The organism is Microcoleus sp. B4-C2 (genome assembly GCF_036705265.1).
Lineage (GTDB): Bacteria > Cyanobacteriota > Cyanobacteriia > Cyanobacteriales > Microcoleaceae > Microcoleus.
Genome location: NZ_JAUBUB010000056.1, coordinates 1 through 42,814 on the forward strand (window position 1 = coordinate 1; position 42,814 = coordinate 42,814).

A 42,814-nucleotide genomic window follows, 5' to 3' on the forward strand; every position below is an offset into this window, starting at 1 on the left:
GAGGATGGAACTTATGAAGTGTGGAGTGACAAACGAAAAGTTCAAGTAAGATTAGTGACTTTTTCAGATTTAGAAACACGAACTGAATTTAGGTTTGTCACTAATTTACCTGAATCAGGAGAATTAGCATACACTAAGGTCGAAATTGGAGAAATTTATCGCAGACGATGGCAGATTGAATTGCTATGGAAATTCTTAAAAATGCATTTAAAATTGGCTCGTATAATTACTAAAAATACTAATGGAATCAAGATCCAAATCTCTGCCTGTTTGATTTGTTATTTGTTGCTTCAGTTAGTTGAAGTTCCTGATAAAATTGGAAATAAACTCTTAGACAAATTACGATATTTACAGGCTTTTATGTGTGAGAAAATCAGCTATATTCACTGGTTTAAGGAACTTGTTTTCAATTGCTGAAATCAGCATTTTATAGGATTCGTATGTCTATTTTCAGAATCCTATCAATAAGCGTTCAACACTTCTGGACAGAAAGTATTGTTGGCAATCAAAAACAGTCCGAATTGTTGAGGGGCGGACATGGTATAATTCCTGATATTGTAGGGTGCGTCAGCCTCATAAATTTTTACAGTTATGTCAAAAATTGATCGAGCGGACACACCCTACGATAATTTGAATATGAGCTAGATCATAGAAAGATTAGGCAGAATTTGGTAAACTGAGATTAAGGTTACATAGGAGGTCAATTTAATGACCAATACTGCTCTCAATTTTAAGACTGCACCCGGACATGAAGTTCTGGCCGCGGCGGGTAAGAAAATGCTGAGGCCGGGGGGGAAACTTGCTACGGAACAGTTATTTGAATGGGCGGATTTTCAGCCTGGGGAGACTGTTTTGGAGTTGGCTGCTAGTTTTGGATATAGTTCGATCGCCCTTGTTGAACGTTTTGGCGTAAAAGTAGTGGGAGTTGAGAAAAATCCCGACAGTGTGGCCCGCGCTCGTGCTAATGTTGCAGCAGCGGGTTTGAGCGATCGAGTGGAAATTGTCGAAGGAGATATTTTTCACTTGGATCGGATTTCCCAACAGTTTGATTGGGTGTTGGCTGAAGCTATCCTGACAATGCAGTCGCCGTCGGGGAAAGCTAAAATTGTATCGGGAATTTGCGATCGGCTAAAACCAGGCGGCAAATTTCTCTCTCACGAACTTTTAGCTAGAAACCGAGAATCAGAAATTCAAAAAGCTTTATCAGAAGTGACTCGGGCTAATTCAACGCCTTTGTCTGAGTCTGGCTGGATTGCTGCTTACCAAAAGGCGGGTTTGCAAGTAGAAAAGTGTCAAACCGGGGCGATGGGCCTCCTAAATTTGTCGCGAATGCTGCAAGATGAAGGGTTTGTGGGTACTGTGCGGATTGTGTGGAATATTTTAAGTCGATCGCAAATTCGCGATCGTATCTTAGCAATGCGTCGAGTTTTCCAGCATTACCAACAGGATCTAGGCTACATCGTTATCTCTGCTAAAAAACAATCTTAACCGACTCAATCGATTTTCGATTTTCGATTTTTGATTTTCGATTGAAGAAAGTGAAGCCACTGATAAATCCGGGGGTTCATGACCAAATTAATCGATTTTTGATTTTCGATTGAAGAAAGTGAAGCCACTGATAAATCCGGGGGTTCATGACCAAATTAATCGATTTTCGATTTTCGATGGAAGAAAGTGAAGCCACTGATAAATTCGAGACTTGTGACCAAATTAATTAATTGTCAAAAACTATGACTACTACTCTTTTACCGCTACAATCTTCAGCAATCCAACTCCGAGACGCAATTGAATATCCCGCCGCCGGAGTGCTGAACAAAATTTTAGTCAAAGACAAAAATTGTCAGTACAGTTTATTTTGTCTGGCTGCAGGAACGGAAATTTCGGAACACTCTTCGGCACGAAATGCCACAGTTAATGTCATCGAAGGAAAGGGGATTTTGACTCTTGAAGGCAAGGATATTGTTTTGGAACCGGGGGTATTTGTCTTCATGCCTGGTAAAGCTCTTCACGCTTTGAAAGCCGAAGAAAATTTGGCGTTTATTTTGACACTTTCCGAGGCTCATTAATTTCTGCAATATTGCTTGGGGGGCGGGTTTTATACTTGCCTAAAATCAATAATCTCATCAACCCGCCCCGATTCACAGTAGGGGCGGGTTTTACCAACCATAATTGCCTAAAATCAATAATCTCATAAACCCGCCCGATTCACAGATTGTCGGGGGCGGGTTTATATAGATAGTGAGTTGCACTCAAATATTGTTTGTGAAACCCGCCCCTACAAGAATTGCGATGTTAACATTTATTCTATTTCTTCTCCCGATGCGATATCCTCCAATTTTTCCCAATCCAATACAATAATTTTACCGCCTCGACTGTAGGATACAAACGGCTTGAGTTTCTTAAATAACCGCACGCATTCTTCGTAGGTAATGCCAATACTGCGAGCGATTTGATAGTAGGGAAAACGTTTTTCTAAACATACACTATTATCAGCAAGCTTCGTACCTTGCTCGACGCCAAAGTAATGAATAAATCGGGCCAGCCGCACGATCGCCCTTTCCGACACCAAACCGTGCACTGTCTCGTGCAGTTGCTGCAACCGCTGATTAAACACCGCCAATATTCGCAAGGCAATCTCAGGATTTTCCCGAATTGCTGCTAGCAAAACTTCCCGTTCTGTGGTAAGAACTTCCACATCAGTTTCTGCAGTCACCGTTGCGGGGGCAATGCCGTTGCCTAGCAAAGCAGGTGCTGCAAAAATATCTCCCTGAAATAAAGTGCGGAGAATTGTTTCTTTGCCCGCCGCCGCTGTTTTTGCAACCCGCAGAGAACCGCTCAAAAGAGTGTATAATTTTTCCGGGATGCGATCGCCCTCATACATCACAACTTCTCCCTGTTGATAAGTCCGAATTGCTGTATGTTCTTGCAATTGCTCTAATTCAGTTTGGTTTAAGCTGGCAAATATTCCAATTTTAGCCAGTTGCTCAACAGTTGATTTCATACCTTTAACTCTACCCGCTCGGAGTCTATTGACAGTATAATAACGGTGAATTCAGAATATATCGAAACAAGCAGAGCCATCTACGAAAATGCAGAACCCGAATATCGGCGCTATTATTTTGATGAGATAGCGGGCGGATTTGTGCTCGTCCACCAAGACCATAATCTTAATAATTCCGAAAGTTTTGTCGCTGAAGTTTTGGCTAAAATGGGAAAGAGAGTTAGACTTTTGAGCGAGCAAGCACCGTCTGGAACGAAAACTCCAGATGCTGAGATTGACGGTCAAATTTGCGAATTTAAGGAATTAACAAAAGAGTCCAGTAATCTAAAAAATAGAGTACAAGAAGGGTTTGGAAAAGCCAAAAATCAAAGTGCAAATGCAGTCATTTTTCACGTAAATATAGAAATTTACGACATTCGAGAGATAGACGAAGGCATCAGGCAAGCAATATATTGGGATGTTAAGCATCTCATGCAAACTATCATTTTGGTTTTCAACAACCAATCTGTTCTAAAAATTACTAGAGAGGAATGGGAAAATGGGCAGCGTTTTTCAAGAATTTGAAGAAATCGTAAATAGCGGTATAAAAAATAATATGCCGCGGGATGCAAGATTGATTATTGTTGGAGAGATCCTCTACGCAGTAACTCGGGACGAACTAACCAATAAGGAAGGTTGGCTGCTAGAAAATATGCTCGGAGGCAGAGAAGAATGGGAAAAGGGACTAGAATATGCTATTTTTGGAGACCCAAAACAGGGACACATAGCGCCACCCTTAACTATCTCAGACAAACCTCTGGTTATCGCAGGCAAAACTTTTCATTCTCGCTTGATGACGGGGACGGGAAAATATCGCAGCATCGCAGAAATGCAGCAAAGTGTCAACGCTAGCAGGTGCGAAATTGTTACCGTGGCTGTGCGGCGAGTGCAAACAAATGCTCCGGGGCATGAAGGATTGGCAGAGGCTCTCGATTGGACTAAAATTTGGATGCTGCCCAATACTGCCGGTTGTCAAACTGCGGATGAGGCGATTAGAGTAGCTCGTTTAGGGCGGGAAATGGCGAAACTTTTAGGGCAAGAAGACAATAATTTTGTCAAATTAGAAGTGATTCCCGATGCTAAATATTTGCTGCCCGATCCGATCGGCACTTTGGAAGCTGCAGAACAATTAGTCAAAGAAGGTTTTGCCGTTTTGCCCTACATCAATGCCGATCCCTTGCTGGCAAAACGCCTAGAAGAAGTCGGTTGTGCGACAGTAATGCCTTTAGGTTCGCCCATAGGTTCAGGGCAAGGGATCAATAATGCGGCCAACATTCAAATAATTATTGACACGGTGAAGGTTCCTGTGGTAGTCGATGCGGGTATCGGAACCCCCAGCGAAGCGGCGCGAGCAATGGAAATGGGAGCCGATGCACTGTTGATTAATTCGGCGATCGCCAATGCCCAAAATTCCCCGGCAATGGCAAAAGCAATGTCCATGGCAGCAGAAGCGGGGCGGATGGCGTACTTAGCAGGCAGAATGCCGATCAAAGATTACGCGATCGCCTCTTCCCCCCAAACAGGCACCGTCACATCCAAATAAATTCCTGAATTTTCCTGGGCGCTTTTTTGGTAGAGTTGTAAGCATCAAAAATATTAAGGATTGTGACTGATGCCTTACATCAAAGATGACGATGGACGCCTGAACAACTTTGCTAAAGAGCCGAAGGTGTATGAAGCCGTACCTCCCAACAAAAATCAGCAACGCAACTACATCATCATGGGTATTGCAGCAGCCATGTTAGTCGCCGGTTTGGTGTACGTGGCTGCCTCCGTCTGAAAACTGGCCTGAGACTCAAAGCTGCTTCAAATCGCAATTTTAAATAATCCTTCGAGAAACCATGTTTTCCTTTCCCAAGGAAACATGGTTTTTGTGTTTCAATACAAAGCAGGTAGTTGCGACAATCCTGAAGCGTGCCGAGCGAGCCCGAAAGCTAAATAAGACCAGCATAAATTTGGTGTTTTCCTCTCGGCTGTTGGGTTCAGGGACTTGGGTTGCAAATACTAACACGGGTTCGTCACTCACATAAAATTGCCAATTGAAAATCTACAATCCTTTAGTCATCACCGGTGCGATTGACAATTCCCGCATCCAGGATACCCGCCACGTGATTCATCCGTCCAGAAATAAAAAACCTGTATCCGAGAAACTTGCCGAACGTATTTATCTCGCGCAAGTCAAGGCTTCAATCTAAAATCTAAAATCTAAAATCTAAAATCGATTGACTGCCTTCGGGGCGCAAGTTGTGAGTTATGAGCGATCGAGATTTCAACTTTCAACTTTCAACTCTACAATCTAAAATCTACAATCCAAAATCTAAAATCTAAAATCTAAAATCGGCTGATCCTGATGTCTATTCCTTCCCAAAAAGTTTCTAGCTCGAACAAGCTGATCTACCAACGCTTGAAACAGGCGATCGACCTCAATTTACGCCGTCAAATTTTTATTGCCGCCTGCGACGACTTGTGCTTGCGAGACTGTCTGGCAGCCCGCTTGCAGACAGAATTAGCCGCAGAGAGCGCAGGCTCCGATCCTCGCTCCCCGATCGACTACCCCCGATTTGTCAGCTTGGAACTCGACTTGAGCGATCCAAATCCTTGGGGTTCGATCGCCGCGTGGCTGACTCAACACCCACCGCCCCAAAACAGGGGCAGCTACAGCCCTTTGCCGGGATTTCAAATTATCGGGGCAGAACACCTGACAAGGCAGTCAGCAGCCGTGCAGTGGTCGTTCCTGAGCTATTTGAGAGACATCGAAGCAAACCTGCAAATGTGCGAGTCTACTCTGTTGCTGTGGGTGTCGCGCCCCTGGCTGAGTTCGATCGAGCAATCGGCCCCAGAATTTTGGCACTGGCGAACCGGAGTATTTGAGTTTGAAGGCGAACCAACTCCAGCTAAGGAAGACTTCGGGCACTTTGAGGACTTCGGAAACTCAGGAGACTTGCGAAACCTGCGCGACAGCGGAGACTTTGGCAACAAACTTTTAATATCTTCTTTGTCTGGACAATCCCCAATTCCCGATGAACAATTCCCAATTTCCCATCCCCCGTCTCCAGCCCCTGATTCTAAATCCGTCCAACTGGCAGATGACGAACAATCCCCAATTTCCCATCCCCCGTCCCCAGCGCCAGATTCTAAATCCGTCCAACTGGCAGATTTGGTTTTAGCAGCAGCTTCTGAGGATTTGGCAGCCGAAAATAATCCCGCATCAGAGGAGAATTTTCTGCCGCTGCAAACCCTGCAATACATCGAACTGCTGCAAGAACATCAGTGTTGTTGTGAAGCATTAGCTTTGGCTTATCACGGTTTGGGAAATTATTACCGCGATCGCATTCTGGGCGGAGACATTTCAGAGCAAAACCTGACCATCGCCATTGGTGCGATCGAACAAGTGATTGCGTATCTCGAAATTGACAGCAAGTCGCAGCAAAATCAACCACTAACTGAGGAATGCGCGCGGCTGATTGCCCAATTGACACAAAATTTAACTCAGTACGCCCAGGAGTCCCACACCCTACCGCCAATTTCCGATTTGCTCAACGATCTCGGCACTCTCTACTGGATGCTGTCGCGCGATCGCACGCAGCATAACGCCTCAGATCCGGTATCCTGTCTTGAACGCAGTATCGCCCTCTACCTTGAAGGTTTGAACCGAACAGATGCCGAAACCGTACCCCAAACTCGCGTTAGATTAAACAAAAATTTGGGAATCGCCTCGGCAGATTTAGCCCGCTATCGAGACAAGACAGAGAACTTGCAGCACGCAGTTGCAGCTTACCAACAAGCGCTGCTGGATCTCGATCCCGCCGTGGAGCCTCAGCAGTACGCTGCTGCTCAGAATAATTTGGCGACAGCATACTGGAATTTAGCTCAAGATGGTGAGCCGATCGTATATCTCAAAAGTGCGATCGCAGCTTACACCCAAGCCCTCTCCTGTTACAGTCCCGAACGAGAACCCCTCAACTATGCCGGAGTGCAAAACAACCTCGGTACCGCCTGCTGGAACCTCGCCCAGCACCAACCCTCAGAACCCCTGCTAGTCAGGGCGATTTCCGCCTACCGCGAAGCATTGAAATACCGCACCCGCGAATTAGTACCCGCAGCAGCAGCAGCCACCTACAACAATCTCGGTACCGCTTATTGGCATTTGGCGAACCAGTTTCAGCAGAAACAGGCGCGGACGGAATCATTGCAGCAGGCGATTACCGCCTACGAAGCCGCCTTGGATATCGCCGGAAAGCTCGATCGAACCCAACTCACCTTTGACGCCTTGGCCGCCCGCAACAATCTCGGACTAGCCCACTATCAACTAGCCACCGACCCAGATTTCGCCACTAATAAAGTCGCACAGACAAGCCATCTAGAAGCAGCACTGCACCACCAGTTGCAAGTGTGCGCCGAATGGGGACAATATCTCAATGACAAAGGGTTAATATATGGGGATAAACTCAACCTGCAAGCCACGGCAAACTCCCAAGCTGCTGATTCCCGGCAAACAGCATTGAGCTATATTGTCAAAACGATTAGAGCTTTCTATAGTGAATGTGGGCTGCCAGGCCAAAATTTAGCCTTATCCAAAGTTCCCGGAGATTTATTGCCCGAAATCTTGCGTAGGTTATAAATATGGCTATAACTATTAAAAGCTCAATTTTTTCGAGATTTGTATCCAGTTTTCTATTATTATGGCTGAATATTCTTGCCTAATTCTTCAAGCAAACTTGTGGTCATGGCCCCTGTAAAAATCCTTGTGGTTGATGACGACCCGGCAATCCGAAATTTAATTCACCGTTTTTTGAGCCAGCAAGGTTATCAAGTTGAGTCTGGCGAGGACGGTCAGACTGGTCTGGAATTATTTGAGCAACTCAATCCTGACTTAGTAGTTCTAGATGTAAATTTACCTGATACAACTGGCTATAAACTGTGTCAAGAAATGCAAAGACGCACGGGCGTGTTTGTGTTGATGCTGACTGCCCGAACCGATGAAGCTGACAAAATGAAAGGGTTTGCCGAAGGTGCTGACGACTACATTACTAAACCTTTTAGTCTTGTAGAGATTGGAGCTCGCGTTGCAGCAATTTTGAAACGCAAACGCATTGTTACTCCCGCGGAACAACAAAGTCTTACTTTTGGAGAGCTACTAATAGATCCGGTTCGCCGCGAGGTAATTCTCGGCAGTCAGATACTTGCTTTGACTGCTTTAGAATTCGACCTGTTGTACTGTTTGGCCAGCAAACCCGGTCGCGTGTGGAGGCGATCGGAATTGCTGCATGAAGTGTGGGACTACGAGTATGTAGGAGCCGATCGCGTGGTGGATGTCCATATCGGTCAAATTCGCCGCAAAATTGAACTAGATCCTAATCAAATGCCGATGATTCAAACCGTCAGGGGGGTGGGTTACAAGTTTGAGCCAACAACCTAGTAGCATTCGCCGGCACGTCCGTCGGCACACCAGGCAGAAGGCTGTATAGGGGCGGGTTCACCAATATCTCTGATTAACATACTCGATATTTTTGACATTCTCACGCCCGCTAAAGCCACGGTGATTCTAAACATCACTGTTTAGGCTTCCTCTTTCGGCGACCCGACTTATTTGAAAGAGTCTCCTCATTCAAACAGAGGTCGATATCTCCAGAGGCGTTTGAGGTTCCCGTATGCCCTACGGTACGCAATCCTAGTTCTAATATGTTGCGAGCCGCATTCCAATCTCGGTCTAAAACAAATCCACAATGCGGACAAATATGTGTTCTTTGACTTAACGATTTCTTCGCCACTTTCCCGCAACTAGAACAGTTTTGGCTTGTATAGTGAGGCGGTACTGCAACAGTCGCCACCCCAAATACTTTGCCAAAATATTCAACCCAATTCCTAAAAGCTGTCCAGGCTGCATCTGATATAGACTTGGACAGCTTTTTATTTTTAACCATGTTACGCACCGACAAGTCGACCTAGGCTACCAAGTCGTTGGACTGGACTACGCACCTTGCTAATTTCACGGCAAAGTCTTTACGCCGCCTACTTACCTTGAGGTGTTTTCTACTTAAATGATTCCGAGCCTTAGCTCTATTTTTAGAGCCTTTCTGCGTTCTAGAAAGCCTGCGATTAAGCTTTTTAAGCGACCTCTGGGACTTTCTCAAATGACGTGGATTCTCTACGGTGTTTCCGTCAGAGTCTGTATAGAAGTGCGTTAACCCTACGTCTAAACCAATGGTTCGTCCCGTAGGTTCCCGCTTTTCATTTCGTTCGGCATCAATACAGAATTGCACGTAGTATCCATCGGCTCGACGAACTACGCGAACCCGCTTGACTTGACTTAGCTGATAAAAGTGTAGGTCACGAGTTCCCCATAATTTAAAACTTCCTGCTTTAAATTCGTCGGTGAAAGTTATATTTCGCCTGTCGTCAGAAAGCTTCCATCCGCAAGTCTTGTATTCAACAGAACCGTGCGTTTCATGCTTTTTGAAACGGGGAAAACCTTTCTTTCCGGGTTTTGCTTTTTTGCAGTTGTCGAAAAACCGTGCAATCGCTGACCAAGCTCTTTCGGCCGAAGCCTGCCTAGCCATTGAGTTAAGCTTGGCTGCCCAAGGAAATTCCCTGGCTAAGACTGCACAATAAGCGCTTAAGTCATAGCGACCTACACCTTTTGTGTCCATCCAGTACCTGATGCAGCTATTACGAATAAAGCGAGCAGTACGAATGGCTTCGTCTAGCCGTTCGTACTGCTCCCTCTTTCCTTCTAGCTTGGCTTCAAATACTAACATTTACGTCGCTATGATGGATATAAAAACTAATTCACAGTTTTGACGGAATTAAAGCCGTCCTGTAAGGACGGGGCTTTAAACCCATTTTTTCGGTAAACCCGCCCTCCCCACACAAGAATTCAGATCGATCGAGTATCTGATTGTTTGTTCTGCAAATACTCGCCCACTTCTCGTGCACGCTCAAAACCCCTTCGCACGCAATCTCCCAAAGCCACGCCGCCAACGTAGTTACTGCACAAATACACCCCCGGCAAAGATTTTAAGCCTTCATCGATTTGTTGCAGGCGATCGAAATGCCCCAAATTGTACTGAGGAATCGCCCGCTTCCACACATTCACCGCTAAAACTTTAGGCTGTGGCACATCTGGTTTCAGCAAAATCCGAGACAAATCTCGGTGCACCTCCCGAACGATTTCTTCTGAGTCGAGATTGCCAATTTCCGAGTCTGTAGCCCCGCCGATGAAACTGGTGAGAGTGTGCCAGCCCGCAGGCGTGCGATCAGCAAATAAACTGGATGTCCAAATCGTCCCCAGAGTGCGAATTCCCTGCCCCCTCGGAATTAAATTTCCAAAACCTACTAATTTACCCTTGATATCCGACTGCGGATAGGCTAATACAACGCAGGCAACCGTAGGATAAGTAAAAGCGTGTAAAGCACTGCTAACTTCCGGTTGCAGAGGCTGCAACAAATCGGCTGTAACGTAAGCCGGCGTTGTCAAAACCACGGTGCGCGCCTCAACTTCCTGCTGTCCGTCGGGCGTCGAGAATACAGCAATGTAAGTTTCGCGTTCTGTACGATCGAGGCGAGTCAGATGCCAGTTGAGTTTCACTCGATCGCCCAATTCAGCAGCGATCGCCTCTGGCAAAGCCTTCAACCCCTGTTTAAACGAACCCAACTCCCCCGGCCTAGTTTTAGGAACATTCGGGTCTGCGGGCAATTTCTTCGGTCTTTTCCTAGCAGAAAGCAGCGCCCCCGCCACCAGCCCGCCACCCAGATCAGCCATCTTTGCTACCCGGCCAAAAGCCGCCGCCGCGCTAAGTTGTTGCGGATCGCCCGCATAAACCCCAGAAACAAAAGGTTCCACCAACCGCTGCATCACTTCCTGCCCCAGATGACGGCGGAAAAATTGAGAAACAGTTTCCTCGTCACCCTGCTGCGAAAGTCCAGCGCCCATTGCCGGCGCGACAAATCCCAAAGCCCCGAACAACGCCCGCAGTTTCCCCGGAAAACTCAGTAACTGAGACTGAATCATCGCAGGTGGAGTCATCGGCACCGGTTGCAGCTTTTTTTGCCAATAAACAAAACGAGGCAATTTGCGATCGGCAAAAATCAACTCCTGCTTCAATCCCACATCCACAGCCAACTTCATCAATTCCGGCGTCGGCGAAAAACTGTTCGGGCCCTCCTCCCAGAGAAACCCTTCGGCTGTCACAGTGGTGATGTTCCCGCCCACACGTCCCTGACTCTCAGCGACTAAAATCTTCAGCGGCGATGCACTCGTTGTTTCCTTGTGAAGTGCGTGCGCCAAACTCAAACCGCTAATACCCGCACCCACAATCAAGGTATCTAATAGTTCCATATTACATAGAAAAATATCGCAATCTTTATGTTACATGGCTTTGCACGGCTTGCGTTCTTTGCTGGGCGTACTGCCACACCGCTTTCAGATTACCGAATTGGGAATTGGGAATCGGGAATTGGGAATCGGGAATTGGGAATTGGGAATCGGTAAGCTGTCGGGCATTTCTGAAGCATTTTTCTCGCAGGTTGTGGATTAGCCTCTGCCCACCTCCCCGTCTCCCCGTCTCTCGATCTCGCTTTTGTATCCGCTGGGTCTGGTTTAAAAAAAAGCATCTGCTGTAATTAAGCTATATTGCCAAAAATACTATTTCTTTAAAATTTTTGTATTATAGGCAACAGCGCCGAAAATTGCACCGGGAAACGCAGCCGTAAAGTGTGCAAAAAAATTGGAGTGGGTTAAACTAACTTTAGGAAAATTTTAGAGCTTAACTTGCAAGTCCGCACACCCCTCTGAACAGATGGGGTTTCATTCCCTAATCAAAAGACATAGTTGACCAGCTATCGTCTTAACTGATTACGTTATCAAAATTATGGGTGTAAGCTCAAGCTGCTATGCGATCGCGCGTGAAATATTTAAAACGGTAATTGTTCCGTTGAAAGGAGATCACAAAAGTACCAAGTGACCAAGTAGCCCCCTGTAGCAATAATCAATATTCAAGGCGGTTAAAACTGCCTGATGCGTGCTTCCTCGATCGGTCTTTAGACACGAGGTTTCCACAATACTAAGCTTTTATCATTAAGCTTTTCTCATGAAAAAATACCCATGCAGGAAGTTATCAACTCGTTTCAGTCTTTTTTCTCTAACTCTGTTGATGCTTTCCTAGAGTGCGATCGACAGCAAAAGTACCTATCGATAAATCCAGTCGCTGCTGCTTGGATGGGATTGGAGCCGGCTGAAATAGTCAACAAAACTAATCAGGAATTATTAAAATTATATCCCAATAATGCTGCTGTTAAAAATATAATCTCGCAGATTGATTCTTGCCTGCAACAAGTATTTATTACCGGGGAAAAACGGCTGGCAATTCATGAGGTGACGACGGCAGACGGCGGGATTAAAATTTACGAAACTGCTTACACGCCAGCGGTGGATGCCTCTAGCAAGCAGATGCGGGTTTTGGGTGTCGGTAGAGATATCACCAGGCATTACCGCTGGCAGCAGCAGAAAACTCAACAGTTGCGCCGATCGAACCATTTACTGTGGTTGAATGCAGCTAACAGTCCGCTGGCAATGGTAGGCTGGGATGAAGATTTTCGGGTCGTTCAATGGTCGAAACGCGCCGAAGAAATCTTTGGCTGGACATCCGATGATATGATGGGCAAGCAGTTCGGCGATTTGGCTTTGGTTTGCGAGGAAGATAGAGAGGCTGTAAGCGCGATCGAGCTTGAACTAGCCACTGGCAACGGCAATACTTCAATTAACCGCAACTATACTAAAAGCGGACAGGTAATTTGGTGTCGCTGGTTCAACTCGATTATTCGCAGCGGCGACACTTTTACTGTGCTTTCTTTGGTGGAAGATATCACCGATCGCAAACGGTTGGAAGCAGAAAAAGCCCAAGCTTCTCGCCTCACAGCAATGGTAGCCGATGTGGGTATTGCCCTCACCAGACACCCTCAAGATATCCTGCTTCCCTGCTGCGAGGCACTGGTGCGAAATCTCGATGTCACTTCGGCGGAAATTTGGACTTTCAACACTCAACATAATGTTTGCCAATTGCAAGCAGCATCGGGAATATACAGCCGCACAGACGATCGGGCTAGCTTTATTGAAAGTAAGGTTAACTCGATCGCCAAACAGCAAAAACCAGAATTTGACTGCGGATTTGAACTGAACAATTTTGGACTCCCAGAGGAAGAATCCCCGAAAGCAACAGAGGCGCAAAAGTCCGAAGTAGCCATTATCAACACCAGTCAAAAGCCGACAAATTGCCAAATTCCCAACCAAATTATAACCTTCGCCGGCTACCCTTTGATAGTCGAAGAACGGCTGGTGGGAGTCATGGTAATTATCAGCCGCCAGCCGCTGAGTGCACCTTTTCAGGAAACTTTAGCATCGGTTGCTGATGTCATCGCTTTAGGCATCGAACGCAAGCGTGCCGAAGCTGAATTACAATCAGCGAGAGGGTTCCTCAATTCCGTAGTAGAAAATCTGCCGGTGGGAGTTTTTGCTAAAGATGCTTCTTCGCTGAAATTTGTGCTGTGGAATAAAGCGGGAGAAACGATCGCAGGTGTTACTTCTCAAGAGGCGATCGGCAAAAATGACTACGATATTTACCCCAAAGAACAAGCTGATGTTTTTACTGCTCAAGACAGGGAAATATTGACAGGCGATCGCAACCAATCTAATGTTAAAGACATAGCCGAAGAGCCGATCCAAACTCGCCACAAAGGTATGAGAATACTGCACACCCGCAAAGTGCCAATTCTCGACGCCGCAGGCCGTCCTCAGTACGTTTTGGGGATTACTGAAGATATTACCGAACGCAGGCAGGTAGACGAAAGCGTGCGCCTCTACGACCAAATTGTCGAGAATATGCAAATTGGTTTGTACGTCTACCATTTAGAAAATATAGACGATGATAGCACTCTCAGGGCGATCGCCTCCAATCCTGCAGCTACCCTATTTACCGGATTAGAAATGGCTGATGTTTTGGGAATGACAATCGACGAGATTTTTCCCCAACTGCGATCGAAAAACATTCCCCAAGCATTTGCTTCTGTAATTCGCACCCAGAAAGCCGTAGAAGTTGAAGATATTGACTGCGATGAAGGGGGCCGCATAACTCGCGCTTTTTCTATTAAAGCTTTTCCATTACCCAACAACTGCGTCGGTGTTGCTTTTGAAAACATTACTGCTCGCAAGCGCCTAGAACTAGAACTGCAGGTAGCTTTGGAAAAAACCGAACGTTCCGAACAATTCCTGCGTACAGTTATAGACAAAACCAGCGACTGGATTTTTGCCAAAGACAAAAATTTTTGCTATATTTTGGTCAACAATAGTTTCGCTCGATCGATTGGTAAAACAGTCGAAGAAATCCTTAGCAAATCTGATTTAGACTTAGGGTTTTCAGTAGAGCTAGTGTTTGGAAATTCTGCCAAAAATATCCGAGGCTTCCGCACAGACGACTCTGCTGTACTGGCAGGCGAAATTATCCACAATCCCTGCGATATGGCTACTGTTGCAGACGGTTCAGTACATATTTTGGACACCCAAAAACTTCCCCTGCGCGACGCTGAGGGTAATGTATTTGCAGTGCTAGCTTTCGCTCACGATATTACCGAACGACATGAATCGGAAGCAGCTTTGCGTAGAAGTGAATCAAGATTTAGGTCTTTGGTAGCTAATATTCCCGGAGTGGTTTATCGCTGGAAGTGCGATTTTTCGACTAATTTTATTAGCGATGCCGTTTACTTATTAACTGGCTACCATGCGGCAGATTTTATTTGGGTTTTGGACAGGAGAAGCCGGACTTTTGCTAGTATTATTTACCCGGAAGATTTGGCAAAAGTAGAAGCAACTATTCGGCAAGGCATAGAAAACAAAGAGTCTTATAACTTGGAATACCGCTTGCTAGCAGCAGACGGCACGGTTAAATGGGTTTGGGATAAGGGTTCTCCTGTGTTCGACGCAGAGGGAAACGTTTGCTATTTGGACGGGGTGATTTTTGATATTAGCGATCGGTACTACGCCGAGGAAGCATTGCGCCAAAAAACTTTAGAGTTAGAAGCTGTTTTTCGCGCTTTGCCTGATTTGTATTTTCGACTAGATGCTGACGGTATAATCGTGGATTATTTGTCAGGAACTTCCTCGGTTTTATACGTGCCTCCCGAACATTTTATTGGTCAACGAATGACCGACATATTGCCACACAATGTCGCCTGCCAATTTACCCAAGCAATCTTTGAAGTTTCCGAAACAAGAAATTCCATCGATATAGAATATTCGCTTTCCATGTCGGAAGGAGAAACAACTTATGAAGCCCGACTGTTGCCGTTTAATTCAGATCAGATTATTATTCTAGCTCGCAATATTACCAAGCGCAAACAAGCCGAAGCTCAATTAAAACATAAAAATCGCCAGCTAGAGCAAACATTGAAACAATTAGGCAGGACTCAAGCTCAACTAATTCAAGCGGAAAAAATGTCTGGTTTGGGACAGCTAGTGGCGGGAATTGCTCACGAAATCAATAATCCTGTCAGTTTTATTTACGGTAATATCACTTACGCTAGTGAGTATGCCAAAAACTTGCTGGAACTGTGCAGTTTGTACCAAGCACACTACCCGGAACCTGTTGCGGTTATCCAAGATTTGGCAGCAGAAATAGAACTGGAATTCATGAAAGAGGATTTCCCGCACCTCCTGAATTCAATTCAAACTGGAGCCGATCGCATTCGCCAAATAGTTCTGTCTTTGCGTAACTTTTCCCGCCTGGAAGAATCCGATCTTAAGCGTGTTAATATTCACGAAGGAATAGACAGTGCTCTGTTGATTTTGCAACACAAGATTAAAGAAAATGGCAGAAATCGTCATATTCAAATAGTTAAAGAATATGGGAAATTACCGCAGATACAGTGCTACGTGGGACAGTTAAATCAAGTGTTTATGAATATTTTAAATAATGCTGTTGATGCTTTAGCAGATGTCAGGCAGCGGAAGTTGGAATTGTCTAGTTATTCGGAAGAGGAGCGGCAAGATTTTCCTAGTTTACCTTTAAGTTGCGCGGCATTGCCGTGGATTCGGATTCGCACGGAGTTGCTGGAGAACAATCGGGTGGCGATCGTAATTTCAGATAACGGGTATGGCATGGCAGAGCCTGTTAAGTGTCGGGTATTTGACCCGTTTTTTACTACTAAACCAGTAGGCAAAGGTACAGGTTTGGGACTGTCTATCTCCTATCAGATTGTGGTGGAAAGACACGGAGGGACGCTGCATTGCATTTCCGCGCCTGGAGAGGGAACTGAATTTGCGATCGAGATTCCAATTCGGCAGAGGTAATGAGTCATTGGTAATTGGTAGTTGCACCAGAAAAATGATAATCTAATTAAAGGTTCTAAAAGTCAGGAATATTAGCATGGTATACAAAAGCCTACATACTTCTAATGCCGTTGCAAAATACATTAAAGAAGAAGATGATGACGATTCCTATGTTGACTATTTTTATGACGATCAGGGGGCTCCGCCGGGAACTCTCGACTTAGAACCCGATGCGCCGCCTCCGGAGATTGTATTAATTGACTATTGCGAAACAGCAGCTACTCGCGGCAAATTGGCAAATCCTCAAGAAGCTTCGGCCTATTTAGAGACAGCATCTGTTTCTTGGGTTGATATGTTGGGATTAGGAAACAAAGAAACTTGGCGCCACATGGGTAAAGTCTTTAATTTGCACGTAATGGCTCAGGAAGATGTGGTTAATGTTCCCCAGCGACCGAAAGTTGTAGACTATGAACAGCACATTTTAATCATTGCCTGGATGGTGATACTTAAGCCGAATTCAGAGAATTTTCATAAAGAACAAGTGAGTTTGATTTTGGGGAAACATTACCTGTTAACTGTTCAGGAAGAACCCGACTATGATTGTTTTGAACCCGTGCGCGATCGCATTCGTAAAGGACAAGGAACTATTCGCAAGCACGGAGCAGATTATCTAGCTTATACTCTGTTAGATGCGATTATAGATGGATTTTTCCCTGTATTAGAAGTTTACGGAGAGCGCATTGAAGAATTAGAGGATGAAGTGGTGGTGAACCCCACCCGCAGCACCCTGGAAAAAATCTATAAAATCCGGCGAGAATTGCTGACTCTGCGCCGCGCTATTTGGCCGCAGCGGGATGCAATTAATGTTTTGATTCGAGATAGTAGTGATTTGATTAGTCCAGAGGTGCGAATTTACCTGCGGGACTGTTACGATCACACGGTGCAGGTGATGGATATGGTGGAAACCTATCGAGAGTTGTCTTCTGGTTTGATGGATGTTTACTTGTCTTCGGTTGGTAATAAAATGAATGAAATCATGAAATTGCTGACGGTGATTTCTAGTATCTTTATTCCTCTAACTTTTGTGGCGGGAGTATACGGGATGAATTTCAATACAGAGAAATCGCCCTTGAATATGCCGGAGCTGAATTGGTATTTTGGCTATCCGCTGTGTTGGGCTGTTATGGTAGGAATCGCCTCTGCTTTAGTTTACTTTTTCTGGCGCCGCGGCTGGTTTGATAATTTTTCTACTATCAAAGATGACTCATTAAAGTAACCGAATTGAAGATATAAGATTGGGGATTAAAGATTGAAGAATTCAAAATCCTGTTAGGTGAAAAAGTTTCCTGCCCCTAGTTGAATCCGTGCGGTAAATCCTGGCATGATCATTGCCAACTTTTGTGCCCCCTGATTGATCGGTGAGTGATTTTAAGCGAGTTGCAGGGAAATTTAATTGTTGGGCGGGCTTTCGGGCCCACAGTACAAGAGTTTGAATAAACTGAGATGTTGCACCATTCTCAAGAACAGGCAAGATGCCTGTTCCACAATCAAGTTTATTTTTTGTGGAACAGGCATCTTGCCTGTTCATAAAAAGCTTATTGACAATAGTGCCAGATGTGAGAATAAACACAAATGTCCAAGTTAAGTGGGCGACAATTTAAAATATTCAATCTCAAATCCCAAATAGATTGACGAACGATCGCGTACAATAAATCTGGGGAAAAAGTAGGCGCAGGCGGTTGCGGATTAGCGAAAGCTTGTCTGAGGAAAGTCCGGGCTCCCGAAAAACCAAACTTGCTGGGTAACGCCCAGTGCGAGCGATCGTGAGGATAGTGCCACAGAAAGATACCGCCAATTAGTCATTAGTCAGCAGTCATTGGTCATTAGTAAGTAACTGAGGATTTTTGACTGGGAAGCAACAACTAATTTGGTAAGGGTGCAAAGGTGCGGTAAGAGCGCACCAGCAGCATCGAGAGGTGCTGGCTCGGTAAACCCCAGTTGGGAGCAAGGTCGGAGGGACTATGGTTGGTTTTTTACCAGTTCCGTTTTTTGGTACCGCTTGAGGCGTCTGGTAACAGGCGTCCCAGATAGATAACTGCCCTCGAAAACTGCTTGCAGTTGAGAGAACAGAACCCGGCTTATGTCCGACTTTTTCCTCCCCCCATTTAATTAAAACTACCGCTTGGGAATCAGGTCAACAAATCTTTTCGACCTGTTTTATGTTGGGAAAGGTGTGCACTGCACACCCGGAGGAAGATTTTGGGTAAGGTGCACCATAAGCACCCGGAGGAATATTTAGTCTTTAAACTAATTTTTTTTTATTAATATGAATCTGATACCTGTTAAAAAAAATAATGCAACTTTTGAAAAGCTCCAAACCCGGATAGTCATCCGTGATTCCCACTTCTAAAATCTAAAATCTAAAATCTAAAATCTAAAATGGTATGATTTATCCGGGTCGCCAAAAGCAACTTGAAACATTAATTGAAAAATTGGGACTGACGAAGAATGCTTCGATAAAATGGCATCTCGTCGATTTAGCTTTGACTCATGCGAGCGCGTCAGCTAAGGCAAATTATGAGCAACTAGAGTTTGTCGGCGATGCAGTTGTGCGGCTGGCTGCGTCGGAATTGTTGTTTGAGATTTATCCTGACTGTACAGTGGGGGAATTTGCTGCTATTCGATCGATCTTGGTGAGCGATCGAATTCTTGCTAAAATCGCTGAAAGTTACGGGTTCGATCGCTATTTAATTGTTTCCAGCAGCGCCGCTGCAGACAAAACAGGCGCTGAGCCCCGGCTGGCCGATGCTTTGGAAGCGGTACTGGCTGCGCTTTATTTGAGTACCCAAAGCTTAGAATTAATCCGCCCTTGGCTAGATTCTCACTTTCAACGCTTAGCGACAGAAATCCGCAGCGATCCGGCCCGCCAAAACTACAAAGCTGCTCTCCAAGAGTTGACTCAAGGCAAATACAAAACTTTGCCTAAATATAGCGTGCAAGAAACCGGGACAGTGCAGGGCGGGGAGGATCGTTTTACCGCAGAAGTTCTCATTCAGGGAAAGTTGGTAGCAGAGGGAAAAGGTCGATCGATCAAAGCGGCCGAACAAGCAGCGGCTCAGGCAGCTTTCAATAAATTAGTTGGTAGTGAGTAGTCAGTTGACTGTTGACTGTTGACTGGTGTTATCAGTTATTGGTTATTTGTTAGGAGCGCGAATTAAATAACTTACAATTTTAATTGTTATTGTGGGATGGGCGTCCCGCCCGTCCAAAAAGGATGGGCGTCCCGCCCATCCCACTTTCAAGAGTGGAAGTTATTTAATTCTCATTCCTTAGCTGATACCAATAACCAATAACCAATAACCAATAACTACTGCAAACAGTCAACTGTCAACAGTGATTTTTTTGAGTTAAAACATAGATAATAATAACAAAATATGCTATAATTGCTGTGCGATTTTTGAACTTATAATTAATGAAAATCGGAATAGCTGTATTGGGTGCAGGCCGCTGGGGAGTTAACCTAATTCGCAACTTTCTTGAACATCCCAACAGCCAAGTTTTAGCGGTGGTAGACCCGAATCGAGATTCATTGGCTGCCGTTCAAAAACAGTTTAATCTTGATGCCTCGGTGATTCTAGCTACCGATTGGTCTCAAGTGCAAGCCTTGCCGGGACTGCAAGCTGTGGCGATCGCCACTCCAGCTTCCACACACTACACCCTCGCAGCAGCAGCGCTGAAACAAGGCTACCACGTCTTAGCAGAAAAACCCCTCGCCCTCAACCTGACTGAAGCAATAGAACTCTGTCAATTAGCCGAAAAACAGCAGCGGCAACTCTTCGTTGACCACACTTATCTGTTTCATCCAGCAGTCGATCGAGGCCAAAGAATTATTCAACAGCATCAACTTGGAAAATTGCGCTACGGTTACGCCCAGCGCACCCATTTTGAACCGGTGCGCCATGACGTTGATGCCCTTTGGGACTTGGCTATTCACGATATCGCTATTTTCAATACTTGGCTGGAACAAATGCCAATTGAAGTAAGGGCGATCGGCACTGTTTTTCCGAAGGAATCAGGAATCACGAATCAGGAATCAGGAATAAATAAAGAAGAAGCAGCAGAAATTGAAAATCAATTTTCTCCTTCACTGCTGACTACTAATCCTGCAGAAAAACTAGCAGATTTAGTTTGGGTAACGCTCACCTATCCCGACGGATTTCAAGCATTTATTCACCTGTGCTGGCTAAATCCCGACAAACAACGGCGCTTAACAGTTGTTGGCAGTTTGGGAACCTTGATTTTTGACGAAATGTCGCCAGAAACTCCGCTGATTGTGCAGCGCGGGAATCCAGATTGGGGAGGCGAAGAGAATAACTCTTTTGAAAGTGCGTTAGCGAAGCCCGCCCCTACGGGGGCTACGCCAACGAAGAGGATCGCGCCGCAGCCAACAAGCATCAGACACCGCGAAGTGTTGAGTTTAGAACAAGTAGAACCGCTGAGGAGAGTGTGCGATCGCTTCCTCAATTCCGTGCAAACAAATACCCCCTGTCTTACCTCTTCGGGCGCCGCCTCCGTCGAATTAATCCGCATTCTCAGCACTTTGAGCAAATCCCTCGAACTCGGCGGACAGCCCCTAATACCATTTTAGATTTGAGATTTTAGATTTTAGATGGGGAAAATCACTCCTCAACTTTTTAAATTTCCCTTTTCCGTTACTAAGTCCGGGCTGTGAAAATAAAAACTTGACTGCTGATTAACAGGCAAAGAAATCATCACCGTAGTACCTTGATTAACGCCCGCGCTGTGCAGGGTAATGCTTCCGATCATAGATTCCATTATCCTTCGCGAGATAGCCAAGCCCAAACCGTTACCGCCAAACTTGCGAGTTGTAGAACCATCAGCCATCACAAAAGGTTGAAACAATTTTTGCTGGTGCTCGGGATCAATACCAATTCCCGTATCTTTAATTGTCACCACCACCCAATCGCTTTGACCGCTGGGACCCGTCATACTTTCAGCACTGCCGTTAGAACTACCAGAATTAGTCCTCGATTCTACCCGCACAGATATATTAATGCTGCCCGACTCTGTAAACTTAACGGCATTGCTCAAAACATTTAAAAACACCTGTTTTAGCTTCTCTGGATCGGCATGAACAATAATCGGATCGTGAGGAGCTGGCAAACTTAACTTCAAGCCTTTTTCCTCGATTGGAGCCGCTTGCAAATCAATCGCGTCTTCAAGTACCTGAGTAATATCAACTACTTCTAACATCATGGAGAAGGTGCCGGATTCTATTTTAGCAATGTCCAAAATATCATTAATAATATTGAGCAATTGCATTGACGAGTCGTGGGCCCGCTGTAAAAATTCCATTTCTTCATCTCGGTCATCGCAGTAGCCGTCCCGCACAATTTGAATAAAACCAATAATCCCGTTGAGTGGCGTTCTCAACTCGTGAGAAATATTCCCCAAAAATTCATTTTTTAATTGATTGGCAACTTGCGCTTCTTTGGTGGCGACTTCCAATTCTTTGGCCCAGGATCTAAGGCGCTGCACCATGCTGTTGAGTGCTTCTGATAGTTGATTGAATTCCCTAATTTGGAAATCTTGGGGCACTGTTTGCGACGCTTCTGTATCTACTTTCATCGCGTAGTCTCTCAGTTTTTCCACAGGACGCGCCAAGTCGCGAGACAGATATAAAGTCGCGATGATACTAGCAGCAACCAAACCTACAATTAAATTAAATAAAACTTGCTGAATTTCTTCCAAACCCGACAGAGCGTAATCTAAACGAGAGACAGCTAAAATAATCCACTTGCTGTTCTCCTGTGTAGTTGAAGGACTCGGGATAGCGGCGTATCCTGCTAGCAACTCTACACCATTTCTTTCAAAGGAAAATAGGTGGAGAAAAGCTGTTCCGCCGGCGATCGCCCTTCTGACAATACTTTTTAGTCGAGCGGCATCTGCCTCTTGGTCAATATTGCGGCCCACGCGATTGATATTCGGGTGCGCCAAAATCGTCCCATCTTGGTCGATCGCCACCGTATAGCCAGCTAAAGAACCCTTGGGAGCGCTGGTTTGGACAGGCAAGGCCGACTGCAAACTCAAAGCATAACTCAACTGCAGGGTATTGCCCCGACGAATGTAAACAGGAGCGCTCAACACCAAACTCGCTTGGCTATCGCGGCCTTCTTTACCCGCATCGGGAAAATCCTCAGCCCCCAAAGTCACATTCTGATCGTTTGCTGTCCCCTGTCGCTGCGGAGGTAAGGACAGACTGATGTAAACGCTCTTGTCGTCCAGCAGCGTTTGCTGCTGCTGTACGGGCGGCCAAAATTTTGCCGGCAACGACTGAATCGGCTGCTGCCCGCAAGTGCTTGCTATCACTTGATTTGTCTTTAAATTAGTCAATTGCAAGCAATCAACCTGCGCTGGCAACCGCTGCCCTAATTGGGCAATAAACTTTTGATAATCCTTCGGATCTACCGACTGCAACATCGAGCTTTCCGAAGCGCCGATCAGATTCGACTTCAGCGATTTCGCCCACTGTTCAATAGTGTCTGCTTTTCTGACTGCACTTTCTGTCAAGTTTTGACGAGCAGTTTCCAGAAGCGTCGAGCGTGCCTTGCGATAGGTAACATACTCCCCCACCAGTAGAACAGGTACGCTGAGCAACAAAATCCGCGACAGTAAAATACGGCGAAAGGAGGATTGACCTAACTTAACCATAGGAAATATCTAAATTAAGGTGCAACACCCAACAGCGACCATTAAAGTGAAATAAACCAGACCGAAAGCATGAATCTGTCTAGGGGGCTCTGCTGACTGGACAACACAGCTTCCGAACAACATTTAAACACAATTATAGAAGCCACTGTAATAATCTCGATTCTAAGTGTGTGGGGCCAAAGATGCTCAGCAATTTGTTTCGCAAATGCCTGTGATTTCGGTCACACTTCCCTTCTCAATTCTCGGAACGACTGGCATCCAATCGCCCAGGTGCCATTTTTTCAGGCTGCAAAAAGCGTCGGGTGGACATACCGCCGTTGCTTGAAGCTAGAATCGCATAGATGCACTCGCCCCCAATTAACAGGCAAAAAGTTCGGTTTCCGGCTAGTGTACAGAGATCATTCTTGCTCGATCGGACTTTTTCTTTCCGAATGCCTTCGAGAGATGGGCCAGAGAGGGGCGATGCGAGATTTTGCACCCTCTCAAAGATTTCTTGTGCCATCCGATTGATTAAGTGACAATAATTCACCTGTCAAACAAAAAGAATGAGACGATCGAGCTGCCGATCGACTCTGACAACCCTAATGTGGGCAACCTTGGCCCAAACAGTGCACCCACGCTCGGTAAATTCGCGGTCTCGGCAATAATCTCCATAGCTTAATCGATGAAAAAAAACTTTAGCAATTATACGTATTATTACACAAACAACCGTCCGAGATATCATCACGCATATTTGATATCTCCCCTTTTAGAAATGCTGGCGACACTTCAGCAGACCAGCAAGACAAAACTCCGAGTTTTGGATCTCGGCTGTGGCAATGGCAGCCTCAGTCACGTTATCGCAGAGCACGGCTGCGAAGTTGTCGGCGTTGACACTTCAGCGGCCGGAATTGCCATCTCCCGTCAAAGTTTCCCCGATTGTCAGTTTATCCAAGCAGATATTTACGACCTTCCAGATATCGATATTCTGAACTCATTTGATGTTGTCTTAGCTATTGAAGTAATCGAACACTTGCTTTATCCTAAAGAACTAGCAAAAACTGCAAAAAGATGCCTCAATCCGGGAGGAAGATTAATTATTTCCACACCATATCACGGCTATTTTAAAAATCTGGCTTTAGCGGTTTCTGGCAAACTAGATCAACATTTTACCGTGCTTTGGGATAACGGCCACATTAAATTTTTCTCAGTAGATACGCTGACCAAGTTATTAACATCTGAAGGATACACGGACATAAAATTTAAATTTGCTGGTCGGTGTCCCTATCTTTGGAAATCAATGTTATGCTCTAGTAAGTTTTCAGGTTGTCCTGAAAACTTATGAGTTGTGAGTTGTCAATAAATTAAGTTTCTTGACTAGACCACCTGGCATCATAAAAAGTAAAAAATAAGTTTCACTAAAAAACAAGTAAAATGACTGTTGGCGTTTGGATCTTAGGCGATCAAGTGTGGGAGAACCAAGCTGCTCTCAACGGCACAGATGATAAATCCTCCCTACCGATAATTTTAATTGAATCTTGGCAGCACGTTCAACAGCGACGGTACCACCAACAAAAATTAGTATTAATTTGGTCGGCAATGCGGCACTTCGCTGAAGAATTGCGCGGCAGTGGATGGCAAGTTACTTACACAAAAGCGGAGGACTTTGAAGCACCTCTCAAAGCTTGGATACAAGCTCACAATATCACCGAAGTGCGGGTGATGGCTCCGAACGATCGACCTTTTTTACAGCTCGTTCAAAACTTCCAACTCCCCTGTCCAATAACCATAATTCCCAACAATCAATTCCTCTGGACACAAACAGAATTCAAAGATTGGGCTTCAAGCCGCAAACGTTTGTTAATGGAAGACTTCTATCGAGCCAGCCGCCAGCGTTTCCAAATTTTAATGGATGGCAATAAACCTGTGGGAGGGAAGTGGAATTTTGACAAAGAAAATCGTCAGCCACCCAAAGGAAAACTGGATACCCCGAAACCTCTCTGGTTTGAACCGGACGCCATAACTCAAGAAGTTATCGCACAAGTTAAATCTCTATCTTTCCCAACTTACGGAAGTATTGAACCTTTTCGCTGGGCGGTTACACGAGAGCAAGCATTGCAAGTATTAGATAATTTCATCAAACAGTGTCTCCCCGCTTTTGGCCCTTATCAAGACGCGATGGTAACGGGGGAGGAAACAATGTGGCATTCCCTAATTTCTCCGTATCTCAATATTGGATTACTTCATCCTTTAGAAGTTATTCAAGCCGCCGAAACAGCCTACCTCGAAAAAAACTTAAATTTAAACGGCGTCGAAGGTTTTATCCGCCAAATTCTGGGCTGGCGAGAATACATTCGCGGTGTGTATTTTTACGTGGATGCTGATTATTTTGAAAAGAATTGGTTCAACCACACTCAACCGCTGCCGGAGTTTTTTTGGGACGCTAGTAAAACAGATATGAACTGTTTGCGCCAAGTTTTAACTCAAGTCGAAGGCAGCGGTTACGCGCACCATATCCAGCGGTTGATGATTTTGAGCAATTTTGGTCTAATTGCGGGAATCTCGCCCCAGGAGCTAGAAAAATGGTTCCACAGTGCGTTTGTGGATGCCTATGACTGGGTAATGCAGACTAATGTGCTGGGCATGGGTTTGTTTGCTGACGGCGGTGTGTTGGCCTCGAAGCCCTATGCTGCTTCTGCCAATTACATCAATAAAATGAGCGATTATTGTCGGGGGTGCAAATTCGATCGCACAGTGCGATCGGGCGAAAACGCCTGTCCCTTCAACTTCTTCTACTGGGATTTCCTAGCGCGCCACCGGGACAAACTTCAGTCGATCGGTCGCATGAGCTTTATCTTAGCCAATCTCGACAAAATGCCGCCTGCTGAATTGGCAACCATCCGCCAAAAAGCGGCAGATTGGCACTTAGTCAGTTGACTGTTGTCAGTTGTCAGTTGTCAGTTGTCAGTGGTTAATCCTTTGCAGTGGCTAATAACAAATAACCAATAACATTAATCAACAGTCAACAGTCAACAGTCAACAGTCAACAATGCCCCATGCCCCATGCCCCATGCCTCATGCCCCATGCCCTTTGCAATTCTTATTTTTTCCCTGACTTTTCCCTAAACATTCCACAGCGTTTCCACAGGCAAGTCTGAGGTTTTCCACAGATCCGACAAAGTTTTCCACAGAAATTAACGGCACGGTAGCATCTTGCTGCGGAATTGGGGATTTCCTTAACTTGCTGCCTAATTCCTCATAAACCCCCCAACACATAAAGATATGTAACAAAAAAATCCCTGAAAAGCTGATTATTTGGTAAACCTTTTTTTTATCTAAAGGACTTTGTAATATTTCGCAACATTGACAAACCCACCCCCTCATAGCGCACAATGATGCGACCGACCTAAAAAAAAGCGCTCTGATTTCGGCCGTCCCTGCACCTGTATCCGGCCGAAGGGGGGGTTCTGTTTTCAATTTATTAGCGAGACTAAAAAAAATGATCAACCCAACAGTCAGTATTTTTGCTGAAATTCCCGAAACGCTGCACGATTCTCTCAAAACTTACCTGGAAACCCATCCCGAATGGGATCTAGACCGAGTATTTTGCGCCGCCCTGTCGCTGTTTTTGTTGCAGAATGCCGATAGCGGTACGCCTGAAGCTTCGCGCAGTTATCGCCAAGCTGCGAGAGTTTATCTCGAAACTCTGTTTCAATCTCCTCAAGACTTGCACAGCAACAATGTAACTCCGTCGTCTTAAAGGATCAGGGGAGAGGGGGAGACGCGGTTTCTGGGAAGGATTTTAGTTGACCGAGACGCCCACTGCATAGGTGGCAACTTAAGCTTAAAATCCCTAAGAACTATCGCTTATAGCTTAGGAATGAGAATTAAATAACTTCCACTCTTGAAAGTGGGATGGGCGTCCCGCCCGTCCAAAAAGGACGGGCGGGACGCCCATCCCACAATAACAATTAAAATTGTAAGTTATTTAATTCGCGATCCTTAATGCCGAGTCCCATTGCATCTCCCTTAAGAAGCAGGGCGGTTTCATTCTCACGAAAATCAGGCTTTTGTAGGGGTAGTGCTACCCCTACTCCCCGTGCCTACCCCCTCCACGGACGAGGGAATCGGTGTTTCAAATATTGGGGCTCTTCACGAGGGATTGCCCCTACAAGAGAATGAAAATCCCCCCGGACTATCAGGGGATGCCGGGGGGAGAAGTTGCCTTAATCGTCAAACAGTAGACGGGTAGTACATAAGACGCGCTTGTTTACACCCTTGGTGCTTATGGCGCACTCTACAGGCTATAAACTAAAGGCTGAAAACTACATCATGCCCATGCCGCCCATGCCGCCCATGCCGCCCATGCCGCCCATGCCGCCCATGCCGCCCATGCCGCCCATGCCGCCCATGTCGCCCATGTCGCCGCCGGCTTTTTTCTTCTCGGGTTTTTCGACAATCACAGCTTCAGTGGTCAGCACCATACCAGCGATGGAACCGGCATTTTGCAAAGCCGATCGCACCACCTTAGCCGGGTCAATAATCCCGGCGGCAATCATATCTTCGTACACGTCGGTAAGAGCGTTGTAGCCAACGTTGAACTCGCTCGCCCGCACTCGTTCGATGACGATCGAACCTTCAACGCCGGCATTATCAGCGATTTGACGCAAAGGTGCTTCCAAAGCTTTCTTCACCAAGTCAGCGCCTACTTGTTCTTCGGTGTCTAAAGTATTTCTGATCGCATCTATTTTTGTAATCAGGTGAATTAGCGTCGTGCCACCTCCGGCAACGATACCTTCTTCCACAGCAGCTTTAGTAGCGTTCAGAGCGTCTTCAATACGCAGTTTACGGTCTTTGAGCTCGGTTTCGGTAGCTGCGCCGACTTTAATTACAGCGATGCCGCCGGCGAGTTTGGCGATGCGTTCGGTTAGCTTTTCCTTGTCGTAGTCGGAATCCGTCGCTTCTAGCTGTTTGCGGATTTGCTCGATCCGTTTTTGCACGTCAGCTTTGTGTTCGTCGCCAGCAACAATGATCGTGTTTTCTTTGTCGATCGTAATTTTGCGGGCGGTACCGAGCATTTCTAGGGTTGCGGTATCGATGCTGAGTCCGACTTCTTCAGAAATCAGTTGACCGCCGGTGAGTACGGCGATATCTTGAAGCATAGCTTTGCGTCGATCGCCAAAACCAGGAGATTTGGTTGCTGCGATGTTCAATACGCCGCGGGCTTTGTTGACTACCAGAGTTGCCAAAGCTTCGCCTTCAATATCTTCGGCGATAATTAGCAGCGGTTGACCGGTGCGGGCGATTTTTTCGAGAACTGGAATTAGTTCTTGAATTGAGCTAATTTTTTTGTCGGTAATCAGGATGCGAGCGTTTTCGTACTCAACTTCCATGCGATCGGTGTTGGTGACGAAATACGGAGAAAGATATCCGCGATCGTACTGCATCCCTTCGACAACTTCCAATTCTGTTGTCAGAGATTTCGACTCTTCTACAGTAATTACGCCGTCTTTGGTGACTTTTTCCATTGCTTGGGCAATCATGGCGCCGACTTCTTCGTCGTTACCGGCGGAGACAGTGGCGACCTGAGCAATGGCGCTTCCTTCGACGGGTTTCGCCAATTTCTCGATTTCCAGCACCAAGTGGGCGATCGTTTTTTCAATACCCCGGCGCAGCGCGACTGGGTTTGCGCCTGCTGCGACATTCTTCAAACCTTCGCGAATGAGGGATTGAGCAATAACCGTTGCGGTTGTTGTGCCGTCGCCTGCGATATCTTTAGTTTTGGAGGCGACTTCTTGAATTAAGCGAGCGCCAGCATTTTCCAGGGGGTCTTCGAGTTCGATCTCCCTAGCAACGGTGATACCGTCGTTAACAATTTGGGGACTGCCGTATTTCTTTTCCAATAGGACGTTCCGGCCTTTCGGGCCCAAGGTGATGCGGACAGCATCGGCGAGTTGATTGACGCCGCGTTCTAGTGCCCGGCGAGATTTGTCGCTAAATGCAACTATTTTTGTCATGTTTGTCTCCAATCGCTTACATTAGCAAATTTAGCACTCTCTGAGTCTGAGTGCTAAGTCGATCGATTTTTGATTGTAGCGCGCCTCAACCGTGTGGGGGATTGGGGGGGCGGATGGGAGATTTGGGCGATCGTTCCGGGTGGCTAAGGACAAGGCAATGCCGTGTCCCCACATATCTCGTGTCGCCACAGATATAATAATGTGGTTTGTTACATATCGATATAATCAGGTTTTGGTTCAGGCCTAAACCCAATTTTGATGGCGCGTTATCCCAAAGCAGATTTTTTATTAAAAATTTCTTAACTTGTGTTTTCGGTCATCTACCTTTCGATAGAGCTTCTATTATTTTTTCAGATTTCTACCTTCTATGGATCGTCAATTAAATAATTTCCCTTTTTTCTTGTGGGATGGGCGTCCCGCCCGTCCCCAATAGACGGGCGGGACGCCCATCCCACAACAGTCATGAAAAGTGGATTTTATTTAATTCTCATCCCTATAGCAACCGCCAAGACTATTAGCACGTTCTTAATTGTTGAAAACCTTGGGGAAGACTCCTTCTTCCTTCAGCATCCATCCGTTACATCCCGTACATTGCTCGTTGCCGAACCTTCTTCCTTTCCTCAATCAATCTCAAATTACGCACTAACAAATGGCTCGTTATTCTCGACTGCAAAAACTCGGCTCTTATATGCGCCCGCACTGGAAACCAACCTTCTGGGGCGTTTTTTCACTATTAGTTGTCAATGCTGTGGGCGTTTACATCCCCCTGCTGATTCGGAATTCAGTTGACACTCTGCAAGTGGCGACTAAATTTGACGAAGTTTTCAATTTCGTGGCACTAATTCTGATTCTCGCCTCAATTATGTGGGTGATTCGGATGGTGTCGCGGATTTTGCTGTTTGGCGTGGGGCGTCAAGTCGAATTTGACCTCAAACAGCAAATATTTAATCATTTATTAACATTAGAACCGTCTTATTTTGCAGTCAATACGGTAGGAGATTTAATTAACCGGGCTACTTCCGATTTGGACAATATTCGGCGCTTGGTGGGGTTTGCGGTGCTGAGTTTGGCGAATACGGCATTTGCCTATGCTTTGACTTTGCCGGTGATGCTGGGGATTAATGTAAGGTTGACACTGTTTGCGATCGCAGTTTATCCTTTAATGCTGGTTTTGGTACAGTTATTTAGCGACAAACTTCGCATCCAACAGTTAGCCGTGCAAGAGGAATTGTCGGCGATGAGCGATTTAATTCAAGAAGATATGAGCGGGATGTCCGTAATTAAAATCTACGCTCAAGAAGAAAACGAACGCCGAGCTTTTCGCAATTCCAATGCGAAGTTGCTATCAGCAAATTTGGAATTAGCAAAAACTAGAAACTTTATTTTTCCGCTGCTGGGCGGTTTGGCAAGCATTAGTTTGTTGGTGCTGCTTTCTGCTGGTGGCGGGGCAATTGCTAATGGTCAAATTAGCATTGGCGATTTTGTGGCGTTGCTGATTTATGTCGAGCGTTTGGTGTTTCCGACGGCGCTGTTGGGTTTCACAATTACTGCTTACCAGCGGGGAGAAGTGAGTGTCGATCGCATCGAATCAATTCTGACTGTGGAACCGCAAATTAAGGATGCTGCCGATGCAGTTGAACTTGCAACTCCAGTCAAAGGCGAAATTGCGGCTCGCCATCTAAATTATACGTATCCTGGTGCTAAGACACCCGCGCTTAAAAATGTTGATTTTACCATAAAACCGGGAGAAACTGTCGCAATTGTTGGGGCGATCGGATCGGGAAAATCAACTTTAGCTAATGCGCTGCCACGCTTGCTAGATATCGATCCGGGCGAGTTATTTGTAGACGGACAGGATATTACCAAGGTAAAGTTGACCGAATTGCGCGGGGCGATCGCCTACGTTCCGCAAGAAAGCTTTCTGTTCGGCACTACCATCAAGAATAACATCCGCTACGGAAACCCCTTAGCGGAACAGCCGGAGATTGAAGCCGCAGCAAAACAAGCGCAAATTCACGCCGAAATCCTCAACTTCCCGCAACAGTACAAAACAGTTGTCGGCGAGCGCGGCATTACTTTATCCGGCGGACAGCGGCAGCGGACAGCACTTGCTCGCGCTTTGCTAGTTGACGCCCCGGTGTTAATTTTGGATGACGCTCTTTCCAGCGTTGACAATCAAACTGCTACCGACATTTTGCGAAACTTGGCAACGGGAACCGATCGCAAAACAGTAATTTTTATCTCCCATCAAATGTCAGCGGCGGCTAGTGCCGATCGCATTTTTGTGATGGAGCAAGGAGAAATAGTTCAGAGTGGCACTCACCTTGAATTGGTAGGGCAAACAGGGCTTTATCAGTATTTGTGGAACCAGCAAAAATTAGAGGAATTGCTGCATTGACAAGTGACAGATACTTTGAGTTATACCAAATTCGGTAGCATCGGAATTAATATTACCCACAGCTTTCGACACCGCGAGTGTCCCGTGTCCCTACAATTAATCCGGGTAGGGAGACGGCACTGCCGTGTCCTCTATAGCAATCCTAAATGAATTGTGTAATTGTTGTAGGGGCAAACCCCCCGTGGTTGCCCCGATCCGTCGGGGTAGGCACTCTTAGCACTACCCCTACATATTTGTACAACTGATGCGAGGATTGCTATATATAATTCCGGTGCAACCGGAAACGATATCATAGGATTTTGGGGAGCAAGAAGCAACCAAATTTATTGCCCCCCGATTTTAATTAGCTACATTACTGAAGGGAATTTCTTCTTGTTGCTGAAATAATTTAATCGATTGCAGACTATCTGAAGCAGCATCCCAAAGAATGAATTGGAAGCAGTCAGGAATATCGCGAATTGTCAGGGATTTTGAATTAGCCAGCAGGTGAATATTAGCATTGTGACAATCCCGAAGATTATAGTTAGGTATTCGCTCAGAGAGATGATGAATATTGTGGTAAGCAATATCAGCCGAAAACCAATTGAGAATAGTCGGTAATTTTAGGTAACTACTGCCTTCAATTGCGCCCATAAGATAGTCCCAACCCTCGGCTTTATGAGCGTAGGAACCGTTAAAGTTATGCTGAACAAAGAAAATACAGATAAATATCGCTGCAGAACAGGTCATGACAATTGAGTAAACACTCCAGAAAAAGCCAAACCCCAGTAAGTTGCTCAGATAAATCCAGCTACCAACAACACAAATATTGTTGAACAGTAAATCCCAAAACTCAGCCGTCGTATACCAATGTTTGGATTTATAAGAAGCAATGATTCCCGATAAACCTATGCCAAAATCTTGATTTAAACAAGCAAAAATATGTCGGATAAAACCCGTAGTTCCCAATATCAGTGCGAGTCTTGGTTTAATAATTAGATAGAAAAAACCACCTGGAAACAGCATCAATGGGTGTCGGAGTAACTGATACATCTTTTTACTAAATGGACTTAGCGCCGCAAATTTTTCGGTGGATATCAACGCCGAAGGGCCTCGGTACATATCCCAATTACCATTATGTTTGTGGTGATAAGCGTGTCCCCTCGACCAGGGATACTGAGGAATCGCATTGATGATACCTAGCAGAAAACCCATAAGGCGATTGACTTTTTTGGAACTAAAAAGAGAATAGTGTCCGCAATCGTGCATCAAAGAGAAACAACGTCCTGAAAAAAGTGTCATCAACACCATTATCGGCGGCAGAAGGAATACAGAAATGGCAGCAGCTTTAAATGCTAAAAACCATAAGCATATATAAGGAACCACTGTATTGAGTATTTGGCAACTAGCTTTCAAGTTGTTGCTCTTCATATAAGGAGCTAGCACAAAATCCGACTTTTTTATCGCGCTTTTCATTCAGTATGTTTATGGTGTGTGGATAAGTGCTTCGCTTAGCATCACAGTTGCGGGACAGCGGCGGATTTACCCCGGACTTTCCCCGTTTCTTCCAAAAGTTTTGTTGGAACCGATTTTTGCACATTTATGAGGTTATCACAACTCTGCTTTGTTTACAAAAAAAACTGTGAAGCCTGTTAGCAGCCAAACAAATTGCTGCACCGGAAGGCATTAATATGATTGGTTGCTTGCACGATCGACCTTCGATGATGTATGCCGCTATTTTTGCTTGCATCGTCTGTGGCACACTTTACCGTACCGGGTTCTACCCCAACTCGATCGCACGCTCAAAAGTTGGGCTACTCGCGAAAACTTTTTATGGGCGGGCTATAGGGGCGATCGACAAACAGCCCGCCCCGGAAACCAAAGCTGACACAACATTCAAAACAGCAGAGGATTTGGGATCAACTCCTTGAGACGAGAATTTGAAGGACGATCGCAATTGCCTGCGTTTTTTGTGCTCAGAGATAGCTCGGATTTGCTACAATCTAATCGCACACGCGACTAGAAATGGATTATGACCGAACTATTAGATGAGGCACTTTCTATTGAAATGGCGACTCGCATCAAAAGCAACCGTAAAAACTGCTTTGACAACGCCTGTAAAGCAGCATTAGCCACCGAGGGCGCAATTTATGTTCAAGGCTTTTTAGCTGTGCCCGGAGTGCCATATAAACCCATCGAGTATAGCTGGATTGAACTCGACGAGCGAATTGTTGACCCAACATTTCCCCATCTCGGTTTCATCGCTCAAGACATTCATTACTTCCCAGTCCAGCGCTTCAGCGTCAAGAAACTCAAAGCAATCCTAGAAGAATCAAAAGAAGATTATCCTGAAGACGACCCGCTGCCGATTTATGGCAATCAACCTTATGAATATTACGGCGATTTGATGTTAGGCGGTAGCGATTACCAAAATGCTTACGATTTGGCTGCCGCTAAATGCAGGGAATTAAACCAACCTAAAAAACAGGATGCGAACTAATTCAGGACTTACAAAAAAATGGTTAGGCGCGCTACTTACAGCGGTACTTTAGCCACTGTTGTGTCGATTAATATACTTCATCATGACTTCCCAAATCTACAAACACGGCTTTTCCGTCTTCTGTAAAATAGAAAAGTACCCTTTCGTCACTCGGAGTTCATTGATGTTAGCGAAAAATTTCAGTTCACCTTTTTGTTGTTCAATCTGCGCTGACTTAAAGTTTTGATACATCTCTTCGCGACGTTCTTCCCGGAGATATTGCTTCAACAACAGTTGAAGCTCTTGCTTTTCGTCAGTAGAAAGATTTTTGATCGTCTCGACCACATCACTGAAAGTCATAACTTACAAAACCCTATTGTGCTGATTAGATTATAGCAAAAAATATCCTTTTGGTTGACTTTCGTTTCTCGTTATGCGGCTCTGCCTCGTCTTAAAAAAAGCAAAAAATCTCACTATTTACCCTTTTCAACCTTCCAAGATTCAGGAAATCTCGAATAATGAAAAGCAGCCAATAACGGATCTGATTTCTGATTCCCAATCAAATCAGCCAACAATTTAGCCGTCACCGGAGCCAATAAAATGCCGTTGCGGTAATGCCCCGTAGCCCATGTCAAATTATCCCAAGCACTATCACCCAAAATCGGCAATTCATCGGTCGTAGTCGGCCGAAATCCCCACCAAAACTCCAAAATGGGATAATTTTGTAATTCGGGATATAACTTAATCGCTCCTGCTAGCAAACTTTGGATTCCCGCAGGCGTATTTCCCGGCGTGAAATCCACATTTTCGCTAGTTGCGCCAATAATAATTCTGCCATCTTGACGTGGCACAATATAAATGCCAGTCCCGAATAGAACGGTTTGCAGGGGCTGGATAACTCCACAATCTTCTGGTACACATACTGACAGCATTTGTCCCTTTCTTGGAAAAACAGGAATATCCAATAATTTCTCAGACCAAGGGCCCGCAGCCAAAACATAACGGTCAGCTTGTAATTTTCCTGCCGTTGTTTCCACTCCAAAAACTCGGTTTTTCTGCCGAATGATTTCCTCTGCACTGCCTTGAATAATCTCAATCTGCAATTCTTTAGCTGCGGCCTGAAGCGTCCGAAATAAAGCGCGGTTGTCTACTTGAGCGTCGTCAGGATACCACCAACCGCCAATTACTTCTTGACCTAATCCAAACTGGTGCTGGCGAACAGTATCTCTGTCCAACCATTGATAATTAAGGTTTGACAAAAGCGGCTTTTCTTGAGGCTCATTTTGACAAACTGGCGCGAGAATTCCCGATCGCCAATATCCCGTTTTCAATCCGGTAATATCTTCTAGCTGTTCCACCCAGACGGCATACAGTGCGCGGCTTTGCAAGCACAAATCCAGCATCGGACTGGGGGGAATTCGTTCGGCTTGCGGCGCAAGCATTCCAGCGGCAGCCCGGGCAGTCGGTTGTTTAGAATCGGCGGTGAGAACCGCGACAGATGCCCCTCGCAATTTCAGTTCTACTGCTAGCGAAAGACCAATTATTCCGCCGCCAATAATCAAAATATCTTTAGATGAATTCATTAACTTTTATATGGACTTTCTGGGTTTTTTGACCGAAAGCATCTAGGATACAAGCCCCCGGATTCATCCGTGGAGAAATAAAAAAAAACGTGTATCCGAGAAACTTGCCCCCCGAATTTATCCGTGGGGTCAATGCTTCAATCTAAAATCTAAAATCTAAAATCTAAAATCGATTGACCTCTCGGCTTTCTTTAGGGTAAGGTGCGCTAAGCACACCTTACAGTTAGAATTATTATGCAAGTCTTACAGATTATCTGGCAAGGCGATCGTCCTATCAGCCTTTCTTAACAAAAAATCTATCCTTGGGGTTTCCAGACAGTTTCAGAACCCTGACCCCAGAAACCGTCATATTTTGTCACCTTAATATCGCCTAAAACCTTGGTTTGGCAGGACAAACGGCGGTTGGAGGCGGGAGAATGGGGAGGAACCGAAAGTCGGGCTTTTTCGCGCCACTGGGGCTCGGAAACTTCGCCCTCGACGGTGACGGCGCAGGTGCCGCAAGTGCCGAGGCCGTGGCAGTTGATGACTTTGGCATTGCCGTTGTAGAGATCGATGCCGTTTTTGAGCAAAACTTCACGGAGATTGGCTCCGCGATCGCACTCAAATGTTTTTCCTTGCGCTTGTACCTTGACCACAGCAATTTACCCCAATTAGATTTATGTTAATTTTCCTATATATTATCGCATTAAATTCAAATATATTCATCTAATATGGTAAGTGATATATTACCAATTTCTCGATCGCAATTTCCCATGACAAATCGGCTCTGGATCTACGATACCACGCTGCGAGACGGTGCTCAGTGCGAGGGACTCTCCTTATCTCTCGAAGACAAACTGCGAATTGCTCGACAGTTAGACAGTTTAGGAATTCCCTTTATTGAAGGCGGCTGGCCGGGGGCGAATCCTAAAGACGTACAATTTTTTTGGCGACTCAAAGAACAGCCCCTAACTCAAGCCGAAGTTGTAGCTTTTTGTTCGACTAGGCGGCCGGGAACTACGGCAGCTAATGATGAAATGTTGCAGGCTATTTTGTCCGCCGGTACTCGTTGGGTGACGCTGTTTGGCAAGTCGTGGGATTTGCACGTTATTGAAAGTTTGAAGACCACGCTAGAAGAAAATCTGGCGATGATTCGAGATACAATTGAATATTTGCGGAGTCAGGGAAGGCGCGTTATTTACGATGCCGAACACTGGTTTGACGGCTACAAACACAATCGAGATTATGCTATTAAAACTTTAGAAGTTGCCGCCGATGCCGGTGCAGAATGGCTTGTACTTTGCGATACTAACGGCGGTACTTTGCCTCACGAAGTCAGTCAGGTTGTTCGCGAGGTTTTAGAAGCTTTAGGAACTCATCGCGAAAAATCCTTACAATTAGGAATTCACACTCACAACGACTCAGGAGTTGCGGTTGCTAATGCTTTGGCTGCTGTGCGGGAAGGAGTGAGGATGGTACAGGGAACTATAAACGGTTACGGTGAACGCTGCGGCAATGCCGATTTATGTTCCTTAATTCCTAATTTTCAGCTCAAATTGAATTATGACTGCATTCAAAATGAGCAATTAGTTAGATTAACTCAAGTAAGTCGATCGATTAGTGAAATTGTCAATCTTGCTCCCGACGATCATGCTCCTTTTGTAGGCCTTTCGGCTTTTGCTCACAAAGGCGGAATTCACGTATCGGCTGTTGAGAAAAATCCGTTAACTTACGAACATTTGGAACCGGAAAAAATTGGCAACAGGCGGCGAATTGTGATTTCGGATCAAGCGGGTTTGAGCAATGTTTTGGCGAAGGCGCGCACTTTTGGCATGGATCTCGATCGCAAAAATCCTGCTTGCCGCCAAATTCTGGAAAAATTGAAAGATTTGGAAAGTCAGGGATATCAATTTGAGGGGGCTGAGGCTTCTTTTGAATTGTTAATGCGGGAGGCATTGGGAAAGCGCAAGCGTTTATTTGAAATCAAAGGTTTTCAAGTTCACTGCGATAAAGGTAGGGAGGAAACAGTTAATTCTTTAGCAACCGTGAAAGTGACTGTTAACGGTCAAGATATTCTGGAGTGCGCGGAAGGAAATGGGCCTGTTTCGGCACTTGATGCGGCTTTGCGGAAGGCTTTGCGGAATTTTTACCCGGCAATTACTGATTTTAACTTAACCGATTATAAGGTGCGAATTCTGGACGGATGTGCGGGAACTTCTGCTAAAACTCGCGTTTTGGCTGAGTTTAGCAATGGTCAAGACCGTTGGACGACTGTGGGGGTTTCTGGTAATATTTTGGATGCTTCTTATCAAGCGGTTGTTGAGGGTTTGGAGTATGGTTTGGTGTTGGGAGATAGGGAGGCGATCGTTTTAACTGTGTCGAGTTATTAGGTTGACGGCGAAGAGAAGTTGCCTGAATATTGGTGTTTAAATAGATACCCAGGGGAGCATCTCAATGAAAGCAGCCAAGCTAGAAATTGGAGTTTTGAGGCAGGAGGAAAGAGTCAGAAGGAAGGAGCCAGAAGAACAATACGCTTGGGTTAAAACTATTTATTCCTCGGAGATCCCCCTAAATCCCCCTTAAGAAGGGGAGTAGGGGTTGACTTTGAGTAATTTCTTGTCCCCCCCTTTTTAAGGGGGGCTAGGGGGGATCGAGCTTAACTGAACCGTAGTGGCCAGAAAAAGTGTTTTTACAAATATGAGATGCTCCCTACTTTTTCACCTCATTATTATTACCTTCCCCAACGATCGATCGCATTCCTTCGAGCGTAGCCGGAATGCTGCGCGGGTCCATAAACATCACCTTGCTGCTGTCGCTGGTGCCAATTTTTAGACCCATATCCAGATAGTTTTGAGCTAACAAAAATTGTAAAGCTTCGCGAGCATTGGGGTCATTTTGCAGAGTTTTGCCGATTATTTGCAAAGCCTCAGAAGTAGCTTGAGCTTTCAAAACCTGACTTTGGCGTTCTGCTTGAGCTTTCAGGACGATCGCCTTTTGTTGAGCTTCCGCTTCCAAAATAGTCGCTTTTTGGCGCGCTTCTGCATCCAAAACTTGCGCTTCAGCTTTACCTTTGGCGCTGTTAACTGCTGACTCGCGTTCGCCCTCGGATGTCAGAATTGCCGCCCGCTTCCGTCGATCGGCTGCCATCTGCAATTCCATCGATTCCTGTACAGTTTTAGAAGGGACAATATCGCGCAATTCTACCCGCGTCACTTTCACTCCCCAAGGATCTGTAACCAGATCTAAATCTCTGAGCAAGATTTCATTAATTTGAGAACGAGCAGTAAAGGTTTGTTCGAGATCCAGTTGACCCATTTCGGCGCGAATTTGAGTCAGCACCATATTTACCATTGCTGACTGGAGATTTTCTACTTTGTAACAAGCTTTTTCCAAGTCTACAATGCGCCAGTAAACCACAGCATCAACGGTGATGGAAACGTTGTCGCGGGTAATACAAGCTTGCGGGGGAACATCTAAGACTTTTTCCCGAATTGTTTGCTCGTACACGACGCGATCGAGAAACGGCTTGACAAAATTCAAACCGGGTTCGAGTCTCCTGCCGCTGTATTTACCTAAAGTTTCCACCAGCGCTTCATTTCCCTGATTGATAATCTTGACGGAACCTGCGAAAGCTGAGCCGCCAAGTGCTAAAAATACAAGTAAAAAAAATTGTTCCACGGTCGCCTCCTATAAATGTTGAGTGTTGACTGTTGAGTTGACTGTTGACTGTTAAATGTTGACTAATAACCCATGACTAATGACTACTGACTAATGACTACTGACTACTGACTACTAATTGTCTGTGATTAATTACGCATTTTGTTTAAGAATGCAAGAGATTTTCTGGCAAAACAATTAGAGTAGTGCCTTTTCGTCCCACGACAATTACGTTTTGGTTGGGGGGGATAGTGGCCTTCGTGTCTTCGCAGCGAGCTTGCCAAGAATTCCCCTCATAAATGACTCGGCCGGCTTCTCCGGGGGGAATTTCTGTTAAAGTTTTTGCTTCCTGAGAATCTGCGATCGCCCTTGCGGTGCCTTTTGGTATCAACCGCCGAGACAGCAGCACAAAAACTGTCGAAAATACCATCCACAGGAAAATTTGTAAATTAACGTAAGGTAGAACTAGAGAGCATCCAGCTACGGCGAAGGCGCTCAGTCCCATCATAAAAGCGACAAAAGCAGTCGGGAGAAATAGCTCTGCCAAACAGAGCAAAGACCCAGCTATCAGCCAAAGGAGCGTAGGAGTCAAGATCATAAAAAGAATAGGTGATACTATTTAGATCTTAGATTGGAAATTTAAGATTTAAGAAATGCCAACAACTGACTATGCAAGGGTTTGCGACTTGCAGCCCCTCAGAGCGATTTTTCGCGCAGCGGTACAAGTTTGAGGCTTCCATCGTTCTCCAAGTCAGAGTTTAGTAACTTAAATTACAATTTTAGCCGATGCAGACTGGCAGAAACTACAATTTCTAGAGGCCCAAAGGCAGTTAAGAAATTGATAGGGGCTAAAATCAGTTTATTCTCAAGCTCATGAATTTGGGCTTGCGAATCCTATATCTTCAGAATGTTTTTACACAAACTATTTCGATATGATCAGCAGTTTCTCCGAACCCATTTATTGCCCGAATCTTAGCTGTCCCGATCCCCGCAATACCTTTGGCCGCCAGCAGTGTGCAGCGTGCGAAACGGATTTAATTTATCGCTATTTGTGGGCGGTGGGGCCAGCAGCCGAGGAAGTGCCGACGGGTAAGGTAATAGCCGATCGATACTTTGTCATTGCACCGCAAATCTGGCTCGACAGCCGCCCAGCTTTGCCTCCGAGCGTCCCGGAACACCTGCCGGATACGATTATGCCTTACCTGCATTTGTATCCCCAACGGCTGCATACGCCGGAAGTATACGGTTATTGTTCGCTAGGGGAAGCACCCGAAGCGACAGAGGTGCTGTTGTTGGAAAATGTGCCCATCAATAATTTCGGTCGCCTGTATCCTTCTATTTTAGAATCTTGGTCTGGGACAACCGGCGCGCGCCAAGTTTACTGGCTGTGGCAAATGCTCCAACTGTGGACGCCGCTATCGGAACAGGGAGTCGCTTCGAGTTTGCTGGTACCGGAAAATTTGCGGGTGGAAGGTTGGCGGGTACGCCTGCTGGAACTGCACCGGGGCAATTTTGTACCGACGCTGCGGGATTTGGGAGATGTGTGGTCAGGTTTGGTGGAATCCGCGCAACCCGAGGTGCAGGCGAAACTCGGAGAGATTTGTCAGTTTATGCGCCGCAGCAGCATGAATTTCGACGCGATCGCCCTGGAACTAAACGATTTACTATTAGAACAAGCCGCTCAATTGCCTCTACACTTAGAAGTAGTCGGCATGACTGATACCGGGCCACAGCGCTCCCAAAATGAAGACAGTTGCTATCCGGTTGCTGCTGATTTTCAATTTAGCAAAACTTCAGGGGGCGAGAAATTAATTCCTTACTTAACAATGGTTTGCGACGGGGTTGGAGGCCACGAAGGAGGAGAAGTTGCCAGTCAATTAGCCGTCCAGTCCCTGAAAGCTTTAATCCAAAATTTGCTCGCAGAAATTGCTCAACAAGAAGAGTTGATGACCCCAACAATGGTGATCAAGCAACTCGAAGAAATAGTCCGAGTTGTGAATAATGTGATTTCTGCTCAAAATAACGAGCAGGGAAAAGAGTTGCGGCAGCGGATGGGGACGACTTTGGTGATGGCCCTCCAGTTGCCTCAAAAAGTGAAAAATTCCGAGGATTTGCCCTCGAATAACAGCCACGAACTTTATTTAGTCAATGTTGGAGACAGCCGCGCTTATTGGATTGGCAGAAATTACTGTCACCGGCTGACTGTGGACGACGACGTAGCCTCAAGGGAAGTCCAGCTAGGACATTGTTTGTACTGGGAGACTCAACTGCGATCCGATGCAGGAGCCCTGACTCAAGCTTTGGGAACGCGGGATGCCGATTTCCTGCGCCCGACGATTCAGCGATTTATTGTCGAAGAGGAAGGCTTACTGCTGCTGTGTTCCGACGGTTTGAGCGACAACGACTGGGTAGAGAAATCTTGGGAGAATTACGGCCCAGAGGTGCTTGAGGGCAAAATGTCTTTGGAAGCTGCGGTTCAGTCTTGGATTCGTCTCGCCAACGAGAAAAACGGTTATGACAACACCTCCGTGGTGGCCACTCACTGTCGGATGTCGCCGGAGAGATTGGTACTGTTTGATCCGGCGGTGGCGTCAGCGCCGGCGTCAGCGCCAGTGTCAGCCTCGGTGTCGCTGCCGCCTTCCCTCGTCGCTGCGTCCCTCCAGAAGTCCGGGAGGATTCCAGAATCTCAGCTTTCAGAATCGTCCAAACAGTTGTTGTACCCCGAAACTTCCCCCGCCCCGGAACCCGTTCAAAAACAGCGATCCAAGCTGCCGCTGCCCCTACTGGCGGTGTTGGGGCTGATATTAGCCGGCGGCGGTTTAGGTTTGTGGGTGCAAAGCCGCCAAAGCCCCCAGCCAGAACCCGCACAAGTTCCCCCACCGCCGGAAACTCCCGCCCCGATTCCTTCGGAGACTCCCTCGCCAGGGGCCGAGAGTCCCTCGCCGTCGCCCGAATCGACTCCTGCGGAAATTCCGCCCCCCGATAGCGAGAGTCTCTCGCCGACACCGGAATCGACTCCTGCGGAAATTCCGCCCCCCGATAGCGAGAGTCTCTCGCCGTCGCCGGAATCGACTCCTGCGGAAATTCCGCCCCCCGAAGAAGCGGAAACTCCTTTGCCATCAGCGGAGTAAGGGAGATTACACCTGTGGCAAAAATGCTTTTCCTCAATTGATGGGACTGGCTCTGGGGCCCATCCCACAAGAGTTATTTTTGCTTGTGGGATGGGCCCCAAAACCCGTCCTAATTATTTTTGCAAGAGGTCTATTGAATTAATTTGAGGCAGAAGGAAATAGGCAGAAGGAAATAGGCAGAAGAAGTGTTTTTACAAATATGAGATGCTCCATCACAGTTAATGATTTTGTATCATAGTCCGCTTGCAGAAACAAGATGGCTAAAAAGTCAGCCATCACTACAAAAAGTAGTTAAAAATGCTTAAGAATCTCCATGCAGCTAACAATTAGCGATTAGGAACTAATACCAATTTCATAAAGTAGCGCTAGATATTACCCCCCCCAACCCCCCCTTATTAAGGGGGGGCTAAGACTTCATCCATAGCACATCTTTAGATAAATGGTATAACAACATAAGCTTTTTTATATTGACCACGAATTTCAAAGGTGGTATCCGCCACGTGATTTATCCATGGAATCAAT

General features: G+C 45.9%; 37 protein-coding genes, 1 other RNA gene and 1 pseudogene. 23 read left to right on the forward strand and 16 right to left on the reverse strand.

The genetic code is table 11. The features are described from left to right. From QUB20_RS16970 to QUB20_RS16980, 3 genes are all read left to right on the forward strand, one after another. A partial coding sequence (locus QUB20_RS16970; protein WP_333291507.1) for a transposase occupies positions 1–417 on the forward strand: 417 nt, incomplete at its 5' end. Between the two features lie 291 nt (positions 418–708). Continuing rightward, the gene (locus QUB20_RS16975) at positions 709–1,488 is read left to right on the forward strand and encodes a class I SAM-dependent methyltransferase (protein ID WP_333051394.1); all 780 of its coding nucleotides are present in this window, start codon (positions 709–711) and stop codon (positions 1,486–1,488) included. Positions 1,489–1,730: 242 nt separating this feature from the next. Continuing rightward, on the forward strand, positions 1,731–2,066 hold the full coding sequence (locus QUB20_RS16980; protein WP_333051396.1) for a cupin domain-containing protein: 336 nt from the start codon (positions 1,731–1,733) through the stop codon (positions 2,064–2,066). 233 nt (positions 2,067–2,299) lie between these two features. Here QUB20_RS16980 and QUB20_RS16985 read toward each other — a convergent pair whose 3' ends face one another. Beyond that, positions 2,300–3,001 carry a Crp/Fnr family transcriptional regulator gene (locus tag QUB20_RS16985; RefSeq protein ID WP_333249474.1) on the reverse strand — a complete coding sequence of 234 codons (702 nt, stop codon included), beginning with the start codon at positions 2,999–3,001 and terminating at the stop codon, positions 2,300–2,302. Between the two features lie 45 nt (positions 3,002–3,046). Between QUB20_RS16985 and QUB20_RS16990 the strand changes: the two genes are divergently transcribed. From QUB20_RS16990 to QUB20_RS17010, 5 genes are all read left to right on the forward strand, one after another. Continuing rightward, a complete protein-coding gene (locus QUB20_RS16990) occupies positions 3,047–3,565 on the forward strand; it encodes a CdiA C-terminal domain-containing protein (protein ID WP_333249471.1) in 519 nt (172 codons plus the stop codon). Beyond that, the gene (locus tag QUB20_RS16995; RefSeq protein ID WP_333249469.1) at positions 3,540–4,583 is read left to right on the forward strand and encodes a thiazole synthase; all 1,044 of its coding nucleotides are present in this window, start codon (positions 3,540–3,542) and stop codon (positions 4,581–4,583) included. Before QUB20_RS16990 ends, QUB20_RS16995 begins: the two co-directional genes overlap by 26 nt. A 69-nt stretch (positions 4,584–4,652) precedes the next feature. Continuing rightward, entirely contained in the window at positions 4,653–4,820 is a 168-nt protein-coding gene (gene psb34 / locus QUB20_RS17000) for a photosystem II assembly protein Psb34 (protein ID WP_106333461.1), read from the forward strand. Positions 4,821–5,390: 570 nt separating this feature from the next. Further along, a complete protein-coding gene (locus QUB20_RS17005) occupies positions 5,391–7,661 on the forward strand; it encodes a hypothetical protein (protein WP_333249467.1) in 2,271 nt (756 codons plus the stop codon). A 105-nt stretch (positions 7,662–7,766) separates the two neighbouring features. Further along, positions 7,767–8,459 (forward strand): response regulator transcription factor, encoded by a 693-nt coding sequence (locus QUB20_RS17010; protein WP_333249465.1) that lies wholly within the window; start codon positions 7,767–7,769, stop codon positions 8,457–8,459. Here QUB20_RS17010 and QUB20_RS17015 read toward each other — a convergent pair. The 3 genes and pseudogenes from QUB20_RS17015 to hemG form a co-directional block, all read right to left on the reverse strand. Continuing rightward, a complete protein-coding gene (locus QUB20_RS17015) occupies positions 8,456–8,596 on the reverse strand; it encodes a hypothetical protein (protein ID WP_333291509.1) in 141 nt (46 codons plus the stop codon). The two genes, QUB20_RS17010 and QUB20_RS17015, sit on opposite strands and share 4 nt — an antisense overlap. After that, positions 8,593–9,798: pseudogene (locus tag QUB20_RS17020) on the reverse strand (RNA-guided endonuclease InsQ/TnpB family protein). Before QUB20_RS17020 ends, QUB20_RS17015 begins: the two are co-directional and overlap by 4 nt. A gap of 119 nt (positions 9,799–9,917) precedes the next feature. Further along, positions 9,918–11,378, reverse strand: a complete 1,461-nt coding sequence (hemG, locus tag QUB20_RS17025; RefSeq protein ID WP_333249463.1) for a protoporphyrinogen oxidase — start codon at positions 11,376–11,378, stop codon at positions 9,918–9,920. Positions 11,379–11,412: 34 nt separating this feature from the next. On the opposite strand from hemG, the gene QUB20_RS17030 reads away from it, so the two are divergent. From QUB20_RS17030 to corA, 3 genes are all read left to right on the forward strand, one after another. Further along, on the forward strand, positions 11,413–11,577 hold the full coding sequence (locus QUB20_RS17030; protein ID WP_333051403.1) for a hypothetical protein: 165 nt from the start codon (positions 11,413–11,415) through the stop codon (positions 11,575–11,577). A gap of 566 nt (positions 11,578–12,143) precedes the next feature. Continuing rightward, on the forward strand, positions 12,144–16,379 hold the full coding sequence (locus tag QUB20_RS17035; protein WP_333249461.1) for a PAS domain S-box protein: 4,236 nt from the start codon (positions 12,144–12,146) through the stop codon (positions 16,377–16,379). Positions 16,380–16,455: 76 nt separating this feature from the next. Beyond that, positions 16,456–17,634 (forward strand): magnesium/cobalt transporter CorA, encoded by a 1,179-nt coding sequence (gene corA, locus QUB20_RS17040; protein ID WP_333241019.1) that lies wholly within the window; start codon positions 16,456–16,458, stop codon positions 17,632–17,634. A 173-nt stretch (positions 17,635–17,807) separates the two neighbouring features. On the opposite strand, the gene QUB20_RS17045 is transcribed toward corA, so the two are convergent. Further along, positions 17,808–17,933: a hypothetical protein gene (locus QUB20_RS17045; RefSeq protein ID WP_333291511.1), complete on the reverse strand. Its 126-nt coding sequence runs from the start codon at positions 17,931–17,933 to the stop codon at positions 17,808–17,810. Between the two features lie 147 nt (positions 17,934–18,080). On the opposite strand from QUB20_RS17045, the gene rnpB reads away from it, so the two are divergent. The 3 genes from rnpB (at position 18,081) to QUB20_RS17060 (ending at position 21,006) form a co-directional block, all read left to right on the forward strand. Beyond that, positions 18,081–18,514: RNase P RNA component class A (gene rnpB / locus QUB20_RS17050), an RNA gene on the forward strand. Positions 18,515–18,802: 288 nt separating this feature from the next. Further along, entirely contained in the window at positions 18,803–19,510 is a 708-nt protein-coding gene (rnc, locus tag QUB20_RS17055; RefSeq protein ID WP_333241017.1) for a ribonuclease III, read from the forward strand. A 320-nt stretch (positions 19,511–19,830) separates the two neighbouring features. Next, positions 19,831–21,006 carry a Gfo/Idh/MocA family oxidoreductase gene (locus tag QUB20_RS17060; RefSeq protein WP_333249458.1) on the forward strand — a complete coding sequence of 392 codons (1,176 nt, stop codon included), beginning with the start codon at positions 19,831–19,833 and terminating at the stop codon, positions 21,004–21,006. A 38-nt stretch (positions 21,007–21,044) separates the two neighbouring features. Here the strand turns inward: QUB20_RS17060 and QUB20_RS17065 are convergent, their stop codons facing one another. Continuing rightward, entirely contained in the window at positions 21,045–23,090 is a 2,046-nt protein-coding gene (locus tag QUB20_RS17065) for an ATP-binding protein (RefSeq protein ID WP_333249456.1), read from the reverse strand. 235 nt (positions 23,091–23,325) lie between these two features. Next, positions 23,326–23,592: a hypothetical protein gene (locus QUB20_RS17070; RefSeq protein ID WP_333249454.1), complete on the reverse strand. Its 267-nt coding sequence runs from the start codon at positions 23,590–23,592 to the stop codon at positions 23,326–23,328. Between the two features lie 162 nt (positions 23,593–23,754). Between QUB20_RS17070 and QUB20_RS17075 the strand changes: the two genes are divergently transcribed. Together QUB20_RS17075 and QUB20_RS17080 are read left to right on the forward strand one after the other, a co-directional pair. Further along, positions 23,755–24,414 carry a class I SAM-dependent methyltransferase gene (locus tag QUB20_RS17075; protein WP_333249452.1) on the forward strand — a complete coding sequence of 220 codons (660 nt, stop codon included), beginning with the start codon at positions 23,755–23,757 and terminating at the stop codon, positions 24,412–24,414. Between the two features lie 89 nt (positions 24,415–24,503). Then, the gene (locus tag QUB20_RS17080) at positions 24,504–26,006 is read left to right on the forward strand and encodes a cryptochrome/photolyase family protein (protein WP_333249450.1); all 1,503 of its coding nucleotides are present in this window, start codon (positions 24,504–24,506) and stop codon (positions 26,004–26,006) included. Between the two features lie 138 nt (positions 26,007–26,144). On the opposite strand, the gene QUB20_RS17085 is transcribed toward QUB20_RS17080, so the two are convergent. After that, entirely contained in the window at positions 26,145–26,360 is a 216-nt protein-coding gene (locus QUB20_RS17085) for a hypothetical protein (RefSeq protein WP_333291513.1), read from the reverse strand. A gap of 211 nt (positions 26,361–26,571) precedes the next feature. On the opposite strand from QUB20_RS17085, the gene QUB20_RS17090 reads away from it, so the two are divergent. Then, entirely contained in the window at positions 26,572–26,829 is a 258-nt protein-coding gene (locus tag QUB20_RS17090) for a DUF2811 domain-containing protein (RefSeq protein ID WP_050813024.1), read from the forward strand. 565 nt (positions 26,830–27,394) lie between these two features. On the opposite strand, the gene groL is transcribed toward QUB20_RS17090, so the two are convergent. Both groL and QUB20_RS17100 read right to left on the reverse strand, forming a co-directional pair. Beyond that, the gene (groL, locus tag QUB20_RS17095) at positions 27,395–29,086 is read right to left on the reverse strand and encodes a chaperonin GroEL (protein WP_333250623.1); all 1,692 of its coding nucleotides are present in this window, start codon (positions 29,084–29,086) and stop codon (positions 27,395–27,397) included. 30 nt (positions 29,087–29,116) lie between these two features. Continuing rightward, positions 29,117–29,275 carry a hypothetical protein gene (locus tag QUB20_RS17100; protein WP_333241003.1) on the reverse strand — a complete coding sequence of 53 codons (159 nt, stop codon included), beginning with the start codon at positions 29,273–29,275 and terminating at the stop codon, positions 29,117–29,119. A gap of 460 nt (positions 29,276–29,735) precedes the next feature. On the opposite strand from QUB20_RS17100, the gene QUB20_RS17105 reads away from it, so the two are divergent. Then, on the forward strand, positions 29,736–31,484 hold the full coding sequence (locus tag QUB20_RS17105; RefSeq protein WP_333250625.1) for an ABC transporter ATP-binding protein: 1,749 nt from the start codon (positions 29,736–29,738) through the stop codon (positions 31,482–31,484). Between the two features lie 339 nt (positions 31,485–31,823). On the opposite strand, the gene QUB20_RS17110 is transcribed toward QUB20_RS17105, so the two are convergent. Continuing rightward, positions 31,824–32,939: a fatty acid desaturase gene (locus QUB20_RS17110; RefSeq protein WP_333250627.1), complete on the reverse strand. Its 1,116-nt coding sequence runs from the start codon at positions 32,937–32,939 to the stop codon at positions 31,824–31,826. Between the two features lie 215 nt (positions 32,940–33,154). On the opposite strand from QUB20_RS17110, the gene QUB20_RS17115 reads away from it, so the two are divergent. Continuing rightward, a complete protein-coding gene (locus tag QUB20_RS17115) occupies positions 33,155–33,394 on the forward strand; it encodes a hypothetical protein (RefSeq protein WP_333250629.1) in 240 nt (79 codons plus the stop codon). A 101-nt stretch (positions 33,395–33,495) separates the two neighbouring features. Further along, positions 33,496–33,963, forward strand: a complete 468-nt coding sequence (locus QUB20_RS17120) for a hypothetical protein (RefSeq protein ID WP_333051426.1) — start codon at positions 33,496–33,498, stop codon at positions 33,961–33,963. Between the two features lie 96 nt (positions 33,964–34,059). On the opposite strand, the gene QUB20_RS17125 is transcribed toward QUB20_RS17120, so the two are convergent. From QUB20_RS17125 to QUB20_RS17135, 3 genes are all read right to left on the reverse strand, one after another. Beyond that, positions 34,060–34,302 carry a hypothetical protein gene (locus QUB20_RS17125; protein ID WP_333240994.1) on the reverse strand — a complete coding sequence of 81 codons (243 nt, stop codon included), beginning with the start codon at positions 34,300–34,302 and terminating at the stop codon, positions 34,060–34,062. Between the two features lie 113 nt (positions 34,303–34,415). Further along, positions 34,416–35,525, reverse strand: coding sequence for a glycine oxidase ThiO (gene thiO, locus QUB20_RS17130; RefSeq protein WP_333250631.1), 1,110 nt, complete (start codon positions 35,523–35,525; stop codon positions 34,416–34,418). Between the two features lie 296 nt (positions 35,526–35,821). Beyond that, positions 35,822–36,160, reverse strand: a complete 339-nt coding sequence (locus tag QUB20_RS17135) for a 2Fe-2S iron-sulfur cluster-binding protein (RefSeq protein WP_333051432.1) — start codon at positions 36,158–36,160, stop codon at positions 35,822–35,824. Positions 36,161–36,235: 75 nt separating this feature from the next. Between QUB20_RS17135 and cimA the strand changes: the two genes are divergently transcribed. Together cimA and QUB20_RS17145 are read left to right on the forward strand one after the other, a co-directional pair. Next, positions 36,236–37,894 (forward strand): citramalate synthase, encoded by a 1,659-nt coding sequence (gene cimA / locus QUB20_RS17140; RefSeq protein ID WP_445299413.1) that lies wholly within the window; start codon positions 36,236–36,238, stop codon positions 37,892–37,894. Between the two features lie 64 nt (positions 37,895–37,958). Continuing rightward, complete coding sequence (locus QUB20_RS17145) at positions 37,959–38,087, forward strand: hypothetical protein (RefSeq protein ID WP_333291515.1); 129 nt, start codon at positions 37,959–37,961, stop codon at positions 38,085–38,087. A gap of 126 nt (positions 38,088–38,213) precedes the next feature. Here the strand turns inward: QUB20_RS17145 and QUB20_RS17150 are convergent, their stop codons facing one another. Both QUB20_RS17150 and QUB20_RS17155 read right to left on the reverse strand, forming a co-directional pair. Beyond that, on the reverse strand, positions 38,214–39,182 hold the full coding sequence (locus QUB20_RS17150) for an SPFH domain-containing protein (protein WP_333250635.1): 969 nt from the start codon (positions 39,180–39,182) through the stop codon (positions 38,214–38,216). Between the two features lie 145 nt (positions 39,183–39,327). Beyond that, positions 39,328–39,759, reverse strand: a complete 432-nt coding sequence (locus QUB20_RS17155; RefSeq protein ID WP_333051437.1) for an NfeD family protein — start codon at positions 39,757–39,759, stop codon at positions 39,328–39,330. A 334-nt stretch (positions 39,760–40,093) separates the two neighbouring features. Between QUB20_RS17155 and QUB20_RS17160 the strand changes: the two genes are divergently transcribed. Further along, positions 40,094–42,292 (forward strand): protein phosphatase 2C domain-containing protein, encoded by a 2,199-nt coding sequence (locus QUB20_RS17160; protein ID WP_333250638.1) that lies wholly within the window; start codon positions 40,094–40,096, stop codon positions 42,290–42,292. The last annotated feature ends 522 nt before the right edge of the window (positions 42,293–42,814 follow it).

Coding starts and splice junctions, on each gene's coding strand:
- QUB20_RS16975 (WP_333051394.1), top strand. CDS start 709: ATGACCAATACTGCTCTCAATTTTAAGACTGCACCCGGACATGAAGTT.
- QUB20_RS16980 (WP_333051396.1), top strand. CDS start 1,731: ATGACTACTACTCTTTTACCGCTACAATCTTCAGCAATCCAACTCCGA.
- QUB20_RS16985 (WP_333249474.1), bottom strand. CDS start 3,001: ATGAAATCAACTGTTGAGCAACTGGCTAAAATTGGAATATTTGCCAGC.
- QUB20_RS16995 (WP_333249469.1), top strand. CDS start 3,540: ATGGGCAGCGTTTTTCAAGAATTTGAAGAAATCGTAAATAGCGGTATA.
- psb34 (WP_106333461.1), top strand. CDS start 4,653: ATGCCTTACATCAAAGATGACGATGGACGCCTGAACAACTTTGCTAAA.
- QUB20_RS17005 (WP_333249467.1), top strand. CDS start 5,391: ATGTCTATTCCTTCCCAAAAAGTTTCTAGCTCGAACAAGCTGATCTAC.
- QUB20_RS17010 (WP_333249465.1), top strand. CDS start 7,767: ATGGCCCCTGTAAAAATCCTTGTGGTTGATGACGACCCGGCAATCCGA.
- hemG (WP_333249463.1), bottom strand. CDS start 11,378: ATGGAACTATTAGATACCTTGATTGTGGGTGCGGGTATTAGCGGTTTG.
- QUB20_RS17030 (WP_333051403.1), top strand. CDS start 11,413: ATGGCTTTGCACGGCTTGCGTTCTTTGCTGGGCGTACTGCCACACCGC.
- QUB20_RS17035 (WP_333249461.1), top strand. CDS start 12,144: ATGCAGGAAGTTATCAACTCGTTTCAGTCTTTTTTCTCTAACTCTGTT.
- corA (WP_333241019.1), top strand. CDS start 16,456: ATGGTATACAAAAGCCTACATACTTCTAATGCCGTTGCAAAATACATT.
- QUB20_RS17045 (WP_333291511.1), bottom strand. CDS start 17,933: ATGCCTGTTCCACAAAAAATAAACTTGATTGTGGAACAGGCATCTTGC.
- rnc (WP_333241017.1), top strand. CDS start 18,803: ATGATTTATCCGGGTCGCCAAAAGCAACTTGAAACATTAATTGAAAAA.
- QUB20_RS17060 (WP_333249458.1), top strand. CDS start 19,831: ATGAAAATCGGAATAGCTGTATTGGGTGCAGGCCGCTGGGGAGTTAAC.
- QUB20_RS17065 (WP_333249456.1), bottom strand. CDS start 23,090: ATGGTTAAGTTAGGTCAATCCTCCTTTCGCCGTATTTTACTGTCGCGG.
- QUB20_RS17070 (WP_333249454.1), bottom strand. CDS start 23,592: ATGGCACAAGAAATCTTTGAGAGGGTGCAAAATCTCGCATCGCCCCTC.
- QUB20_RS17075 (WP_333249452.1), top strand. CDS start 23,755: ATGAAAAAAAACTTTAGCAATTATACGTATTATTACACAAACAACCGT.
- QUB20_RS17080 (WP_333249450.1), top strand. CDS start 24,504: ATGACTGTTGGCGTTTGGATCTTAGGCGATCAAGTGTGGGAGAACCAA.
- groL (WP_333250623.1), bottom strand. CDS start 29,086: ATGACAAAAATAGTTGCATTTAGCGACAAATCTCGCCGGGCACTAGAA.
- QUB20_RS17105 (WP_333250625.1), top strand. CDS start 29,736: ATGGCTCGTTATTCTCGACTGCAAAAACTCGGCTCTTATATGCGCCCG.
- QUB20_RS17110 (WP_333250627.1), bottom strand. CDS start 32,939: ATGAAAAGCGCGATAAAAAAGTCGGATTTTGTGCTAGCTCCTTATATG.
- QUB20_RS17115 (WP_333250629.1), top strand. CDS start 33,155: ATGATTGGTTGCTTGCACGATCGACCTTCGATGATGTATGCCGCTATT.
- QUB20_RS17120 (WP_333051426.1), top strand. CDS start 33,496: ATGACCGAACTATTAGATGAGGCACTTTCTATTGAAATGGCGACTCGC.
- QUB20_RS17125 (WP_333240994.1), bottom strand. CDS start 34,302: ATGACTTTCAGTGATGTGGTCGAGACGATCAAAAATCTTTCTACTGAC.
- thiO (WP_333250631.1), bottom strand. CDS start 35,525: ATGAATTCATCTAAAGATATTTTGATTATTGGCGGCGGAATAATTGGT.
- cimA (WP_445299413.1), top strand. CDS start 36,236: ATGGTAAGTGATATATTACCAATTTCTCGATCGCAATTTCCCATGACA.
- QUB20_RS17145 (WP_333291515.1), top strand. CDS start 37,959: ATGAAAGCAGCCAAGCTAGAAATTGGAGTTTTGAGGCAGGAGGAAAGA.
- QUB20_RS17155 (WP_333051437.1), bottom strand. CDS start 39,759: ATGATCTTGACTCCTACGCTCCTTTGGCTGATAGCTGGGTCTTTGCTC.
- QUB20_RS17160 (WP_333250638.1), top strand. CDS start 40,094: ATGATCAGCAGTTTCTCCGAACCCATTTATTGCCCGAATCTTAGCTGT.